The organism is Aquimonas sp. (assembly GCF_044377145.1).
Taxonomy (GTDB): Bacteria; Pseudomonadota; Gammaproteobacteria; order Xanthomonadales; family Xanthomonadaceae; genus Aquimonas.
Map to the genome: position 1 here is coordinate 1 of NZ_JBILJQ010000013.1, position 57671 is coordinate 57671.

Annotated in this window: 42 protein-coding genes (1 of these 42 running past the window's edge); 25 read left to right on the plus strand and 17 right to left on the minus strand. The window is 67.0% G+C overall.

Annotated features, from left to right (window positions below; translation table 11 throughout):
- The first annotated feature begins 323 nt into the window (after positions 1-323).
- The 4 genes from ACIQ7H_RS06040 (at position 324) to ACIQ7H_RS06055 (ending at position 7498) form a co-directional block, all read left to right on the plus strand.
- Entirely contained in the window at positions 324-3362 is a 3039-nt protein-coding gene (locus ACIQ7H_RS06040; RefSeq protein ID WP_395789420.1) for a WD40/YVTN/BNR-like repeat-containing protein, read from the plus strand.
- Positions 3363-3618: 256 nt separating this feature from the next.
- On the plus strand, positions 3619-4947 hold the full coding sequence (locus ACIQ7H_RS06045) for a hypothetical protein (protein WP_395789422.1): 1329 nt from the start codon (positions 3619-3621) through the stop codon (positions 4945-4947).
- Entirely contained in the window at positions 4947-5480 is a 534-nt protein-coding gene (locus tag ACIQ7H_RS06050) for a hypothetical protein (RefSeq protein ID WP_395789424.1), read from the plus strand. The genes ACIQ7H_RS06045 and ACIQ7H_RS06050 overlap by 1 nt, the downstream gene beginning before the upstream one ends.
- Positions 5477-7498 carry an AAA family ATPase gene (locus tag ACIQ7H_RS06055; protein WP_395789426.1) on the plus strand — a complete coding sequence of 674 codons (2022 nt, stop codon included), beginning with the start codon at positions 5477-5479 and terminating at the stop codon, positions 7496-7498. Before ACIQ7H_RS06050 ends, ACIQ7H_RS06055 begins: the two co-directional genes overlap by 4 nt.
- A gap of 195 nt (positions 7499-7693) precedes the next feature.
- Here the strand turns inward: ACIQ7H_RS06055 and ACIQ7H_RS06060 are convergent, their stop codons facing one another.
- Positions 7694-8275, minus strand: a complete 582-nt coding sequence (locus ACIQ7H_RS06060) for a hypothetical protein (protein WP_395789428.1) — start codon at positions 8273-8275, stop codon at positions 7694-7696.
- 69 nt (positions 8276-8344) lie between these two features.
- Positions 8345-10087, minus strand: coding sequence for a family 43 glycosylhydrolase (locus ACIQ7H_RS06065; RefSeq protein WP_395789430.1), 1743 nt, complete (start codon positions 10085-10087; stop codon positions 8345-8347).
- Between the two features lie 387 nt (positions 10088-10474).
- On the opposite strand from ACIQ7H_RS06065, the gene ACIQ7H_RS06070 reads away from it, so the two are divergent.
- The 4 genes from ACIQ7H_RS06070 to ACIQ7H_RS06085 all read left to right on the plus strand — a co-directional run bounded on the left by ACIQ7H_RS06070 (position 10475) and on the right by ACIQ7H_RS06085 (position 14105).
- A complete protein-coding gene (locus ACIQ7H_RS06070) occupies positions 10475-11191 on the plus strand; it encodes a hypothetical protein (RefSeq protein WP_395789432.1) in 717 nt (238 codons plus the stop codon).
- Entirely contained in the window at positions 11192-11506 is a 315-nt protein-coding gene (locus tag ACIQ7H_RS06075; RefSeq protein WP_395789434.1) for a hypothetical protein, read from the plus strand. It begins immediately after the preceding gene.
- Positions 11507-11640: 134 nt separating this feature from the next.
- Positions 11641-12084, plus strand: coding sequence for a hypothetical protein (locus tag ACIQ7H_RS06080; RefSeq protein WP_395789436.1), 444 nt, complete (start codon positions 11641-11643; stop codon positions 12082-12084).
- A gap of 278 nt (positions 12085-12362) precedes the next feature.
- Positions 12363-14105 carry a hypothetical protein gene (locus tag ACIQ7H_RS06085; RefSeq protein WP_395789438.1) on the plus strand — a complete coding sequence of 581 codons (1743 nt, stop codon included), beginning with the start codon at positions 12363-12365 and terminating at the stop codon, positions 14103-14105.
- Here ACIQ7H_RS06085 and ACIQ7H_RS06090 read toward each other — a convergent pair.
- From ACIQ7H_RS06090 to ACIQ7H_RS06110, 5 genes are all read right to left on the minus strand, one after another.
- On the minus strand, positions 14089-15348 hold the full coding sequence (locus ACIQ7H_RS06090) for a hypothetical protein (protein WP_395789440.1): 1260 nt from the start codon (positions 15346-15348) through the stop codon (positions 14089-14091). The genes ACIQ7H_RS06085 and ACIQ7H_RS06090 overlap by 17 nt on opposite strands.
- Before the next feature lie 464 nt (positions 15349-15812).
- Positions 15813-15986: a hypothetical protein gene (locus ACIQ7H_RS06095; RefSeq protein ID WP_395789442.1), complete on the minus strand. Its 174-nt coding sequence runs from the start codon at positions 15984-15986 to the stop codon at positions 15813-15815.
- A 93-nt stretch (positions 15987-16079) separates the two neighbouring features.
- Positions 16080-16757, minus strand: a complete 678-nt coding sequence (locus ACIQ7H_RS06100) for a hypothetical protein (protein WP_395789444.1) — start codon at positions 16755-16757, stop codon at positions 16080-16082.
- Between the two features lie 369 nt (positions 16758-17126).
- Positions 17127-20333 (minus strand): WD40/YVTN/BNR-like repeat-containing protein, encoded by a 3207-nt coding sequence (locus ACIQ7H_RS06105; RefSeq protein WP_395789446.1) that lies wholly within the window; start codon positions 20331-20333, stop codon positions 17127-17129.
- Between the two features lie 14 nt (positions 20334-20347).
- Complete coding sequence (locus ACIQ7H_RS06110; RefSeq protein WP_395789448.1) at positions 20348-21085, minus strand: hypothetical protein; 738 nt, start codon at positions 21083-21085, stop codon at positions 20348-20350.
- A gap of 812 nt (positions 21086-21897) precedes the next feature.
- Between ACIQ7H_RS06110 and ACIQ7H_RS06115 the strand changes: the two genes are divergently transcribed.
- Both ACIQ7H_RS06115 and ACIQ7H_RS06120 read left to right on the plus strand, forming a co-directional pair.
- The gene (locus ACIQ7H_RS06115; RefSeq protein ID WP_395789450.1) at positions 21898-22155 is read left to right on the plus strand and encodes a type II toxin-antitoxin system Phd/YefM family antitoxin; all 258 of its coding nucleotides are present in this window, start codon (positions 21898-21900) and stop codon (positions 22153-22155) included.
- Complete coding sequence (locus tag ACIQ7H_RS06120) at positions 22143-22460, plus strand: type II toxin-antitoxin system RelE/ParE family toxin (protein WP_395789452.1); 318 nt, start codon at positions 22143-22145, stop codon at positions 22458-22460. Before ACIQ7H_RS06115 ends, ACIQ7H_RS06120 begins: the two co-directional genes overlap by 13 nt.
- 76 nt (positions 22461-22536) lie before the next feature.
- On the opposite strand, the gene ACIQ7H_RS06125 is transcribed toward ACIQ7H_RS06120, so the two are convergent.
- On the minus strand, positions 22537-22680 hold the full coding sequence (locus ACIQ7H_RS06125; protein WP_395789454.1) for a hypothetical protein: 144 nt from the start codon (positions 22678-22680) through the stop codon (positions 22537-22539).
- Between the two features lie 328 nt (positions 22681-23008).
- Positions 23009-25252 carry a hypothetical protein gene (locus tag ACIQ7H_RS06130; protein WP_395789455.1) on the minus strand — a complete coding sequence of 748 codons (2244 nt, stop codon included), beginning with the start codon at positions 25250-25252 and terminating at the stop codon, positions 23009-23011.
- Positions 25253-25782: 530 nt separating this feature from the next.
- Here ACIQ7H_RS06130 and ACIQ7H_RS06135 point away from each other — a divergent pair.
- Complete coding sequence (locus ACIQ7H_RS06135; RefSeq protein WP_395789457.1) at positions 25783-26016, plus strand: hypothetical protein; 234 nt, start codon at positions 25783-25785, stop codon at positions 26014-26016.
- Between the two features lie 399 nt (positions 26017-26415).
- Here ACIQ7H_RS06135 and ACIQ7H_RS06140 read toward each other — a convergent pair whose 3' ends face one another.
- Both ACIQ7H_RS06140 and murJ read right to left on the minus strand, forming a co-directional pair.
- On the minus strand, positions 26416-27417 hold the full coding sequence (locus ACIQ7H_RS06140; RefSeq protein WP_395789459.1) for a TraB/GumN family protein: 1002 nt from the start codon (positions 27415-27417) through the stop codon (positions 26416-26418).
- A gap of 412 nt (positions 27418-27829) precedes the next feature.
- Positions 27830-29425, minus strand: a complete 1596-nt coding sequence (gene murJ, locus ACIQ7H_RS06145; RefSeq protein WP_395789537.1) for a murein biosynthesis integral membrane protein MurJ — start codon at positions 29423-29425, stop codon at positions 27830-27832.
- A 367-nt stretch (positions 29426-29792) separates the two neighbouring features.
- Between murJ and rpsT the strand changes: the two genes are divergently transcribed.
- On the plus strand, positions 29793-30056 hold the full coding sequence (rpsT, locus tag ACIQ7H_RS06150; protein WP_395789461.1) for a 30S ribosomal protein S20: 264 nt from the start codon (positions 29793-29795) through the stop codon (positions 30054-30056).
- Positions 30057-30190: 134 nt separating this feature from the next.
- Here the strand turns inward: rpsT and cgtA are convergent, their stop codons facing one another.
- The 3 genes from cgtA to rplU form a co-directional block, all read right to left on the minus strand.
- The gene (cgtA, locus tag ACIQ7H_RS06155) at positions 30191-31267 is read right to left on the minus strand and encodes an Obg family GTPase CgtA (protein WP_395789463.1); all 1077 of its coding nucleotides are present in this window, start codon (positions 31265-31267) and stop codon (positions 30191-30193) included.
- A gap of 358 nt (positions 31268-31625) precedes the next feature.
- Positions 31626-31883, minus strand: a complete 258-nt coding sequence (rpmA, locus tag ACIQ7H_RS06160; protein WP_395789465.1) for a 50S ribosomal protein L27 — start codon at positions 31881-31883, stop codon at positions 31626-31628.
- 35 nt (positions 31884-31918) lie between these two features.
- Entirely contained in the window at positions 31919-32230 is a 312-nt protein-coding gene (gene rplU / locus ACIQ7H_RS06165) for a 50S ribosomal protein L21 (RefSeq protein WP_395789467.1), read from the minus strand.
- A 558-nt stretch (positions 32231-32788) separates the two neighbouring features.
- Between rplU and uvrA the strand changes: the two genes are divergently transcribed.
- From uvrA to ACIQ7H_RS06215, 10 genes are all read left to right on the plus strand, one after another.
- A complete protein-coding gene (gene uvrA / locus ACIQ7H_RS06170; RefSeq protein WP_395789469.1) occupies positions 32789-35689 on the plus strand; it encodes an excinuclease ABC subunit UvrA in 2901 nt (966 codons plus the stop codon).
- Entirely contained in the window at positions 35686-36090 is a 405-nt protein-coding gene (locus ACIQ7H_RS06175) for an acyl-CoA thioesterase (RefSeq protein WP_395789471.1), read from the plus strand. Before uvrA ends, ACIQ7H_RS06175 begins: the two co-directional genes overlap by 4 nt.
- 52 nt (positions 36091-36142) lie before the next feature.
- A complete protein-coding gene (xth, locus tag ACIQ7H_RS06180; protein ID WP_395789473.1) occupies positions 36143-36907 on the plus strand; it encodes an exodeoxyribonuclease III in 765 nt (254 codons plus the stop codon).
- A 1-nt stretch (position 36908) separates the two neighbouring features.
- Positions 36909-37667 carry an SGNH/GDSL hydrolase family protein gene (locus tag ACIQ7H_RS06185; protein ID WP_395789475.1) on the plus strand — a complete coding sequence of 253 codons (759 nt, stop codon included), beginning with the start codon at positions 36909-36911 and terminating at the stop codon, positions 37665-37667.
- A complete protein-coding gene (locus ACIQ7H_RS06190) occupies positions 37664-39691 on the plus strand; it encodes a TonB-dependent receptor (RefSeq protein WP_395789477.1) in 2028 nt (675 codons plus the stop codon). The genes ACIQ7H_RS06185 and ACIQ7H_RS06190 overlap by 4 nt, the downstream gene beginning before the upstream one ends.
- A gap of 216 nt (positions 39692-39907) precedes the next feature.
- Positions 39908-43414, plus strand: a complete 3507-nt coding sequence (locus ACIQ7H_RS06195) for a S8 family serine peptidase (protein ID WP_395789479.1) — start codon at positions 39908-39910, stop codon at positions 43412-43414.
- Positions 43415-43671: 257 nt separating this feature from the next.
- Entirely contained in the window at positions 43672-45339 is a 1668-nt protein-coding gene (gene oleC / locus ACIQ7H_RS06200) for an olefin beta-lactone synthetase (protein WP_395789481.1), read from the plus strand.
- 24 nt (positions 45340-45363) lie between these two features.
- On the plus strand, positions 45364-46392 hold the full coding sequence (locus ACIQ7H_RS06205) for an NAD-dependent epimerase/dehydratase family protein (RefSeq protein ID WP_395789483.1): 1029 nt from the start codon (positions 45364-45366) through the stop codon (positions 46390-46392).
- Positions 46393-46405: 13 nt separating this feature from the next.
- The gene (locus tag ACIQ7H_RS06210) at positions 46406-47365 is read left to right on the plus strand and encodes a LysR family transcriptional regulator (protein ID WP_395789485.1); all 960 of its coding nucleotides are present in this window, start codon (positions 46406-46408) and stop codon (positions 47363-47365) included.
- 89 nt (positions 47366-47454) lie between these two features.
- On the plus strand, positions 47455-47817 hold the full coding sequence (locus ACIQ7H_RS06215) for an ECF-type sigma factor (protein ID WP_395789487.1): 363 nt from the start codon (positions 47455-47457) through the stop codon (positions 47815-47817).
- 190 nt (positions 47818-48007) lie between these two features.
- Here the strand turns inward: ACIQ7H_RS06215 and ACIQ7H_RS06220 are convergent, their stop codons facing one another.
- On the minus strand, positions 48008-48730 hold the full coding sequence (locus tag ACIQ7H_RS06220; RefSeq protein ID WP_395789489.1) for a DUF6445 family protein: 723 nt from the start codon (positions 48728-48730) through the stop codon (positions 48008-48010).
- A 65-nt stretch (positions 48731-48795) separates the two neighbouring features.
- Positions 48796-49770, minus strand: a complete 975-nt coding sequence (locus tag ACIQ7H_RS06225; RefSeq protein WP_395789491.1) for an alpha/beta hydrolase — start codon at positions 49768-49770, stop codon at positions 48796-48798.
- A 173-nt stretch (positions 49771-49943) separates the two neighbouring features.
- On the opposite strand from ACIQ7H_RS06225, the gene ACIQ7H_RS06230 reads away from it, so the two are divergent.
- Complete coding sequence (locus tag ACIQ7H_RS06230; protein WP_395789493.1) at positions 49944-50900, plus strand: mechanosensitive ion channel family protein; 957 nt, start codon at positions 49944-49946, stop codon at positions 50898-50900.
- On the opposite strand, the gene ACIQ7H_RS06235 is transcribed toward ACIQ7H_RS06230, so the two are convergent.
- The gene (locus tag ACIQ7H_RS06235; RefSeq protein WP_395789495.1) at positions 50888-53311 is read right to left on the minus strand and encodes an amylo-alpha-1,6-glucosidase; all 2424 of its coding nucleotides are present in this window, start codon (positions 53309-53311) and stop codon (positions 50888-50890) included. The two genes, ACIQ7H_RS06230 and ACIQ7H_RS06235, sit on opposite strands and share 13 nt — an antisense overlap.
- Before the next feature lie 447 nt (positions 53312-53758).
- Between ACIQ7H_RS06235 and ACIQ7H_RS06240 the strand changes: the two genes are divergently transcribed.
- Positions 53759-56767 carry an alpha-1,6-glucosidase domain-containing protein gene (locus ACIQ7H_RS06240; RefSeq protein ID WP_395789497.1) on the plus strand — a complete coding sequence of 1003 codons (3009 nt, stop codon included), beginning with the start codon at positions 53759-53761 and terminating at the stop codon, positions 56765-56767.
- Between the two features lie 370 nt (positions 56768-57137).
- Positions 57138-57671: the 5' portion of an alpha-glucosidase family protein gene (locus ACIQ7H_RS06245; RefSeq protein WP_395789499.1), read on the plus strand. It continues 1080 nt past the right edge of the window; 534 of the gene's 1614 nt are visible here — the first part of the coding sequence; it begins with the start codon at positions 57138-57140; its stop codon lies off the right edge, out of view.

Consider the following 57671-nt stretch of genomic DNA (forward strand, 5'->3'; position numbering starts at 1 on the left):
ACGCTCTCTGGAGCCCGAGCGAAGCGAAGGCAGGTTGGGGAGAGGGTGACAACTCTCGCCGCACGTCTTCTACCCCTCTCCCCCAACCCGCCTTCGCTTCGCTCGGGCTCATCGGGCCTCAAGCTCCCACCGGGAGCTTGAGAGCGGCCCGCTTCGCTCCACAGGGGGAGAGGGGAGCAAAGCGAAGCGAGGCTTCGAAGTCAGAAGAACAGCACTTGCCACACGCCCCCCCATCTGCGAAACACCACACCTACCCTGCCCCCGCACCGCTACCCCGCCCCACACCTACCCTGCCCTCGCACCGCCACCCGGAGACCCCATCGATGCGCACTGCCCCCTGGATCGGAACCCTGCTCCTGCTCTCCTTGGCAACCCCCACAGAAGCAGCACGGCCAATCCCCGGCGCGCCCAGCACGCCCGAGCAGCGCGAAGCCGCGTGGCAGCAGCATCAGCAGATGCAGGATGCGTCGATCTTCAAGGGCCTGAACTGGCGCAGCATCGGCCCGACCGGGCAAGGCGGGCGCGTGGTGGATCTGGCCTCGGTGCCGGGCCAGCCCTACACCTTCTACGTGGCCTACGCGACCGGTGGCGTGTGGAAGACCACCAACAACGGTGGCTCGTTTGAGCCCCTCACCGATCAGCTGCCGAACACCGTGATCGGCGCGATTGCGGTGGACCCCTCAGCACCCGAAACCCTTTGGATCGGCGCCGGCGAACCGAATGCCGCGCGCTCCAACTACGGCGGCCACGGCGTGTTCGTCAGCCGCGATGGCGGCAAGAGTTTCGAGCGCAAGGGCCTCACCGGCACCGACCGCATCGCCGAGATCCTGGTCGACCCGCGCGACAGCCAGCGCGTACTCGTCGCCGCTGCAGGCAAGCTCTACACGCCCGGCGGCCAGCGCGGCATCTATCTCACCGAAGACGGCGGCAGCACCTGGACCCACGTTCTGAAACCGAACGACGACTGGACCGGCGCCAGCGACCTCGTCATCGACCCCACCCGCCCCGACGTGCTCTACGCCGCGCTGTGGACACGCACCCGCGCGCCCTGGCAGTTCACCGAAGCCGGCGACGGCTCAGGCATCTACAAATCCGAAGACGGCGGCCGCACGTGGCGTCAGCTTGCCGGTGGCCTGCCGCAGGACGCTGGCGTGGGCCGCATTGGCCTGGCCATCGCCGCCAGCCAGCCCGACACCGTCTACGCCAGCATCGACCACTGGGCCGAGCTGCCGGAGAACCTGCGCGACCTCGGCGACCGCCCGCTCTCACCGCAGCGCCTGCGCACGATGAGCAAGGACGAGTTCCTCAAGCAGGACCCCGAAGAAATCGAACGCTTCATCCGCGGCGCCGACCTGCCGGTCGAGCTCGATGCCAAGGGCCTTCTCGCGCAGGTGCGCGACGGCTCGATCACCCTGCAGCAGCTGATCAGCCGCCTCGAAGACGGCAACGACGCGCTGTTCGACAACCCGACCTGGGGCCACACCGTCTGGCGCACCGACGACGGCGGCGGCAGCTGGCGGCGCACGCATGACGAGCCCATCCGCGAAGTCACCTACACCTATGGCTACTACTTCGGCGAAATCGCGGTCGACCCCAGCGACGCCGAGCGCGTCTACACCATGGGCGTGCCGCTGATCGTCTCCGCGGATGGCGGCAAGACCTGGTCCGGCTACACCAACCATGAGAGCGTGCACGTCGACTACCAGGCGATGTGGATCGACCCCAACTTCCCGCAGCGCATCGTGGTGGGCAACGACGGCGGGCTGGACGTGAGCTACGACGCCGGCATCACCTGGCGCCGGCTCGATGCGCAGCCGCTGGGCCAGTTCTACACCATCTATGCCGACATGGCCGAGCCCTACAACGTCTACGGCGGCATGCAGGACAACGGCACCTGGAAAGGCAGCAGTCGCACCCGCTGGGAGCTGGGCGAAGACTGGTCGCCCATCAACGGCGGCGACGGCATGTGGGTGGCGGTGGACGACGAATCCGGCGACACCTACACCGGCTACCAGTTCGGCTACTACACCCGCATCGACAGCGCCGGCAAACGCCACGAAGTGCGCCCGCGCGCGCCGCTGAACGAGCCCGTGCTGCGCTACAACTGGAGCACGCCGGTGATCCTGTCGCCGCACGACGCGCGCACCGTCTACATGGCCAGCAACCGCCTGTACCGCAGCTTCGACCGCGGCCGCAGCTGGGCCGCCATCAGCCCCGACATGACCCGCTCGAAAGAGCGCGGCAATGTGCCCTTCGCCACGATCACCGCGCTGTCGGAATCACCGCTGCAGTTCGGCCGCCTCGGCGTCGGCACCGACGACGGCCATGTGCACGTGAGCCTGGATGGCGGCGTGCGCTGGCAGCAGGTGGATGCGCGGCTACCGGCCGACCGCTGGGTCAGCCGCATCGAACTCTCGCGCCACGAGGCCAACCGCATCTACCTCAGCTTGAACGGCTACCGGCAGGACGACGACCGCGTCTACCTGTACCGCAGCGACGACTTCGGCGCGAGCTGGCAGTCGATTGCCGAGGGCCTGCCCGCCGAGCCCGTCAACGTGATCCGCGAGGACACCGTCAACCCCGACCTGCTCTACGTCGGCACCGACCGCGGCGTGTACACCAGCCTGGACCGCGGCCGCAGCTGGCTGGCCCTGGACGGCGGCCTGCCCAACGTGCCCGTGCACGACCTGTTCGTACACCCGCGCGACCGCGAACTGATCGCCGGCACCCACGGCCGCAGCGCCTGGATCGTCGACGCCCTGCCCCTGCAGCAGCTCGATGCCGACGTGCGCAACAGCGCCGTGCACCTGTTCCACATCGACGACTTGAAGGCCAGCCGCGACTGGCGCCGCCGCCCCGACCCCTGGTTCGACCGCCCCGAACACCTGCCCGAACTCACCGGCACCTACTGGGCCAAAGCCGCCGGCCCCGTGCGCTTCCGCCTGCTGGACGAAAAAGACCGCCCGCTCGCCACGTTCGAGCGTGAGGCGCAGGTAGGCCTGAACAGCTTCAAGTGGAACCTGGCCCTGGACGCCGAACTCACCCTCGCCGCCGAGAAGCAGGCACTCGAAGCGCTGGACGCTGACAAGCGTGGAGAGCTGAAGCACCAGCCTTACGCGGAGTCACAGCGGCTGGGGCATCGGCTGTATCCGGTGCCGGGCAAGTACACGCTGGAGATCGCGCACGTCGATACGACCAGCCGCAGTGGGTTTGAGATCGAGGCACCGAAGTCGCAGGAGCCGCGGTGGACGCCGGCTTACAAGCTGCGGGGTGAAGGTGAGGAAGGCCGGAATCAGGATGAAGAGCGGCCTCATCCGCGGGCTGGGGCGCGGGGGCGGGGGTTTGCTATGCCGGGGAAGTAGGATCGAGGCACGGCCGGTGACGAAGCCAGTCCCTCACGGGCGGCAGCGCATCGCGCCCGGCTCGACTTGGCAGCGCAGGACTGATTGGCTGTTGCGATCCGCTGTTGCCCTTGGCCCCCGGCGCTTGCCAAAGCTAACCGGGCCCAATCGCAAGCCAGCCTTCCAAGACGTAGGCAAGCCCGACGTCTTGCCTCACGATAAGCTCAGGGTGTCCTCTCGCCCTTCGCAAGCAAACGGACCGGCCTCAAGGGGCGTTATGAACGAACTCGAATTCGACGCTGGCGTAGAGAAGATGCTGGAATCTTTACTCGCCGGGCGCTTGGTTCTGCTCGCGGGTGCAGGCCTGTCGATGGCGCCACCAAGTAACCTGCCTAGTGCTTGGACTATCGCGCAAGAGGCCAAGCGCAGGTACGACCGCACTCACGGAATGACACGGGCGCCACTGTCTGAAAATGTAGAAGAGCAAGCAGAGTATTTCTTCGCCCGCGGCGAGCTTGACGCGGTGTACTTCCGCACCCTTATTGATGCTCACGCCTTCGCTGGAAACCCCAATGAGGGGCACATCGCGATCGCGGATTTGATGTTCACAGGCGCGATCAAGTCCACTGTAACCACGAACGTGGACGTGCTCATTGAAGCTGCAGGCCAACCACTGTTTGGACAAATTGAGGTGGGACTTGACGGCCTGGAAGTGGCGACCGTTCCGTCGGGCGTATCGCCCTTACTAAAAATCCACGGCTGCCGGCAAAAGGACTCTCGGCATATGGTGTGGGCGCGAACTCAAATCACCGCGCCTCCAATTGCGGATCGAATCGCATCAAGTGCGAATTGGCTCGCGGTAAACTGGCTCAATCGCGATGTGCTCATAGTTGGCTATTGGACCGACTGGGACTACCTCAACGCAGTGTTGGCCCAGGTGCTTGACCAAGTCCAACCCACTCGAATCGTGGTTGTTGACACGGCCGTGGGGACTGATTTGCCGAGAAAGGCGCCGGCCTTGCACGCTCTGGGAGAGAAGGTACAAAACGGCTTCTACCAAGTCAGAGCCTCGGGAGCAGATTTTTTGGCAGCGCTGCGCAAGGAGTTCTCTAAGACGTTTATTCGTCGCGTCATCGGGAGCGGAATTGAGGCGTTTAAAGCAGAGAAATTCGTAGTGCCGCCGGCAATGCTGACCGAACCTCCTGACTTGGAAAACCACGAATTGTGGGCTATGCGTCGCGACTTGGCCGGTTGTCCGCCAAACTCGCCAGCTTCTTCAATGGAGCCTCCTAACGAAACAACTCTGGGCCTGACAGTTTTGAAGTTGCGGAACGCCGGTGCGGTACCCGATGGCCCCTACTGGCGACTCAACGACCAACGCATCCGCGTACTACGCACCGCCAACGAACTCTTGCATGTGGTGAAGGACGTTCGCGCCAGAGAATGTCCGCCGGCGACGGCGCCTGATGTGGTCATCGCCGTAGGAGCGGACCCCGATGGCCTGCCGGCCAACATCGCCCGGAGCAGCAGCGGGTCCAGCATTGCGCGCGGAGCCGACATTCGCTGGCTTACCCGAGGCGAAGCCACCAAGGAGCTCGGACTGTGATGAGCTTGATCTCGCTGAGTCAGCAGGTTCTCCAGGAAGCCGGGTGCGCGATCGAGTTGACAGCGCTCGGCTCGCGTGAAGTGCTGGTGTTCGAAAACGACACAGTGATGGGCTTCGTCGTGCCGTACGAAAGCTGCGAGCAACTCATTGAGGCTTGGACAATGGATTCATCCCTAGCCGTCTCAAAGTACCAGTTTGGTTTGCGCCGCGCGGAGACGAAGGCATGGAATACATATATGTTTCTTCTCACACCTGATTCGGCTGACCATTCTGCGATGATTGCTCTAGGGGCTATAGAGGAAGATCTCCGCGGAACACGAAAGGTCGTGCGCGCGCGCGTGCGCGACGGCTCGGACCTGCGAGCCGCTTTTCTACCCCTCTTGCCGCTGCAAAGCGCCCCGCGCCTCGATGCAATTGACATGCGGGACGAGATTCGGCGACGCACACCAGAACTGCCGGAGCGCGTTCTTAACGCATTCTTGTCGGATGCCGACGAAGGCGTGGTGCTGCAGGTGCTGGAGGAATTGCTGTGAGGCTAGCCTATGTAGAGTTGTGCGGATTTCGCGGCTACCGCAAGAGGCTGCGCTTGGATCTTGCCTCCGAATTCACCATAATCGACGGTCGCAACGGGGTCGGAAAGAGCACGATCTTTGACGCAGTCGAGTACGCGCTCACCGGGCACTTAAGCAAGTATCCCGGCGCCAGGGCGGATGGAGAAACGATCGCAGACTACCTGTGGTGGAAGGGCTCTGGGGAGTTGCCTGAAGACCGCTACGTAGAAGTCGGATTCATCGACGCTGAGCACGCATTTTCCGTCCGAAGATCCGAGTTCAGGGGACCCGATGACGCCGAAATTCAACGCATGACAGGGCGGCTGTGCGACGTTCAAAATTCACCAACCAATCCCATTGTGCAAGTCTGTTCCTCGACTGTCATTCGCGACGAGCACATCGCAGCACTGACACTCGACTTGAAGGAAACTGAACGCTACGCATTGCTGCGTGACGGACTGGGTGCCAACGATTCTGAACACTGGATCTCGCGTGCCGCTCAACTAGTAAGTTCGGCTAAAAAGCGTATGCAGGCTGCGCAACAAGCAGTTATACAGCAGAACTCAGAGTTGATGGCAGCTACTCGCCGCATCGATGAATTGCGTAGCAAGATCGTTGCGGACAGTGTGCTTGCCGAGGCCGTCGAGCAGTTGAGGCAATTCGCCTCCTCCACTGCACCGGTCGACGAATTGATTGGTCCCTCGCGCGAGGCAATTGCTCGCGCCGTTGCGGGTATTGAAGCAACTCAAGAGTTGGCGAATTTGGCAGATGCAGCGCTAGTTGCTCGCGAAGCCTTGCCGAATTTTCAAAGCGCGCACCTCGCCGCCAGGCAAGAGGCGGATGCAGCGGCGGACGCGCTGCGCATCCTCGAATCCCAAACCGCAAACGTTCCTTCATCCGAGGCGCTGGCGCAGCATGCCCGAGACCTAGTGGCGCTGGTGGAACTCGGGCGACGCATCGGGTTGCACAACGGCCACTGCCCGTTGTGCCACAGCGAGCATAGGCTCGACACTTTCCAGAGGGGAACGACGCTAGCCGAGGAGCTCGCGATGGCTCTCGACCAACGCGCAGCAGCCGAAGCACGACAAGCACAAGCATCGAAGCTGGCAGCAGCACGATTCCAAGCTGCGGTCTCCTCGCTCGACGAGGCTGAGGGCATCGTCTCGATGACGCTAGGGCTCATTGAGAGATTCGACGCGCTCTGTTTGGAACGAGGCTGGCCAAAGATGGTGACCTCGGCGGATTTGCTGGCAGAGTCCGAGCAAACCCGCGCGCGGGTGGCGCAGGCGCAGCGCGCGATGCGCGTTGTGGAAACGGTTCAACTCAATACTGAGCTCGATCAGGCAAAGCGCGACGAAGAGCGCGCCATGGAAAAGCTACGGTCTGTCGAGGAGCGCGCGGGTCGAGCGCGGAAGGCTGAGGTGACTGCGCAGGCGCTGCATGATGCCGCGCGGCGGGCAGCTGGCGAAACGCTCGATAGACGGCTGGATCGTGTGCTTCCACTGATGTCGGAGCTGTACAGGCGCCTGAGGCCACATCCTGTTTGGCGTGACATCGAATACTCGATTCGCGGAGATGTGCGCAAGTTTCTCAAGCTGCAGGTCGGTGACGACCTTAACCCGCAATTCTTGTTTTCGAGTGGGCAAAGGCGCGCCACTGGCCTAGCGTTTTTGCTCGCAGTGAATCTGTCCTTGGCTTGGAGCCGCTGGCGGACAATCATGCTTGATGACCCCGTGCAGCATGTCGACGATTTCCGCACGGTGCATCTGGCCGAGCTGACTGCACAGCTGGTGGCCGAGGGCAGACAGATTGTGTGTGCGGTGGAAGACTCCGCACTAGCCGAACTTTTCTGCAGAAGGTTGCCGGTGCGCAACGCCAATTCAGCCAAACATGTCACGCTCGGCTCGAGCCGAGATGGCGACCTCGGCATCGTCACGGAACGTTATCTGCCTCCACTGCCGGCTCGCGTCTTGCTGGGGCAGAGGGCGGAGGCGTCGTAACGATGAACGGGATCAGGTTCGTTTATTACTTGATCTTGGGCCATGAAAAGGGGTCAGGTTGATTCTTCCGTCGCAGGTTAAGACTCTGACCCCATTCTTCAGAACTCTTCCTCAATTAAGTTCTGGATCGACCGGAACCCGACTACCAGGGTCGGGAAGCCAGTCTTAACAAAACCCCGCAACAAAGTGACAGGCTCATCCTCTCACAAGATTGATGAGCCTGCCCCTTAAATCCGGGGTCAGGTCTTGTTTTGCCACATGCGTCCTGCTCGACGAGCTCACCGGACGCGCAACCCACCTCAAAGCCGCGGATCCACAGGCTCGCTCTTCAGCGCCAGCACGCCGAACACGCGTTCGTGTGCCCAGCACCCAGTACAGCGGTTCGCGCTCGTTGAGCCGGTGCAGCGCCTCGTGTCCCAGCACGAACTCGCGCAGGGCCAGCGCATGCCTGGGCGCCAGTGCGCGCTTTCGCAGGTTGGCGACGCTGTTCACAGGCCAGCAGTAGCGGCTGACATGTACGGCAATCTCGGCGACGCAGTGCCTCACGGAATCGCTGCGCTGGGGGAGCGTCGCGGGCAGTGCGCGGAGGTCGATGCCACGCGCTGCGGCTTTACTCACCCGCGCGAGCGACGCACGGTGCGCATGCGTGGACGCCGACCCAGTGGGCGCGGAGTGCAGGTGCAGCGGGTCGCCGGCCTGCGCGGGCCCAGGCAGCAGCTCGGCATCGAGCGCAATCCAGCCGGCGGCAAGTTCGTCCCGCAGGCCGATGGATTGCATCGCCCCGCAGCCTCGGCACAGCTCGACTCAGATCACCGCAACGCGGCAGCGCTGCACTCCCGCTCGCCCTCAGCCGCCGGACACCTCGTCCAGCGCGCGAAAGCGGAACCCGCGGAACCGCGCCTCGCCCTGCCCGGCCGCATACAGCCCGGGCTTCAGCATGTGAAAGCCGCCGCGCACGTTGTGGTGGTAGCCGGAGACTTCCATGCCGCGGTCGTAGCGGGTCCAGTGGCGGCCATCGTCGGAGGTGTCGAAGGTGACGATGTGGCGGTCGTTGCGCACGCGCATGTGCAGACGGCGCCCGTGCGGGTTGGCCGGGCGCGCGCGCTCGATGCCGTACTGGTGGGTGACAAAGCGCTCGCCATCGAAACCGAGCCCGCAGTAGAGCCGGTCGTCGTACCACAGCAGCAGGCCGGCGACGGCGCCCTCATCGATTTCGATTTCGCACTCGAACTCGTAGGCCTGTTCGCCGACCACGCAGAGCAGCGGCGGCGAACTCGACGGCGCGCTGCCGCGGGCCGCGAAGTGCAGGGTGCGATCGTCGACGCGCAGACGCTCGGCCTCGTCAGGTGCCGGGCGGAAGAAGCTCCACTGCAGGCCGTAGCGCAGCGCGCTGAAGTCATCCGACAGCGCCATGCCGTGCGGGGGCGGCTCGCGGCCGGGCGCAGGCGGGCTGGGCGCCGGCAAGGGCTGCGACAGATCGCCGCCGCCGAAGTCGAACCAGCCGTCCTCGTTCCACTGCACGGGCGCCAGCAGGCACTGCCGGCCCAGCGTCCAGAAGCCGTTCTCGTAGCCGTGGTAGACGCCCCACCAGTCGCCCTTCGGCCCTTCCACCAGGGTGGCGTGGCCGCGCGACCACCACTGTTCTGCCGCCGACCGGGTGCGCACCAGCGGGTTGCGCGGGTGGTGCTCCCACGGCCCGTGGATCGACGTCGCGCGTGCCGCGATCACCATGTGCCCGGTCGGTGGGCCGGCGGTGCCGCCGACCGCGGTGATCAGATAGAAGTACTCGCCGCGGCGGGTGATCTTCGGGCCCTCCGGTGCGAAGGCTTCGACCACCCAGTCTGGCGGGTAGCGCCAGGGGTCGTAGACGTGCTCGGGCTCACTGATGCGCGACAGCCCGTCATCAGCCAGCCGCACGCGATCGCCGCCAGACAGGAACAGCCAGCGCGAACCGTCCTCGCCGACTGCATGCCCCGGATCGATATGGTTCGGCAAGTCGAGGTCGATGGGCTCGGACCACGGCCCGCGGATGTCCTCGGCGTAGATCACCCAGCTGGTGGTCTTCGAGCCCGGGGCCGCGGTCTGCTTGGTCGGCAGGTAGATGTAGAAGCGCCCCGCGTGCTTGATCAGCTCCGGCGCCCACACCGAGCCGATGTTGCGGGTCAGCGCCGGCCCGATCGGCTGCCAGTTCAGCAGATCGCGCGAGTGCCAGATCAAGAGGCCCGGATAGGCTTCGAAGCTGGAGAAGGTCATGTAGTAGTCGTCGCCGTCCTTGACGATCGACGGGTCGGGCCGATCGCCGGAGACGATGGGGTTGAGGTAGCGGCCATCGCCATAATCAGCGCGCCGCTGGTTCTCGATTCCGCGCGCCCAGGCCGGCGGTGGGCTCTGCGGCGCGCAGTGGAGGTCGGTCGCAAGTGCACGCCGGCCCGCGCCATCGCTGGCGGCCTGTGCGCTGTCGACGCCTGCCGCGGGCGTCTTTGCGCTGGGCACAGCGTCGGCGGCGAAGGATTCGGCGGCCAGCGCGCCTGCCCCGAGCCCCAACGCGCCCAGGCTTGCCGTCTTCAACAACTCGCGTCGTGTATTCATGGGCGGGAAGACGTCCTCGGATCCGGTCAAACCGAGAAGATGCCAAAAGCTGCCACCGGTGTCATGCATAGATTCCGCCCGTACCGCCCGGTACAGCGCCCAGCAGGACCCTGCGCGGTGGCGCCATCGAGGCGAAAACGAGAACGGCGAGCACGCAGCTCGAACAATCCGCCGACCGCTGGTGGAGGGGCACGCCGGAACTCGGCGCAGACCCGGGCCACGCAGGGGCCGAGTCGCGCCGCTGCGCCACGCCGGCAGCCATCGACGCGCGAGTCCGCGACCTAAGCCGGCCTGCCCCTACAATCGCGCCGCAGCGCGGTCGGCAAAGACGCGTCGCGGGTCGCGGCGCGCGACCCTGTCCGCTTTCACTCCGACCGAGCCTTCTGCATGTTGAAGCGTCTGCTGTCCGCCCTGCTGCCGCGCGCTTACTCGGACGCGCCGGCGGCGCCCGATGCGGTCGGCGCTCTCGTCGATCACAACCACTTCGCGCCTGTGCCGATGCCCTGGCGCAGCGGCACCACGCTGCCGCTGCCCGACTGGGATCGGCTCGCGCTGCAGGAGCCCGCCGGCCTCACCGACGCGGCCCGCCATGACTGGTGGACGTCAGCCTCGGCGCACTGGCTGCTGGCGACAGGTCGCGAGCTCCCGGGCGACTATCGCCTGCGCTCAAGCCCCGATTTCCTGCTGCTGTCGAACCTGGCGGATCGGCCGGCACAGGTGTTCCTACAGTTCTGTCAGGACGTGCACCGCTGGATTCGGCGCAACCTCGGCGACATCGCCAGCGATGCCGGCCACGGCAAGCACGTGGTGATGGTGTTCGGGAGCGAGGACGACTACTACCGCTACATCAGCCACTACTACCCGGAGGAAGGCGAGTTCGCGTTGTCCTCAGGGATGTTCGTCAACGCCGGCTACGGGCACTTCGCGATGTTCGAGGGCGGCATGGAGCAGATGCAGCCGACCGTCGCGCACGAGCTGACGCACTGCCTGGTCAGCCACCTGCCGATACCGGCCTGGCTCAACGAAGGTCTGGCCACCAATACCGAGGCCGCCCTGTTTCCGCAGCTGTTCGCGCCCTCGGCCCAGCTGTACCACCCGAACTAAATGCGGCGTAAGCACGCGGCCTTCTGGAACGCCGACACCATCCAGGAGTTCTGGTCGGGCAAGTCCTTCCTGCGCACCGACGACGGCAACCTGCTGTCCTACGACCTCGCCCGACACATCACCGGGCGGGCGGCGCACGCCGAAGACCGCTTCCGCGCCTTCGTGCGCCACGCCCACCAGCGCGACGCTGGCGTCGGCGCAGAGCCGCAGCTCGGCTTTCGCATCGCCGATCTGGCCACGGCCATGCTCGGCGAAGGCGAGTGGACGCCCGATCCCGCGCGCTGGAACGAGGGCGTGGAGCGCGGGCAGTTCTAGAGGCTTGAACGGGCGCCCGCATTTCGACAGTTCTCGCGATCGCCTGATCAGCAACGAGGTGCACGCTGCGATTCCGCAGCAATGCTCGGAAAACGTCGCCTTCCACCATCCTTCGCACGCGAGCGCTCGCCCCCATGCATCGCAGTCGTCCGCCGGACACCTTCGGCCACCGCAGAGCGTCTGTGCTCTGCTGCCTGCTACTCGCCGGCTGCGTGAGCCCCGACCCGCCACTGCTCGCCACCGAATTGCCCAACGGCTACAGCTTCCGTTCGAACGGCGGCAGCTACGGATACATACGCAAGACGCCCGGCATGCTGAGCGCATTCGGTCGGCAAGACGACGGCAGCGAACGCTGGTGCGAGGAGTTCGGCTGGCAGGGTGATCTCGTGGTCTGCCGCATGAGCGATCAATCGACGCCGCAGCAGATTCGCGCACTCGGCTACTTCATCCTCGACACGCGCTCGGGGCGCGGCTGGCTGGCAGCGGATCTGCCAAGCGCCCAGCGCGATCTGAGGGCCCATGGCGTTGCGCAGTGGCCGACGCTGGCCACGCGCTTTTGGAGCACTCGCGCACGTTGAGGACCGCGCTTCGTCTCGGCCGCGTACCGACAGGCCCTGGACTGCGGAACTCGCCCCTCCATCCGTGCGCACCGGGAAGCCCGGGATCTGTCGTCTCCGCCGGTCTGCCGCCCGGCTTGAGCGTCCCGCACAGCGTGATCCACCACGGGAAGCGATGAAACCGACTGGGCGAGGCGCCAAGTGTCAGCTCTGACAGCTGGCTGAGCCCGCGCTCGGAGGCTTTATTTGGTGACGCCGATCACACTCGGCCCGTCCCCACCTTCTCCGGGAGAATCGCCATGTCGAAGCCGCAGACTCCGCTGCTTGCCGCCCTCGTTGCTGCCTTCGGCCTCAGCGCCAGCGCGGCTGCCACCGCCGGCCCGAGCGTCGCCCCAGAGGGTCTGCAGTACGTGCAGTCGAGCTGTTCGATCTCGGCGCGCGAGTTCGGCACCTGGTTCGAAGACGGACACATTGCCGCCGGCGGCGACGTCAAGTTTGCCGACAGCCTGGCCTTCCCCGAGTCGCCCAGCGCCTGCGACTTCTACAAGTGGGCGCACCAGATGTTCCTGTGGATCAACTCGCCCGAGGCCGGCGGCACGGTGCTGGACTCGCCGGTGTTCTTCGATCTGATCTTCGATTCGAATGGCGGCACCTACGTGCGCAACGGCGCCGGCGCGCCGGGCAACCGCTTCAGCCTGCGCGGCAGCAAGCCGCAACAGTTCCAGCCCGGCGGCCAGGCCGGCGGCAACGAAACCCTGCTCAGCCTAAAGGGCTCGCTGGTCTACTTCGCCACCCACGCCAATGACGTCTTCGCCTGGTTCAACACCACGATGATCAACGGCGAGATCGCGGAAAGCGCCCCGTTTCCGACCACCCAAATGGAGCTGGCTAAGATCCTGGCCTATGCCAGCCAGAACGGCAGCAACCTCAAGGACGGCAATGCGCTGACCCTGGAGCTGAAGACGGCATGGGTGGATGCCAGCACGGTCGCCGACCACAGCCAATACATCACTACGGTCGCAGCCGTGCCGCGCTATCTGAAGACCAGCAGCAGCACCTGGACCATCGACGCGAAACAGCCAACCGAGGTCAAAACGCTCGCGCTCGTTGGCATGCACGTGGTGGGGCCGGTCAAGGGCCACCCGGAAGTGGTCTGGGCCACGTTCGAGCACGAGGACAACGCGCCGAACAATGACTTCTACTTCAACAGCCTGTTCGGCCCGCGGCTCGAAGTGCCTTACAACTCGCAGGGCGATTGGAACTTCATGCAGAACGGCGGCAGCCGCGACGGCGCGCTGGTGGCGCAGATGACCGTGCAGAGCAACGGCGATCTGCAGGCCACCCAAGGCAACAGCATCCGCCCGAACGATGTGTATCGGGTCAATCCCTGGGGCAGCGCACCGACCCCGGCCTCGGCCGACAACAACAGCCAGCTGATCTCACTGAACTTCGATATCGAGCTGATGCTTGGCCTGGTCAAGGACGTGCGCGCGAACTACATCCAGGTGGGCGCGGTGTGGTCGAAGGACGGCTCGATTCCGGCCAGTGGGACCGATCCGATGCTCGCGGGCTCACTGCTGCTCGCGAACTCGACCATGGAGACCTATCACCAGGAGGACACGCCCGGCTGCTTTGGCTGTCACAACAGCGAGTTCGGTCTGAGCCACCTGCTTTCGAACAGCAACACGCCGCTGGTACCAAAGTCGCGCCGACCCCCGCTCAAGCGCCCGAGGGTCGGCGGGTACTTCTACGAGTCCAATGGACTCGTCGGCTCGCAGCAGGCCCTTTCTGCCCTGCGCCAAGCCATCGCTCGGCTTGATCACCCTGCCCTCGATTTCCGCTGCGGTGATCGCCTGTCACCAGGCCGAGGCCGTGGCCGTGGCCGCGCCCTCGCTCTCGGGCGGGTCCAGGTCGACGAAGCGGCGCTCGGTACGGCGGAACAGGCTGGCATCGGCCGCGCACAGGCGGTCGATCAGATCAAGGTGCCGGCGAGCACTTCGACATCAACCATGCGCGTAGGGCGGCTCAGCGCGCGATCTTGAGCGAGCGCGCATCGAAGTCGTAGTAGGTGACAAGTGGCAGGCCATCGGCTCCGATCGCGATCGACAGCTCCTGCGCATCGATGCCGCCTTCGAGGACCGAGCGCTGGTTGCCGGCCGAGCAGGAGGCGCTGTTGCCGCACTGGATCATCACGTTCTGTCTCTCAGTGAGATCGCGGTGGACGATCACAGGACGGCCGTTCGGCGCGAGCGCGATGGCGATGTCGACCCCCATGCTGTTGCTGGAGTCGTCAACTGTTGTGATGGTGTTGCCGCTGGTGCAGGTCGCATTGCCGCACTTCACGACCTTCACGGCCCGTGCCGTGATGTCGCGGTACGCGATGACCGGGAAGCCGTCAGTGCCGATCACCATGGCGTTGAAGTCGCCAACCGCATTGGCGGGATCGTCGACAGTCGAGACGACGTTGCCGCTGGTGCAGGCCAGGTTGCCGCACTTCACCGTCTTCAGGGCGAAGTTAAGCGCGGTGCTGGTGTTGTAGGAAACGATCGGCAGGCCGTCGCCGCCGACCTTGATGGCCGTGTTCTGGCCCGAGTTGACCACCGTGTCCGCGCCGCTGAGCGTGCTGGTCTGGTTGGCGGCACTGCAGGCGGCGTTGCCGCACTTCACCAGCTTCAGGGTGCCGAGTGAACTGTTGAAGTAGCTGACGATCGGCAGCCCGTCGGAGCCAATCGTGATCGACGAGTAGGTCGAGACGTCCTGGGGGGTCTGGTCGTCGATGTTCGTGATCACGTTCGCGCTGCTGCAGGCGGCATTGCCGCACTTGACCACCTTCATCGAGCCGGCGGGACGACTGGCGTAGCTGATGACCGGCAGTCCGTCGGGCCCGATGGCGATCGAGGTGCCCGTGCTCGCGATATCCGTGCCCTGGTTGTCGACCGTGGTGATCTGGGCGGGGCCTGCGCAGCGGGCATCGCTGCACTTGGCGACCCGGAGGAAGCTGGTCGTCGCATCGCTGGCCATGTAGCTGATGACGGGGAAGCCGTCGCTGCCGATCGCGATCGAGGACCAACGACCGGCGAGCACGGCAGCTGTACCCGGGCCATCCACGATGCTGCTTCGCCCCTCGAAGCCGTTGCCGAACACGAACGGCCCCTGCCCTGCCGCGCCCTCCACTTGGGGTGCCGCGGCAGCGGCCCCACCGGAGAAAGCCGCCAGTACCGCACAGGCCGCCACCGCGAACTGCCAAGCGCGAAGCGCTCGGGAGCGCGGCTTACTCGCGGGCACATCAACGCAGCTCGTGTGTCTATGGATGGGTGTCATTTCGTAGGGTCTCCAGGCAATCGAGGCGTGTTCTTGCCGAGCGTTGGCGCTTCTCGAGCAGTAATGTGAACGAATATTACGCCAAGGCTCGATGGGCTGACGCCTCTCATCGCCAAGCCTGCCTGCCTGCCAGAAGCAGAGGGGCCGACCGACTGGGCCATCGCGTGAAGGGGTGTCCCGGACCAGGTCGTGTTCTTCCAGATGCCTGAGCCCTCACGGGCGAGGCACGTTCTACCTCAAAGCCGCGGGCTCTCAAAAGGCAGAGGCCTTGCCAAGACGCTTGGCGTTGCTTGACGAAGCCCGGCTGTTTGCAGGAGCGAGCTTGCTCGCGACGCGCAGGGTGGGTGCAGGGCGCAGGCTGCGGTCGCCTGCAAGCAGGCTCTTACCAAGAGCGCGAGCGACACAATCCTAGTGTATTCAGGAGCACCTCATCCGCCACGCGGGGCTGGGACGCTCTCCAGCGCCAGCACACCGAACGCGCATACATACACCCAGTACAGCGGTTCGCGCTCATTGAGCCGGTGCATTGCCTCGTGCCGCAGCATGTATTCGCGCAGGGCCAGCGCGCTTCGTCGCCAGCCCGCGCTGGCTTGGCCGCGCATAGACGCTCTATCAGCTGCAGGTGCCAGCGGTAGCCCTGCTCCAGCGTCGCAGCGCGCTCGTAGGCGAGCAGGTGTTTCGTAATCCGCAGACGTTCACTGCGGCGGTGTCGACTCCGCGGGAGTCACCGGCTCACCGCGAACGAACCACGGCGTCGGCACTCCCGTGCCGCTCATGTCGCCCGGGTCGAAGACGTAGCGGCCATCGGCGTACGTCAGGAAGACGTGGTAGCTGGCGAGGTTCGATTCGTAGCGACACATGACACGGTACGGATGCCGCATCGTCGGGTCGCCATTGCGCTGGTCGGTCAGCATGCCTTCGCCGTCGTCGATCTCACCGGTGATGTCCAGCCGGTCGATGCCGGTGATCGCGCAAAGCGCCGATTCGGCTTCCTTGATCGGCGCACACGCGGGGTCGGCGCCGCCGAGGTCGACGACCTTCCAGTCGCTGCCGTCGACCTGCACCAGCGCGTCGGCATGGAAGTCCGGAATGGTGGTGGCGCCGACGCAGATCCAGTGGTCGCGCGATGCGCCGCCGCGATCGGAATCGAATGCCGGCATGCAGCCGAGCGCTTCAGTGATTTGCCACGCGGGGCTTGCAGCGCTGACCCCCTCGGCAGCCGCACGCGCCTGCCAGAACGCGACAATCGCGGCGTCGAGTTGTGCAGCGTCCGGATTGGGTGCTGCGGCCATGGCAGGCCCGGTACAGACGGCCAGAAGCACAAGCGACGCGCGCTTGCGAAAGTTCAGGTTCATGTCGAAGAGGGGATCCATGCGAGCGGTCGGCAGTAGAGCGTGCCGCGTACCCAATGGCAAAGCCATGGGGCAAGGGCGCGGCGTGACTCAGATCCGGGGTCAAGCAGATCCGAACTCAAGACTAAAGGGATGACTCGCCGCGGCGCTTGCTTCGTCGTGCAGCGGCCGGCCTTCGGTCGCGCAGGGGCATCCGATCAACAGTTCGACGTTTGCCTGTGTGGGCATCCGACCAGGAATCAGCGGACTGTGGAGCGCGCGGGCGAATGTGCAGCCCGGGCAACGCAGGCCCGACAGGCTGTCGGGCACAAGGTGCGAACACGGAAATCCGACGGCACCTCGTCGGTGCATGAAGTAGCGCCCGGCAGTGGCCTGCCGGGCGCGTCGTGCTTAGCGCGCCAGCGAGCGATGCGCGCCCTGGATCAAGTTGCGTGCGGTGCGTGCCACGCGGTTCTGGCCGAGGTCGGCGCTGCGGACGCCGGCGGTCCGCGGGCCGGCGGGCGGGGCAGCGATCGCCGGCAGGCCCTTGGCCTTGAGGGCCTCGTTGAGGGCCGGCAGGCGGTCCGCCATCAGCTTGGCGAAGTCGGCGTCGATCGCGGCGTAGTCGGCGAGCAGTACGTCGATACGCTCCAGCTGGTTGTCGCCCGGCCGGCCTTCGTAGCCCATCAGGGCGCCGTACAGCTCGTCGGTGTGCTCGCGCAGTCGGATCTCGCCGGTGATGGCGCCGCCTTCCGTGGTGGCGACGATGCGCTTGCGGATGACCTCGGCCGCGGCGACGTAGGCCTCGAGGTCGGTACGAAGGGCATCACCTTCCGGCAGCGAGCCGCCGATCTGGCCCGCCATGCCGGCCGTGCCGGCGATGCGGTCCATCAGGCCGCTCATGTCGCCGAACAGGCCGTGCACGCGCATGGCCGCGTCGAACTGCATGCGGCGATCCTCCGCCGTGTAGCTGGCGCGACGGTCGAGACCGATCTGCAGCGGCGCCTCGTACACGTCCTCGCCCTTGGTCAGGCGCACGGTGTAGGTGCCCGGCAGCACACGCGGGCCCTGCGAGGCGTTGAACGCGGCCTGCGCACCCTTCGGCACGCGCGGCGGTGGCACGCGCATCGACCAGGTCACGCGGTTGATGCCGCGGCGCTTGCTGGCGGGGATGGTGTCGACGACCTTGCCAGCCGCATCGAGGATCTCAAGCTTGATCGGGCCGAACAGGTGGCGCGTCGGCTGGTAGTAGGTGATGACCGCGCCGGAGGGCGCACTCGGCCCGGTGAACACGGCATCGCCCGAGGACCAGCCGCCCACGCCGGCCATGCGCTGCTGCACCGGGCGCGAGGCGAGGAAGGCGCCGCGGCTCGCCAGCGTGGCCTCGTCCAGCGAGCGCAGCGGCGAAACGTCGTCGATGATCCAGATGCCGCGGCCGTGCGTGCCCAGCACGAGGTCGTTCTCGCGGTCCTGCACGGCGATGTCGCGCACCGCCACGCTCGGGAAATCGCCGCCCTTGAACTCGGCCCAGCGCTGGCCGCCATCGTTGCTGATCCACAAGCCCTTCTCGGTGCCGAGGAACAGCAGGTCCGGATCGACCGGGTCTTCCTTGATCACGTGGGCGTAGCCGCGGATCCCGTCATCGGCGCCGCCGATGCGTGCCCAGGTGCGGCCGTGGTCGCGGGTGACGAACACATGGGCGTCCATGTCGCCCCACATGTGGCGGTCCACGGTGACGTAGGCGGTGGCGGCGTCGTGCCGGCTGGCCTCGACCCACGAGATCCAGTTCCCGCTCGGCAGGCCACGCAGATTGCGCGCGACATTGGTCCAGGTCTTGCCGTCGTCACGGGTGACCTGGACGTTGCCGTCGTCGGTGCCGACCCAGATGGTGTTGGCGTCGCGCGGCGATTCGCTGATCGAGAAGATCGTGGTGTGCATCTCGGCCGACGAGTTGTCGACGGTGATGCCGCCTGACAGTTCCTGCTGCTGCTTCTTCGGGTCGTTGGTGGTGAGGTCCGGCGAGATGCGCTGCCAGCTCTGGCCGCGGTCGCGGGTGCGGAACAGGAACTGCGCGCCGAGGTAGAGCGAGCCCTTGTTGGTCGCCGAGAGGTGCATCGGCGAGTTCCAGTTGAAGCGCAGCTTCTCGCCGGCGCCGGCCTTCGGCTGGATGTCGCGGGCCAAGCGCGTCTCGCGGTCGAACACGGTGATGTTGCCGCCCTGGTACTCGGCGTAGACGTAGCGCGGGTCGGCGTTGTCGGGCAGCACCCAGAAGCCGTCGCCGCCGTAGATGTTGTTCCAGCGGTCGTTGGTGACGCCGCCCGGGTAGCTGGAATCACCGATCCACGAGCTGTTGTCCTGCAGGCCGCCGTACACCTGGTAGGGATCCTGCTGGTCGACCGCGACTCGGTAGAACTGCGAGATCGGCAGGTTGCCCGCCTTCCACCAGCGCGAACCGCCGTCGTAGCTGTACCACATGCCGCCGTCGTCACCCATGACGATGTGCTGCGGGTTGGTCGGGTTCACCCAGACGTCGTGCGAGTCGGCATGGGTGGCGCCCGCGGTGTCGGCGAAGCTCTTGCCGCCGTCGGTGCTGACGATCAGCCGCAGGTTGGTCTTGAAGACGCGATCGGCGTTGGTAGGGTCGACGATGAGGTTGGCGAAGTAGAACGGGCGCCAGACCATCATCTGGCTCTTGTCGCGCTGCTCCCACGTCGCGCCGCCGTCCTCGGAGGCGTACAGCGCCGAATCCACGCCCTCGATGAAGGCGTAGACGCGCTTGGAATCGGAAGGCGCGATCTCGACCTCGATGCGGCCGTAGGGCTTGGCCGGCAGGCCGTTGCTGCCCGCGGCCAGTTCGCGCCAAGTGCTGCCGCCGTCGGTGGAGCGGAAGAGACCGCTCCCCGAGTTGGCCGTCGGGCCCTCGCCGCCGGAGCGGAAGGTCCAACCCTGACGACGGAAATCCCAGGTGCCGGCGAACATCACGTCGGGGTTGCTCGGGTCCATGGTGACGCCGGAGCAGCCCGTTGACAGGTTGGGGCCCTTCAGCACCAGCTGCCAGGTCGCGCCGCCGTCCGTCGTGCGGTACAGGCCGCGGTCCGGGGAGTCGCTCCAGAGCTTGCCGGGGGCGCAGACGTAGACGGTGTTGCCGTCCTTCGGATGCACGAGGATCTTGGTGATGCGCTCGCTGTTCGGCAGGCCCAGGTACTCCCAGGTGCTGCCACCGTCACGCGTGCGGTACATGCCGTTGCCGATCGACACCGAGTTGCGCGTCCAGCTTTCGCCGGTGCCCACCCACAGGGTCTCGGGATCATTGGGGTCGAGCGCGAGCGCGCCGATCGACTGCACGGGCTGCTTGTCGAAGATGGGCTGGTAGGTCGTGCCGCTGTCTTCGGATTTCCAGATGCCGCCCGAGGCGGCGCCAGCGTAGATCGTGACCTTGCCGCCTTCGGTGTGCGCGGCGATCGCCGAAATGCGGCCGCTCATGGTGGCCGAGCCGATGTTGCGGGCGCCGAGGCCGGAAATGGTGGCGCTGTCGAAGCGCACCGCCGGGGAGTCGACCGCCATGGCGGTCGTGCCGGAGGCGAGCAGGAGGGCCGCGACCAGGGAATGGGTCTTCATGATCGTGTCCTCGTTCAGCGGGTGGGGAAGGCGAACTGGGCGGGGTCGATCTCGACGCCGGCTTCGATCTTCTCGATCTCGACCTTCTGCGATTTCGGACCGCCCTTGGCGCCGGACTCGATCGAGAACGGCAGGTACACGCCATTGACCCGCTCGTAGTTGCCGACGTCGGTTTCCTGCTCCTGCTTCACGCCGCGGACCGTCGTCTGCACCAGCGAGCGGATCTCGAGGAAGTAGTCCGGGTCGAAGTACATCGTCTGCACGTCGCCGTTCTTCAACGTCACTTTCAGCTTGTGTGCCTCGGTGCCGTCCACGTCCTCGGTGCCCTGGTACTCGACCTGGTGACCCTTGGCCTGCCAGTCCACCAGCGGGCCGTCGAGGTCGGCGCAGTACTCAAGCGACTTGGCGTCGTCGGCGGACATGCGCTCCGGATCGCGGCGGCCCTGGAAGGGCGAGACGTTCCAGCCCGTGCCCCCGTCATAGGCCGTGATGGCGGTGAGCCCCTGCAGCGCGACCTCCGTGCGGCAGCCGGCGTCGGCGCGAACGAGGTTCAGGTAGGCCATCTCGATCGAAAAGTCGCCTTCCGCATAGACCATGCGCCCGCTCGCGCGGACGGCGTCGATGGCCTGGATATTCTCGAGTCCGCCGCGGGCTTCGATGTTTTTTGCGATCAGCTCTTCGGCGTTCATCGCCGAGGTCGTGGATGCCGCGGCTAAGCAGAAGCCCGCGGCGAGCGCGTTCAGAATCTTCATGATGGGTCCTCCCTAGGACGCGGCGCTGGCAGCCAGAATTGACTTGCTCTTCACCGCGGGCAGTCTAGCCACGGGGGGATGCGGGCCCATCGGCCGGAAGTCACGCCGCGCCGCAGCGCCCCGCACGCCGGAACAGCGAAAAAGGAAGGCCGCGGAACTGATCCCCGTCTCGGCCCGTGCACCGCTGGCCTCGGCGCTCACGCTGTTCTCGGGTTTCGGGCTCGGCACCCTGTTGATGCCCGTGGCGGCGCTGTTCTTCCCGTTCAACATCAAAAGGTCAGGTTCGTTTATCCCTTGGACTTGGACGGCCACGGAAACGAACCTCGCTGGCGAGCTGGGTTGCCAGTGCTGCGGTAGCTGGCGTCGAAGCAGCCCGCCTCGCTTCGCCCGATGGCCTGCTTGCTCCGCCAGACGCCCCCACCTCGGCGGGCATCACCAACAGGTGCAGGTGGTTGGTCATCAGTACGTAGACGTGCATCTCTCAGCTATTCAGCAAGGGCGTGTCGATGGTGCCGACCACGACCGTCCTGGTCGTCGACGCCGCAGGCAAAGCAGGTTCAACCATCGTTGCCGCGCTGAACGACGTGCTGCGCGGTGCTCGCGAGTTCGAAGCTGGATACGCGCGCCATAAGAGCCCCCAGGCAAAGTAAGTCGGAGCCCGCTGGATTGAACACGGCCATGGCATCGCTACCGCTCTGCATGCAGCGCAGGAAATGCAGCCGGTCCCTTGTGCTGCGTTGCCTGCGCACTCGCTTGACCTGCAGCGCGCGGCAGGGCTTGCGACCTGACAAGTGATACTTTAGTGTCACTCCATGCGCACCGAACTTGTCACCACGCTCAAGCGGCAGGCCACTGAACTTCTCTCGGATGTGGAGCGGAGCAAGCAGCCGATCCTGATCACCCAGCACGGCCTGCCCAGCGCCTATCTGGTCGACGTGGAGACTTACGAGCTGATGCAGCAACGCATGAGCGTGCTGGAAGGCATCGCGCGCGGTGAACAGGCCGTAGCGGAAGGTCGCGTGGTCACCCACGATCAGGCCAAGGCCCGACTGGCTCGATGGCTGAAATAATCTGGTCGGAGCCGGCACTGGCAGACCTCGAAGCCATCACCGACTACATCGCACTGGAGAGCCCAGCGGCCGCAGCGGAAGTCGTGCAGCGCGTGCTCGCGCACGTGGAGCAGCTGGCCGAGCGCCCCGAGAGCGGCGTCCGCGTCCCCGAACTGGGCCGCTCGCGCTATCGCCAGCTCGTTCAACCACCCTGCCGCGTGTTCTATCGCCACGATAGGCAACGGGTGTTCATCGTCCACGTCATGCGCACCGAGCGTTTGCTGCGCAAGTCCCGACTGGCGCGGGCGCGACCTTCCAAACCCTGACGCCGACGATCCGGTTCGGTTCGTTTTGCCACTTGTGCCCCGCCGCACGGCTCCCCCGAACGGCGGGAATTTCGCCTCAAAGCCGCGGATCGACAGGCTCGCTTTCAGGCGCCAGCACCCCGAACACGCACTCGTGCACCCGATACAGCGGTTCACGCTCGACAAAGCGGTGCAGTGCCTCTTCGTCACGGCACAGCACGACGATGGCCCGCGCCCCCATGTGCTCGCCTGGCAACCAGAGGAGGCGCGCGGCGTGATCAGCTACCCGCTGCTGTAGGAGCGAGCTTGCTCGCGACCGCACCTGTTCTCAGGGTCAAGGCTGCGATCGCCTGCGATCAGGCTCCTACAACAGCGAGCTTCGATGCGTGAGCGCGCCTGGATGCGCGCGCTCCGTCTGTTCTGAGGCAGTGCTCCGTTGTGGTGTTGGGCCGCGCTGCGCTTGGCCCAAGCTCAAAGTGGATCCGGCAGCTGGCGTGCACTCTTGTCCTCGCCTCGCTGTTCGCCTTGGCGCCGCAGCGCGTTCGGCGAAATGGCGATCCCCGCCGTGCTCACGGCTCGCTCTCGAACCCGTTGAAGAACAGGAAGTCGGTCATCAGCACGTCGCCAGGCAGACCGTAGTTGCGGCCGCCGATGCCGAGCTGGCCTCTCACGTTGCTGCCCCAGCATTTCACCCCAGCGCCCGTGGTGAGGGCACAGGTGTGGTCGCCACCCGCGGCGATCGCGTTGACGCCGCTGCTGAGTCCGCTGACGTCCACTGCAGTCAAGCGATTCATGATGGTGCCGTCACCGAGCTGGCCGTTGCCGTTGTAGCCCCAACAATTCACCCCGCCGCCCGTGGTGAGGGCGCAGGTGTGGGACCTGCCCGCAGCGATGGCGATGACCCCGCTGCTGAGTCCGCTGACGTCTGCCTCGGTCAAGCGCTCCGTTGTGGTGCCGTCACCGAGCTGGCCGGATAAATTGTAGCCCCAGCACTTCACCCCGCCGCCGGTGGTGACGGCGCAGGTGTGGCCTATGCCCGCGGCGATGGCGCTGACCCCGCTGCTCAGTCCGCTGACGTCCACCGCAGTCAAGCGAGCCGAGCTACTGCCGTCCCCAAGCTGACCGGAGTAGTTGTTGCCCCAGCACTTGACCCCGCCGCCGGTGGTGAGCGCGCAGGTGTGGGTGCTGCCCGCCACGATGGCGCTCACCCCGCTGCTGAGTCCGCTGACGTCTACCGCGGTCAAGCGCTCCGTGGTGGTGCCGTCACCGAGCTGGCCGGATAGGTTGTAGCCCCAGCACTTCACCCCGCCGCCGGTGGTGAGCGCGCAGGTGTGGGAGGTGCCCGCCACGATGGCGCTCACCCCGCTGCTCAGTCCACTGACGTCCACCGCAGTCAAGCGAGCCGCGTTACTGCCGTCCCCAAGCTGGCCGCGGCTGTTAGCGCCCCAGCACTGGACCCCACCGCCCGTGGTGAGGGCGCAGGTGTGGCTGTCGCCCGCGGCGATGACGCTGACCCCGCTGCTCAGTCCGCTGACGTCCACCGCAGTCAAGCGTGCCGATGTGGTGCCGTCACCGAGCTGACCGTGGACGTTGTTGCCCCAGCACTTCACCCCGCCGCCGGTGGTGAGGGCGCAGGCGTGCTCGTAGCCAGTGGCGATGGCGTTGACCCCGCTGCCCAGCCCGTTGACGTCCACCGCAGTCAAGCGAACGGTGGTCGTGCCGTCACCGAGCTGACCGAAGAAGTTGTCGCCCCAGCACTTGACCCCGCTGCCGGTGGTGACGGCGCAGGTGTGGCCTATGCCCGCGGCGATGGCGCTGACCCCGCTGCTCAGTCCGCTGACGTCCACCGCAGTCGAACGATTCATGGCGGTGCCGTCACCGAGCTGACCGAAGAAGTTGCTGCCCCAGCACTTGGCCCCGCCGCCGGTGGTGAGGGCGCATGTGTGGGTTTGGCCCGCGGCGATGGCGCTGACCCCGCTGCCTAGTCCGTTGACGTCCACCGGAGTGAGGAGCTGGTTGGCGGTGCCGTCACCCAGCTGGCCGCGCAAGTTGCTGCCCCAGCACTTGGCCCCGCCGCCGGTGGTGAGGGCGCATGTGTGGGTTTGGCCCGCGGCGATGGCGCCGACCCCGCTGCCTAGACCGCTTACATCTGCTGCAGTCCACCTATTCCAGGTGGTGCCGTCACCGAGCTGGCCGTAACCGTTGTAGCCCCAACACTTGACCCCGCCGCTCGTGGTGAGGGCGCAGGTGTGCCGATCGCCCGCGGCGATGGCGCTGACCTCGCTGCTCAGGCCACTCACGTCCACTGCAGTCCAGCGATCGGTGTTGGTGTTGTCGCCGAGCTGGCCGCTGGAGTTTGCACCCCAGCATTTGACCCCGCCGCCCGAGGTGATGGCGCACGTGTGCGACCCTCCCGAAGTGATGGCGCTGACCCCGCTGCTCAGTCCGCTGACGTCCACCGCAGTCAAGCGAGCCGAGCTACTGCCGTCCCCAAGCTGACCGGAGTAGTTGTTGCCCCAGCACTTGACCCCTCCACCCGTGGTGAGAACGCAGCTGTGGGCGCTGCCCGTGGCGATAGCGCTGACCCCACTGCCCAGTCCGCTTACGTCCACCGCAGTCAGGCGATCCGTGGTAGTGCCATCACCGAGCTGGCCGCGGCTGTTACTGCCCCAGCACTTGACCCCGCCACCGGTGGTGAGGCCACAGCTGTGGCCCCCGCCCGCGGCGACTTGGGAGATGTCGTTGAGCGTTGTCTGTGCATGCGCCGGGATGAGGATGGTCGAGAACGCAAGCAGCAGAAGCAGCGCGAGCACGCCTCGCCCGCTGCTGTGACGCTGCAACCTGCTCAAAAGCCCGCACAGCGTTGTTGGCAAGAAATGAATATTCAAGACGACTCCAAAGTTGTGGTTCCAGACGGTGGCCGGTTAGGGCCGTCGCGCCTGGGAAGAATTGTCGAATGATGGCGAATGAAGGGAACGGTCGATCAACGCATCCGAATGCGTGTGCCCGGCATTTTAGAGCACCATCTACCGGGTCAGGTCCAGCTTTCTGGCACCGTGCGCCTGCTACCCGGCGGCGATGACCCGGAGCTGCGTTGCTAGACCCGTGGGCTCCACCGGTGACTCGAAGATCATGGCTGCCGTCGGCATTGCGGGCGTCGCTGCACCAGGGGCACAGGTCAGGCCCGGCCGGGCTGCCGGCGCGCACCGGGTTCAACTCGATGCAGCGATCGCCACTGAGCAGGTAACGATCGCCATCGACGAGTGCCGCGTTGAGGCGCCCTTCCCAGAGGGTGCCGGTGCGGCAGTAGCAGGCGTTGAAGCGGGCCACTCTGCGTCGCCCGATGGCTTGCCTCCTCCGCAAGACGCCACCCACCTCAGCGGGCGTCACCCGCAGGTGCACGTGGTGGGTCATCAACATGCAGGCATGCGGCACAGCCCTGCCGCATCGCGGCCTCGGCGAGCGCCTGTCGATGGTGCCGACTATCGACGTTGCTGATGTCCACATCGTGGGCACAGCAGGGCTTGCGGTCGTTGCCGCGCTGCACGAGGTGCTGCGCGATGCCGACGAGGTCTAAGCGCGGTTCGCGTGCCATCAAAAACTGCCGGCGTGAACTCGCGAGCAGCGGGCTGGATCAGCCCCAGCGGCGGCAGCGGAGCACGGCTGAGGCTGCGGTGGGAATTGAACCTGACGTCTGCCGATGGGCCGCGGTAGATCGGAGGCTGTGGGCTGCCGTGGCAGCTCGCTCGCGACCCGCCCTGCGCTGCGGCCTGATGCCTGGGTCGCCTGCAAGCCAGCACGTGTTGATCGTCCACGTCATGCGCACCGAGCGACTGCTACGCCAAGGCCGGCTTGTGCGGGCGCGACGCTCGAAGCCTTGGCACCTGCACGGGGCGCCCCGCCGCCCTTCTGCAACTCCTCGTCGCATCTTCTGCGAACGCCATCGTCGAACGGCGACGCCTGCGCGTTTGACGGCTCAGCGCTGGCTCAGCCGAGTCGTTTCCGCCGGCTCACCGGCGGGGTGCACAGAAGGTTCCACCGTGAAGCCGCGGCGCTGCAGTTCAGCGAGGTAGCCGGACTCGCCCAGCACCAGGCTCAGCGGCAGCACGGCCACGCTGCGCCGATGTGCCTGCAGGGTCTGTTCGGCGACCTCCAGCCAGCGCTGGCGCGCGCGTTCGGGCAGGTCGTCGATGCCCTGCGCGCGTGCGGCCGGGTGTCCCAGCAGTGCCTGCGAGCAGATCGCCAGGGTGTCGCCAAGTGGCTGGGTCTGCAGGTCGGACAGCATGCCCTCGCGCCAGGACTCGGCCCGTGCGCGCAGCTGTTCCGGCCCTGCCTCGACGCGTGCCAGCACCTTCTCGAAGCAGACCAGGTCGTCCAAAGGCTGCTGCGCCACGGCGTCCAGAAACGCGTTGACCGCGTCCAATGAGAGCGGAACCGCCGTGTCGATGCGCGCCACGCCTTGGCGCCGTGCCATGCGACTCATCTGTTCGGCCACCTGATTCTCGAGCTCCAGACCGTAGGCCTGCATCGCCCGCTGCTGCAGTTCGTCGGCGGCGACGATGGGCCGACGTCGGCCGATGCTGCGCTGGCCTGCCAGAAACACGCTGCGCTGCCGCTCCCAGCGCTGCCACAGCTCGGACGGCAGGACGGCATCCAAGGTGCCCTCGGCAGGGTTGTTGCGTGCCCGCAGCAGGGTGGGCAATCGCCACAGCGTGCCCAGCCAGGACAAACCGCCTTCCAACTCGACACCGGGCGGTTCGAGCAGCACTTCGCTTTCCGCCAGATGCGCCGTGATCGGGCCCTGGTTCCAGGACACCTGGGTAGGCAGGGGCACCAGACTTCCGAGCACGACCAGCTGATGTTCGCCGTGGCTGACCCGCCACAGCGTCGGGCCTTCGCTGCCAGACGCGACGGGCAGGTTGGATACAAGGCAGAGCAGCGCCAGCCATGCGGCCGCGAGGGGGCGTCGATGCTGCATGGCCAATGCCTCGTGGGTCGCGTTGTTGCAGAAGCTTCGCGTCGCCACGTGACTGCAGCGCGGCGTTTGTTTGACAGGCGCGAGTCACTGGCGATGCGGTGCAGCCAGAACAGAGGCCAGAGTGCACTTCTGTCCTGTTCTGTAGAAAGCCGTTCGGGCTGCGCGACGAATCGAGGCTCGCGCGCGTTGGGCCGCGCTGCGCTTGGCGCCAAGCAACGTGAAGCGGGTGGGCTTTCTGCGGCGAGGCGGGGCTTGGGTAGGTTGGGCCAAGCGCAGCGCGGCCCAAGGTCGAACGCGTGGATGCAGCACGTCACCCGATGGCACGGGCAGCCGATGGGCAACGGGATGCGTCGCGCTCATCGATCTCGCCGAACCGCTGCAGGCCTAGCAATTCCCCATTCGCGATTGCCGGCTACCGGCCCTCACGCAGATCCCGCGGCCGCAGGCCCAGTGCCAGCATCACTACGCCGAAGCTGGCGGCGCCGCCGCCGATCAGGACGGCCAGACGCAGGGCGCGGCCGGACCAATCGTAGAGGCCGAAATCCGGCCACTGCTGCAGGCCGAACAGCAGCACCGCGCACATCGCCAGGCAGGCCGCGCCCAGCCGCAGCAGATCCAGCGACCAGCCAGGCTGCGCCTGATACACGCCCTGCCTACGCAGCACCCACCACAGCAGCAGCAGGTTCAGCCAGCCCGAGCACACGCTGGCCAGCGACAGCGCCACATGCAGCCCGGGCAGCGCGGCCAAGCGCTCGAACACGCCCAAGCCCGGCGCGAACTCGTCGGCGCGCCACCACAGCAACGCCGCCAGAAAGGCGATGTTGAGGCCCATGTTGGCGACCATCGCGACGATGCCGATCTTGACCGGGGTGGCGGTGTCCTGGCGGGCGTAGAAGGCGGGCGCAACGACCTTGATCAGCACAAAAGCCGGCAGGCCGGCGCTGACCGTCATCAGCGACAGTGCGACCATGCGGGTATCGAAGGCGGTGAACGCGCCGTACTGCAGCAAGGTGGCGAGGATGGGTTCGGCCAACAGCGCCAGCCCCAGCATCGCGGGCAGCGCGATCAACAGGGCCAGCCGCAGGCCCCAGTCGAGTGCACGCGAGAACCCGGCCGGGTCGGTGCCAACGTGGTGGCGCGACAGCGCCGGCAGGATCACCGTGCCCAGGGCCACGCCGAAGATGCCGAGCGGAAACTCAAGCAGCCGATCGGTTTGCGCCAGCCAAGTCTGCGAACCGACCGCGAGGTAGGCGGCGATGACGGTATCGAGCAGCAGATTGACCTGCGCCACCGAGCTGCCGAACAGGGTCGGCACCATCAGGGTCATGATCCGTCGCACCCCCGCATGCGCGCCGCCCCATCGCGGCCAGGCCAGCAGATCAAGCCGGCGCAGCGAGGGAAATTGCACCAGCAGCTGGAGCACGCCCGCGACCAGGATCGCGATCGCCAGCGACATCACCGGCACCGCCAACAGCGGCGCCAGATACCAGGCCGCGAGGATCATGCAGATGTTGAGGATCATCGGCGTCGCCGCCGGCAACGCGAAACGGCCGTAGCTATTGAGCGCGCCGCCGGCAAGCGCGGTCAAGGACACCAGCAGCAGAAAGGGGAAGGTGATCCGCAGCAGATCGGCGATCAGATCCGCCTTGCCGCCATCGTCGACCGTGGCAGGCGCGAACAGGGCCGCGATCTGCGGTGCAAACAGCATGCCCAGCGCGGTGACCACCAGCAGGATCGCGCCCAGGGTGCCGGCGGTGCGCGCGATCAACTCGCGCAACTCGGCCTGCTCGCGGGTCTGCTTGTACTCGGTGAACACAGGCACAAAGGCCAGCGAGAACGAGCCCTCGGCAAACAGGCGGCGGAAAAAATTGGGGATGCGGAACGCGATCCAGAACGCATCGGTCGCCGCGTTCACGCCGAAGGTCTGCGCGATCACCATCTCGCGCACCAGGCCAAGAATGCGCGACAGAAAGGTCGGGCCGCTGAAGGCGGCGAGCGAACGCAGCAGGCTGGGCATGGGGCGGTGAGGACGAGCGGGCAGATGGGGGGCGCTAGTGTGCCTTGTGGGTCGGGAATCGGGAGTGGGGAATCGGGAATCGGGAATCGGGAATCGGGAATCGGGAATCGGGAATCGGGAATCGTTGGAGCGTACCGGGCTCCGGCGCCGACCGATCAGGTGCGAGGCCACGCTTCCCATCAGCGCGCTGCGCTCAGATCGCGCGTCAGTCCGCTCTGACCCTTCCCGATTCCCCACTCCCGAATCCCGCGCCGCCAGCGGCGGCGCCAAACCGCCGCCCCGATTGACGCACCTCGCCCGCACCCGCATACTTGCGCGTCTTGTCCCGCCATCCCGCTTTCGCCTCGAGGAGTCTCCCTTGGCCAATATCAAATCCGCAAAGAAGCGCGCGAAGCAGTCTGAAGTTCGCCGCGAACGTAACGCCAGCGCCCGTTCCATGGTGCGCACCACCATCAAGAAGGTGATCAAGGCGATCGACGCCGGTGTCCGCGAAACCGCGGTTGCCACCTACAACGCCTGCGAGCCGGTGCTTGACCGCTACGCCTCCCGGGGCCTGATCCACAAGAACAAAGCCGCACGCCACAAGAGCCGCCTCACGGCGCGCATCAAGGCGATGGCGTAAGTACCGAGCCGACAGCGGCCGCGGGACAACAAAAAGCCGACCGCAAGGTCGGCTTTTTTGTGGCTGGCGATTTGTCGGGCGCGGCGGTGGAAGCCTGGCGCGAGTGCTTGATCAGCACTCGCACCTGAGCTGCATCAGCCCAGCGGGTTCCAGGGCTGATCTTCGTCGACCGCCTGCAGCTCGGCGCGCTTCTCGGCGTCGAAGAACTCCATCACATGCTGGGCCACGGCGAAGGTGCCGTCGCGGCTGATCGCAGAGATCAGGAACCAGGGCGAAGTCCACTCCAGTGCCTTGACCACGGCTTCGGCGCGCTCGCGGCGGGTATCGTCATCCAGCAGATCGCCCTTGTTCAGCAGCAGCCAGCGCGGCCGCCCAAGCAGTTCGGCGTCATAGCGTTCAAGCTCGCGCTCGATCGCACGCACCTCGCCGGCAATGTGCTCGACCGCCTCATCGCCTTCGAGCATCGGCGACAGGTCGACGATGTGCAGCAGCAGGCGGTTGCGCTGCACGTGCTTGAGGAACTGCACGCCGAGGCCCGCGCCTTCGGCAGCGCCTTCGATCAAGCCGGGAATATCGGCGATCACGAAACTGCGATCCTGCTCGACACGAACCACGCCGAGGTTCGGATACAGGGTGGTGAACGGGTAGTCCGCGACCTTCGGCGTCGCCGCCGACACCGCGCGGATGAAGGTCGACTTGCCGGCATTCGGGAAACCGAGCATGCCGACATCCGCCAGCAGCTTCAGCTCCATATGCAGCTCGCGGTCTTCGCCTTCGCTGCCGGTGGTGGCCTTGCGCGGTGCGCGATTGGTCGAGGTCTTGAAATGCATATTGCCCAAGCCGCCCTGCCCGCCCTGCGCAACTTTCAGGGTCTGGCCGTGCTGGGTCAGGTCACCGATGATTTCATCGGTGTCCACGGCGCTGATCACGGTGCCCACGGGCACCCGGATGATCACGTCCTCGCCCTTCTTGCCATACATCTGCCGGCCCATGCCGTTCTCGCCGCGCTGGGCGCGGAACAGGCGCTGGTGACGGAAGTCGACCAGGGTGTTGAGGTTCTCGTCAGCGACCAGGAACAGGCTGCCGCCGTCACCGCCGTCACCACCGTCCGGCCCACCCAGCGGGATGAACTTCTCACGGCGGAAGCTGATGCAGCCATTGCCGCCGTTGCCTGCGATAACGCGGATGTCTGCTTCGTCGACGAGTTTCATTTGGGGGCCGGGATTGGGGATTCGGGATTCGGGATTCGTTGGAGCAGGTCGCGGCGAGCATGGAGGGTGCGCGCTGCATCGACAAGCGCGGCTAGCGAGGAGTCAGGGTTGGAGACGCGCAGCACGGCTGTCGACGATCCCTGATCCTTTCGCCCCGGAGGGGCATGAGGAACCATGGAGGTGGGCTGCAGAAAACTCGGAAGGCGCGCTCCGAATCAAAAAGCGCGCTACCGAGGGACAAGCGTCGGCGAAGCGCAGCTCGCTGCTGACGAATCCCGAATCCCCAATCCCCAATCCCGGCCCTCAAACGAAAAACCCCGCACCAGGGCGGGGCCTTTCGCGTGTTTTACGGCACCGCTTACTCGGCGATGACGCTTACGGTGCGGCGGTTCTTCGGGCCTTTGACCGCGAAGTTCACCACGCCGTCTTTCAGCGCGAACAGGGTGTGGTCGCGGCCGAGGCCGACGCCGGGACCCGGATGAAACTGGGTGCCGCGCTGGCGGATGATGATGTTGCCGGCTTCAATCGCCTGCCCACCATAGATCTTCACGCCGAGGTACTTGGGGTTTGAATCGCGGCCGTTACGGGTACTGCCGCCTGCCTTTTTATGTGCCATGGAAGTCTCTCCTTGAGGGCTTCAGACGGCGCCGGTTAGGCGCTGATGCCGGTGATTTCGATTTCGGTGTAGTGCTGACGATGGCCCATCTGCTTGCGATGGTGCTTACGACGGCGGAACTTGATGATGCGGATCTTCTCGCCGCGGCCGTGGGCCTTGACGGTGACGGTGACCTTGGCGCCGGCGACGGTCGGGGTGCCGACGGTCACACCTTCGCCTGAACCGATCAGCAGGACCTGATCCAGGTCGATGCTGCTGCCGGCTTCGACGTCGAGCTTCTCAACGCGCAGGGTTTCACCCTGCATCACGCGGTACTGCTTACCGCCGGTGACGATGACTGCGTACATGGTGCGGATTCCTCTGTAGTTATTGTTCGCTGCCCCGACGCGGCAAAAGCCGGATCGCCTGTCGAACCGCCGGAAACCCGGGGCCGCAGGCGCAAGTGCGTCAGGACAGCCGCGGGAGTATAGGTTCGTGCTGCGCCCGGGTCAAACCCGGGCTTAGCGGGATTGGGGATTCGGGATTCGTTCGAACGTGCTTGCCGCACGAGCGCGCGCCGACGCGTCACGCGCCTCATCGCAAAGCCACCAAGGCGAACCAGAGCGTGGGCGCTCCGCCCTCCACCCCCCGCGCGCTACTGACATCACGATGTCAGCATCGACCGGCCAAGTTCAGCGCCTCGGCAGGAAGCGCACAACTGATGCTCGCCGCGCCCGCTCTAACGAATCCCGCGGCCCTCGCGCCTTGCGCTCGGGCGTTCATAGGCGCGCGGACCGGTGGTCCGCAAGCGCGCCTCTTCACTCCCGAATCCCGAATCCCGGGCAGGGGCACCGCCCCTGCCACCGCCCTCACACGCCGGCCCTACAATGCCCGCCCGCCTGTCCCTCCCCAGGACCCCAGCCCGCATGGACACGATCCGCATCCGCGGCGCGCGTACGCACAATCTCAAGAACCTCAGCCTCGAACTGCCGCGCGACAAGCTGATTGTGATCACCGGCTTGTCCGGGTCGGGCAAGAGCTCGCTGGCCTTCGACACCATCTATGCCGAGGGCCAACGGCGCTACGTCGAGTCGCTGTCTTCCTACGCACGGCAGTTCCTGTCGATGATGGAGAAGCCCGACATCGACCACATCGAGGGTCTGTCGCCGGCGATCTCGATCGAGCAGAAGTCGACCTCGCACAACCCGCGCTCCACCGTCGGCACCATCACCGAGATCCACGATTACCTGCGCCTGCTGTATGCCCGCGTCGGCACGCCGCGCTGCCCGGATCACGGTCATCCGCTGGAAGCACAGACCGTCAGCCAGATGGTCGATGCCGCGCTCGCCCTGCCCGAGGAGCATCGCTACATGCTGCTGGCGCCGGTGGTGCGCGAGCGCAAGGGCGAGCACGTGCAGGTGTTCGATCTGCTGCGCGCACAGGGTCTGGTGCGGGTGCGGGTGAATGGCGTCACCTGCGAGATCGACGAGGCGCCCAAGCTCAACCTGCGCCAGAAACACACCATCGAGGCGGTGATCGACCGCTTCCGGCCGCGTGCGGACATCAAGCAACGCCTGGCCGAGAGTTTCGAAACCGCGCTCAAGCTCGGCGATGGCCTGGTGCGGCTGGCCAATATGGACGACCCAGCGGCGCCGGAGACACTGTTCTCGTCGCGCTTCTCCTGCCCGGTCTGCGACTACTCGCTGTCCGAGCTTGAACCGCGACTGTTCTCGTTCAACTCGCCGATCGGCGCCTGCCCGAGCTGCGACGGCCTGGGCGTGACCCAGTTCTTCGACCCGGCGCGGATTGTTGCGCATCCGAACCTGAGCCTGGCCGCCGGCGCGATCCGCGGCTGGGATCGACGCAATCCATACTACTTCGCGATGCTGAACTCGCTGGCCAAGCACTACGACTTCAGCGTCGATGTGGCCTTCAGCCGCCTGGCCGAAAGCGTCCAGCAGGCGGTGCTGTTCGGCAGCGGCAAGGACGAGATCAAGTTCAGCTATCCGGGCGAGAACGGCCGCTCGCAGGTGCGCACGCACCGCTTCGAGGGCATCGTCAACAACCTGCAGCGCCGCTATCGCGAGACCGAATCGCAGATGGTCCGCGAGGAGCTGTCGAAGTACATCAGCAACCGCCCCTGCCCCGAGTGCGGCGGCCAACGCCTGAACCGTCCGGCGCGGCATGTGTTTGTCGATGGCCGCAACCTGCCCGCGATTGGCGCACTGTCGATCGATACCTGTGCGGACTTCTTCGAGCAGCTGTCTCTGCCCGGCTGGCGCGGCGAGATCGCGGCCAAGATCGTCAAGGAGATCCGCGAGCGGTTGAAATTCCTGATCGACGTGGGGCTGGACTACCTGACGCTCGATCGGCAGGCCGATTCGCTGTCCGGTGGCGAGGCCCAGCGCATTCGTCTGGCCAGCCAGATTGGTGCTGGTCTGGTGGGCGTGATGTACGTGCTGGATGAACCCTCGATCGGCCTGCACCAGCGCGACAACGAGCGCCTGCTCGGCACCCTGACCCGGCTGCGCGACCTCGGCAACACGGTGATCGTGGTCGAACACGACGAAGATGCAATCCGGCTGGCCGACCACATTCTCGATATCGGCCCCGGCGCCGGCGTGCACGGCGGCGAGATCGTGGCCCAGGGCACGCTGAAGCAGGTGCTCGCCAGCGAGCGCTCGCTGACCGCGGCCTATTTGTCCGGGCGCAAGAAGATCGAGGTTCCAGCGGTGCGCAAGGCGCCTGATCCGGCGCGCTGGCTGCGCCTGCTCGGCGCCAGCGGCAACAACCTGAAGAACGTCGATTTGAACCTGCCGGCCGGCCTGCTGACCTGCGTCACCGGCGTCAGTGGCTCGGGCAAATCGACGCTCATCAACGACACCTTGTTCCGGCTCGCTGCCAATCGACTCAACGATGCCAGCCACACACCCGAAGCCTTCCGCGAGATCGACGGCCTGCAGCAGTTCGACAAGGTGGTCGACATCGACCAGTCACCGATCGGCCGCACGCCACGCTCCAACCCGGCGACCTACACCGGCCTGTTCACGCCGCTGCGCGAACTGTTCTGCCAGGTGCCTGAAGCGCGCGCCCGTGGCTACAGCGCCGGCCGCTTCAGCTTCAACGTCAAGGGCGGGCGCTGCGAGGCCTGCCAGGGCGACGGCATGATCAAGGTCGAGATGCACTTCCTGCCTGACGTGTACGTGCCCTGCGATGTGTGCCAGGGCAAGCGCTACAACCGCGAAACACTGGAGATCACCTACAAGGGCCACACCATCCACGACGTGCTCGACATGACCGTGGAGGACGCGCTGAAGCTGTTCGAGCCGGTACAGACCATCGCCCGCAAGCTGGAAACCCTGATGCAGGTGGGGCTCTCCTACATCAAGCTCGGCCAGCAGGCGACCACGCTGTCGGGTGGTGAAGCGCAGCGGGTCAAGCTCTCGCGCGAGCTGGCCAAGCGCGACACCGGCAACACCCTGTACATCCTCGACGAGCCCACCACCGGCCTGCATTTCCACGACATCGAAATGCTGCTGGGCGTGCTGCATCGCCTGCGCGAGCACGGCAACACGGTGGTGGTGATCGAGCACAACCTCGACGTGATCAAGACCGCCGACTGGCTGATCGATCTCGGCCCCGAGGGCGGCCACCGCGGCGGCCAGATCATCGCCGAAGGCACGCCGGAGCAGGTCGCCACCAACCCTGCCTCGCACACCGGCCACTTCCTCAAGAAACTGTTGCCCAAGGGCGGCAAGCAGGCGGCGGGCTCCGAGGGCGTGGGCGCGGCGAAGCCGATGCAGCGCGCGCGCAGGAAGCTGGCATGAAGACCCTGTTCGAGCTGACGATGGATGTGCGCTGGGGCGATATGGACGCCTTCAACCACGTCAACAACGCCAGCTACCTGCGCTATATCGAAGAAGCCCGGGTGCACTGGTTCAAGGCGATCAGCCCCGACTGGGGCAACCCGGACTGCGCGCCGATCATGGCGGCGGTGCAGATGAACTACCGTCGCCCGATCGGTTGGCCCGAGCAGCTCAGAGTCCGTCTGCTGGCCGAGCGGCTCGGCGGCAAAAGCCTGACTCTGGGTCATCGGATCGAGAGTGCGACCCAGCCGGATGTCCTGTATGCCGATGGCTCGACCGTGCTGGTCTGGGTCGATCGCAGCGGCGCGTCGATCGCCCTGCCTGCATTTGTGCGCGACGCCTGCGACACTGGCGGCCGCTGAGCGCGACGAATCGCCCTGCCCTGCGCCCCTTACACCACCACCCGAAATCGCCATGAAAATCGCCAGCTGGAATGTCAACTCGCTGAACGTCCGCCTGCCGCACCTGTCGACCTGGCTGGCAAGCTGCCAGCCCGACATCGTCGCCCTGCAGGAAACCAAGCTGGAGGATTCGAAGTTCCCCGACACCGAGCTGGCGGCGCTCGGCTACCGCAGCGTGTTCGCCGGCCAGAAGACCTACAACGGTGTGGCCCTGCTGTCGAAGACGCCCGCCAGCGACGTGCAGATCGGCATTCCGGGTTTCGACGACGAGCAGAAGCGGGTGATTGCAGCGAGCTTCGGTGAGCTGCGGGTGATCGACCTCTACGTGGTCAACGGCAAGGCGGTCGGCGACGAGAAGTACGAGTACAAGCTGCGCTGGCTGGCCGCCGTGCATGCCTGGGTGGCGGACGAGATCAAGCGCCACCCGAACCTGATCGTGCTCGGCGATTTCAACATCGCGCCCGACGATCGCGATGTGCATGACCCGGTCGCCTGGAAGGACCAGATCCTGTGTTCGGTGCCCGAGCGTGATGCCCTGCGCGGCCTGTGTGGACTCGGCCTGCACGACAGCTTCCGCCTGCACTCCGAAGAGGGCGCGCAGTTCAGCTGGTGGGATTACCGCGCTGCCGGCTTCCGCCGCAACCTCGGCCTGCGCATCGATCTGGTGCTGGTGTCGGATGCTTTGAAAGCCCGCTGCCGCAGTTCCAGCATCGACCGCGAGCCGCGCAGCTGGGAGCGCCCGTCCGACCATGCGCCGGTGCTGATCGAGCTCAACTGACATGCACCGCCTGTTCCGTCACGGCCTGCTGTTCTGGGCCGCCTTGCCGCTGATGCTGCCGCAGGCGCTGCGGCTGAAGCGCCACGCCCCTCGCGCTGCCGCGGCGCAGGGCGAGCGTCGCGGTATCGCTCGACACGTCGAGACTTATCCCGACCCGGCCGCGCCGGTACTGAGGCTGCTGGCGATCGGCGATTCGCCGTTTGCAGGTGTCGGCATCGAGCGCATTGCTGACACTCTGCCGGTGCGCTTGGCCACGCACCTCGCGCAGGCCAGCTGCGTACCGGTCGAGTGGCAGATCCACGCCCGCAACGGCGCCACCGCGAGCAGTGTTCGCGCGCGTCTGCTGCCGGCCGTCGAGACCGCGCCCTTCGACTTGATTCTGGTGTCGGTCGGCGTCAATGACGTCACCGGCCTCACTGCCGGCGCGCGCTTCCGCCGCGATCTGCAGGCCCTGCTCGCTGCGCTGCGGGGCCACTCGCCCGAGGCGCGGATCGTGCTGTTGGGCATTCCCCCGATGCAGGCGTTTCCGCTGCTTCCGCGGCCACTGCGCAGCTGGCTGGGCGGGCGCAGCCGACGGCTGGAGTCGATTGGCATCGAGGTCGCGCATACGAGCGACGCCCTGCACTCGCCGGTGACAGTCACGCCCCTGCCGGAACTGTTCGCTGACGATGGCTTTCATCCGTCGGCACTCGGCCACGCGCGCTGGGCGGATTCGGTGCTGCAGCAGCTGCAGACGCAGGGACTGGAGCGCGTCGCGTGAGCTTGACTCTGGCCCTGCTGCTCGCCGCCGCCGCCGCCGACCCCACGACACTGGACTCGATCCACGTCAGCGCACGCGCGCCACGCGCGGCAGCGGCCGAAGCCGTCTCGGCCGCCCGATTGGATTCAATCGAGATCGCCCGAATCGCCCCCCAGCACGCGCAGGAGCTGTTCGTGCGTATTCCGGGCACTTGGGCCAGCCGCGGCAGCGGGCAGGAACAGCTGCTCGCGATCCGCTCGCCGGTGCTGGCGGGCACCGGTGCCTGCGGCGCCTTCCTGGTGCTCGAACAGGGCATCCCGATTCGCCCGACCGGGTTCTGCAACGTCAACCAACTGTTCGAGCTACCGCTGGAGTTGGCCGGCGCAGTCGAAGTGCTGCGTGGGCCGGGCACGGCGGTGCACGGCAGCAACGCCCTGCACGGCGTGATCGAGCTGCGTGCGCCAGCGCTGGATGCGCCGGCGCACGCACGCTTGAGCCTGGGCAGCTTCGACTACGCGCAAGTCATCCTCGGCCTGCCCGGCGGCAGCGCCACGCGACCGCTGCGAATCGACGCCAGCGCCACCGACAGCGGCAGTTTCCGCGTCGATGAGGGCTATACCCAGCAGCGGGTGCTTGCACAGCTCGGCCTGCCCGAAGCGCCCGGCGCGCCGGAGTTCCTGCTGTCGGCGCAGCGCCTCGATCAGGACACCGCCGGCTACATCACCGGCGAGCGCGCCTATGCCGACGCGCGACGGCGGTTGAACCCCAACCCCGAGGCCTATCGCCAGGCCGAGTCGGCACGGCTGTCCGGGCGCTGGCGCTTCGCGCTTGAGGCCGGACAGATGGCGCTGACGCCGTATGCGCGCAGCGACCGCGGCGAGTTCATCCAGCACTTCATCCTCGGCAAGCCGCTGGAAACCAATGGCAGCGACAGCCTCGGCCTGCAAACGCTTTGGAGCAGCAGCAACGGCGCACTGCGGCTGGGCTCCGACATCGAGTTCGCTCAGGGCCGCCTGCTGGAAACGCAGCCGATGCCGCTCGGCAGCGGCACGCCGGCGCAGATCGCCACGCGCCCGGCCGGCCGCCACTACGACTACCGCGTGCGCAGCGACAGCGCGGCCCTGTTCGCGCAGTTCGAGCAGCCCTTGGGCGCCCGCTGGAGCCTGCAGTCGGGCGCGCGCATCGAGAGCATCGGCTACCGCTACGACAACCGCATGGCGGCCGGCAATCTGCGTGAGGACGGCAGCGAATGCGGATTCGGCGGCTGCCTGTTCCAGCGCCCGGCGGACCGCAACGACCGTTTCACCCGGCCGACCGCCAACCTCGGCCTGCTGCGGCTGGATGAAGCCGGCAGGCGCGTGTTTCTGCGCGCCGCCAGCGCCTTCCGCGCGCCTCAAGTCGGCGAGCTGTATCGGCTGCAGCGGGGCCAGGCCGTTGCCGACCTCGGTGCTGAGCGCGCGCAGTCGATCGAGCTGGGCGTCGGCTTGCCGCTCACGCGCGGAAGCCTCGACGCGGTCGTGTATCACCTCGACAAGCGCGGCAGCATCCTGCGCGATTCGCAGGGCTTCAACATCGGCGCCGGCGCCAGCCGGCATCAGGGCATCGAGCTGGATCTGCGCCTGCGCCTGCCGCTGCAGATTGATCTGGCGGCGAACCTTGCCTGGTCCGATCAGCGCTACCGCTTCGACCGCGCGCTCGGCGGCGGTGAGACCATCCGCCACGGCGCGCGTGTCGACACCGCACCCGAATGGCTGGGCGGCCTGCGCCTTCTGCGGCGCTTCGATCGCATCGGCGAGCTCGAACTCGAATGGCAGCACCAGGGCGGCTATTTCGCCGATGCCGGCAACACGTTTTTCCAGCCCGGCCACGATCTGCTGAACCTGCGGCTGACGCGTGCGCTCAGCGCCGGCTGGTCGCTCAGCGCCGCCATCCGCAACCTGGGTGACATCGGCTACGCCGAGCGCGCCGACTTCGGCTTCGGCGAGCGCCGATTCTTCCCCGGTGCACCGCGCAGCTATCTGCTCAGCCTCGACTGGCGGGGCTGATCTGGGGGGCGGCTAGCGCGAATCCGCTTTACAGCGTCGGATCCCCGCGCGGCAGATGCGGCCTTCCCACCCGCGGCATTGGCGCCTATGCCCGGCAAAGGCTATGGTCGAGATTCGGCTCCGCCCGGTTGACGCGCGCAGCCGGCAAGCCTTCACAGCCCACGTCCATCGCCCATGGCCCGCAGCTCAGCGGCGGGCCGCCACACCGGAGTTCACATGGTCAGCACCCGTTCGCGTTTTCCGCAGCATCGCCTTGCGCTAGCCCTGTCCTTGGCACTACTGGCGCCGCAGGTGGGCGCGCAATCCGCGCTGCGCGACGTACCCGCGCGGGAGCCCAGCATCGAGACCCTGGCCGAGGCGACCGCGCCGGGCCTGCTGCTGACGCGCGCCGGCGTGTTCGACCCCGACTGGCAGCAGCTCGACGGCAGCGCACTGGGCCTGCCGGATGCTGACGGCGATGCCTATGCCCTGCTGCAATTCCATGCGGACGCACCGGCGCCGCTGGAGTGGCTGAAAGCGCGCGGCATCGACGCACTCGACTACTTGCCGCACCACGCTTGGCGGGTGCGCTTGAACGGCCGCTCGCTGTCCGGGCTCGGCAACGACCCTGCCCTGCGCTACGCAGGTCGCGTGCCCAGCCTGCTGCGCATCGATCCCTCACTTTGGCCGCAGACGCGCGCGCAGACGCTGGCGTCGGACACCGTCGATGGCGTGATCGAACTGCAGCTGGCGCGCGGCGAATCGGCACCCGATGTGCTCGCCGCGATCAACAAGCTCGCGCCCTCGCTGAAGTCGATCGACTACCTCGACCGCGGCGACCTGCCGTGGGTGCGGCTGGACGCCAGTGCGGCCATGCCCGGCGCGATCGAAGCCCTGCTGCGGATCGAGGCCATCCAGTGGATCGCGCCCTACGCGCGGCCGGAGCCGCACAACCAGAACGCGCTCGGGCCGATGCAGGGCAACGACTTGACCACCGCCGGCACGCCGATCTTCGCCCGTGGCCTGACCGGCACTGGCCAGATCATCGCGGTCGCCGATTCCGGGCTGGACCGCAACGAGGACTGGTTTGTCGACATCGACTTCGGCGATGGCCAGGGTGTGCGCCGCTCGATCACACCGTCCGACAACCCGCTGCCGCCCTTGACCGGCGCCACCCACCCGCTGGCCAAGGTATTCGCCTACTGGGTGCAGCCGGGCGCGACGGCCTTCGACAACAACCTCCAGTGCACGCCGTCCAGCGGTCCAACCGGTTTCCATGGCAGCCACGTGTCCGGAACGGTCGGTGGCGATCGGGCCGGTGCAGGCGGCATCGCCACGCCGCTGCTGCCCGGCCGCGACGCCGGTGACGGCATGGCGCCGAATGCGCAGATCCTGTTCCAGGACATCGGCAACGACGTCTCGGGCTGCCTGTCCATCAGAAACTTGACGGGCACCCTGGCGCAAGCCGCAAGCGGCGGCGCGCGCGTGCACAACAACAGCTGGGGCTCGGATTCGCGGGGCGCCTATGGCGGCAGCGATATCGCCGCCGATCTTGCCGCACGCCAGCTGCGCGAACTGCTGGTGGTGGTCGCGGCAGGCAACCGTGGCGGCTCCGGCCCCAACACCACCGGCTCTCCGGGCAACAACAAGAATGGTCTGACCGTTGGCGCGCTCGGCAATGGCAACTCTCTCAGCATCGCCAGCTTCAGCAGCCGCGGCCCGACCGATGACGGGCGCATCAAACCGGACATCGTCGCCCCCGGTTCCAGCACCGTGTCGGCTGCCGGCGATACCAGCAATGCTGAAACCGTCGACACCGGCACCACCTCATCGAAATCCGGCACCTCGATGGCGGCACCCACCATCACCGGTGCCACGGCGCTCGCTCACCAGTACTTCGCCGACGGCTTCTACCCGCGCGGCAGCCGTACGCCCCAGGACCAGCACTCGGCCAGCGCGCAGGTGATGAAGGCGCTGCTGCTGAACAGCACCCGGGCGATCGATCTTGCCGGCGTGTGGCCGAACAACACCTTCGGCTGGGGCCGCCTGTGGCTGGAACACAGCCTGTATTTCAGCGGCGATATCGGCGCGGGGCTGGACACCCGGCGCCTGCGTGTGTTCGAGCGCACGGACGACAGCGGACTTGCCACCGGCGCTGTCCACGAGTACGCGCTGGCCAACGTGGCGGCCGGCCAAGAGCTGCGTTTCACCTTGACCTGGCTCGACCCGGCCGCGTCGGCTGGCGCGGCGGTCACCCTGGTGAACGATCTTGACCTTGAAGTGGTCGGGCCGGATGCCACCCTCTACCTCGGCAACGTGTTCACCTCCGGCGTCTCCACCAGCGGCGGCACCGCCGACCGCCGCAACACGGTCGAGCAGGTTCGCTTCACCGCGCCAAGCGCCGGCGCCTACAGCGTGCGCGTCCGCGGCTTCAATGTGCCGGGCAACGCACTGGATGGCAGCAGCCGCCAGGGCTATGGCCTGGTTGCCAGCGGCGCGATCGGCCTGCCCGAACAGCCGGCACTGGCGGCACCGGCCGCGCCGTCGGTCAGCCGGAATGATCTCGATGGCGTCGCCGTGAGTTTCAGCCCAGTTTCGGGCGCGCAGGGCTATCAGCTGTATCGCGCCAGCGGGACCTGCGCCAGCGCTGACCCGCGCGCGTTCCGTATGGTTGGCCACGGCGCCAGTGCCCCGCTGCTCGATACCAGCACGGTCGGTGGCTACGGCTACGCTTGGAAGGTGCGCGCGATCGGCGGCGATGTCGAAGGCGAAGTCTCGACCTGTATCGATGCCGTGTCGGCCGCCGCCTGCCTGCTGCCGCCGGAGTTCTCGATGAGCGACGCGACTGCCAACGGCAACCGTGACACCTGCGGCGTGGAACTCTCCTGGACAGCGGCCGATAGCCGCTGCCCACTGGCGACGGGCATTACGTATCGCATCGAGCGCTCGCTGCGGCCGGATTTCCAGACCGTCAGCGTGCTGGCCGCGGATCACAGCGGCACCAGCTTCCTCGACAGCACCGTACTGCCCGACCAGGCCTATTTCTACCGCGCCAGCGCGGCGGATGCCGCCGGCAACCGCAGCAGCGATCCGCGCGTGCTCGCGGCAACCCCCTCGCCCGCCAGCGGCCCCGCAGCTGGCAGCTTCTTCGACAATGTCGATCAGCGCAGCTATGCGAAGCTGCAGGCGCCTTGGCAGTTCTCGACAGTCGCCAGTGACGGCAGCTTCAGCTATCACAACGGCCCCGACGGTTCGAACTATGCCGCCAACGCCTGCGCCAGCCTGACCTTGCCGCCGCTGCAGCTCGGCCCGAATGCCCAGCTGACGTACAAGGCCCGCTACGCGATCGAACGGAACTGGGATGGCGTGGTCAGCCAGATTTCGACCGATGGCGGCCAGACCTGGGCCAGCCTGCCTCCCACAGGTGGCTTCCCCGGCAGCTTTGCCGCCACCGGCGATCCGCCGGGCAATGCCTGTGGCTTCCCGGCCAGCCAGGGGGCCTTCAGCGGCAGCAGCAGCGGCCAGTTCCAGAGCTTCACCAGCAATCTCGCCGCCTTCGCCGGGCAAACGGTGCAGATCCGCTGGGTGTTCTCGTCCGACTCCGCCGACGAGGAGGCGGGCTTCTATCTGGACGAGATCCGTTTGAACACGGTCATCCCGCCCGAGATCTTTGCCAACGGCTTCGAGACCAGTGCACGAGGGCAGGCGGCAGCTGGCAACGGCGGCCAGTGCGAGCTGCCATAGGGCTCCGAAACACTGGGCACCGGGAGACCAGCTCTCCGCTACGGGCAGCCGCCGGCCGCCCGTAGCGGAACTCCGCCTGCGCTGGTTCACAAGCCACAGTTGCCGGCGGAGGAATGCCCTGCCCGCACGCTTGGCTTGATCGAGCCGTTCAGTAGATCGCGTGAATCCGCAGCCCTTAGCCGACATTCTGGTCCGCTGGGACTCCACAGCGACGGGCCGGCTTGCGATCCTTGGCGGACAGCCTCTGGAACTCCGACATGACCTCACCCTGCAATATCGCCGCGGCACTGCCGCGGCTGGCGCTGGAGCGACCCGACCAGATCGCCATCCGCTGCCCGTCCGGCCTGCGCGCTGACGGCACCGCCGAATACGGCCTGAGCCTGAGCTATGCCGAGCTTGATCGTCGCAGCGATGCGATCGCTGCCGGCCTGGGCCGGGTCGGTATCACCCGCGGCGTGCGCACCGCACTGATGGTGCGACCCTCACCCGAGCTTTTTCTGCTGATGTTCGCGCTGTTCAAATCCGGTGCGGTGCCGGTGCTGATCGACCCCGGCATCGACCGGCGCGCACTCAAGCAATGCCTCGATGAAGCAGCTCCAGCCGGGTTCATCGGCATCCCGCTGGCGCAGCTGGCGCGCGTGCTGCTGGGTTGGGGCCGCGGCCATGTGCGGCATGTGGTCAGCGTCGGCCGCAAGTTTCCGTTCGGTGGCCACAGCCTGGCGCAAATCGAGGCGCTGGGGGCCGGCGCTGGCCCGCAGCTGGCCGACACCGCAGCCGATGAGATCGCGGCGATTCTGTTCACTTCCGGATCGACCGGCGTGCCCAAGGGCGTGGTCTATCGGCACCGCCATTTCGCCGCGCAGATCGAGCTGCTCGGCAGCGCGTTCGGCATCGAGCCCGGCGGGGTCGACCTGCCCACCTTCCCGCCGTTCGCGCTGTTCGATCCCGCGCTGGGCCTGACCAGCGTGATTCCGGACATGGACCCGACCCGGCCGGCCCAGGCCGATCCGCGCAAGCTCATCGCTGCGATTCAACAGTTCAGCATCGGTCAGATGTTCGGCTCGCCGGCCCTGCTCGACACGCTCAGCCGCTACGGCGAGCAACACGGCATTCGCCTGCCCAGCCTGAAGCGGGTGACCTCGGCCGGCGCACCGGTGCCGTTTGCGGTGGTGCAGCGGATGCAGGCGATGCTGGCCGACGACGCACAGATCTGGACGCCGTATGGCGCGACCGAATGCCTGCCGGTGGCGGTGATCGAAGGCCGCGAGCTGGCGCAGACCCGCGCTGCGACCGAATCCGGTGCCGGCACCTGTGTCGGCCGGCCGGTGCCGGCCAATACCGTGCGGGTGATCGCGATCAGCGATGACGCCCTGCCAGACTGGGGCGCGACCAGCGTGCTTGTGCCCGGCGAAATCGGTGAGATCACGGTGGCAGGCCCGACCGCTACCGATGCCTACTTCAAGCGCGACGCCGCCACCGCGCTGGCCAAGATCCGCGAGACACTGCCCGACGGCAGCGAACGCATCGTCCACCGCATGGGCGACCTGGGCTGTTTCGATGCCGAGGGTCGACTGTGGTTCTGCGGGCGCAAGAGCCAGCGCGTAGAAACCGGTTCTGGACCGCTGTACACCGAGCAGGTCGAGCCGGTGTTCAACACCCACCCTGATGTGCGTCGCAGCGCATTGGTCGGTATCGGCACGATCGGCGCGCAGATTCCGGTCCTGTGTGTGGAGCTGAAACCCGGCACCGACCGCGAGCGCTCGGCGATCGAAGCCGAGCTGCTGAACCTCGGCGCGCGCTACGCCCACACCCACGGGATCCAGCGCGTGAGGTTCCACACAGGCTTTCCGGTCGACATCCGGCACAATGCAAAAATCGGCCGCGAGGCGCTGGCGCGCTGGGCAGCGTCCCAGCCAGGTCACTGAAATGCACGGCAGCAGGGGTTTGCAATGAAGATTCTGGTCACCGGCGGCGGTGGATTTCTGGGGCAGGCCATCTGCTCGCGCCTGGTCGGGCGCGGGCTGTCGGTCATCAGCTACAACCGCGGCCTGTACCCGGGCCTCGCCGCGCTTGGCGTACGTCAGGTGCAGGCCGACCTCGCCAACTTCGAAGCGCTGGCGGAGGCCACGGCCGGCGTGGACGCGGTGTTCCATGTCGGCGCCAAGGCCGGCGCCTGGGGCAGCTTCCGCGAGTACTTCGACGCCAATGTCCGCGGCACCCGCAATGTCATCGCCGCCTGCCGTCTGAATACCGTACGCACCCTCGTCTACACCTCATCGCCCAGCGTGACCCACCGCGCGACCACGCCGGTGATCGGGCTGTCGGAATCCAGAGTCCCGCTGGCCAGCGGCTTCAAGGCCTGGTATCCGGCCACCAAGCGTGTCGCCGAGGAAATCGTGCTGGAGGCCAATGGCACCGACCTGTCCACCGTGGCCCTGCGGCCACGGCTGATCTGGGGCCCGGGCGACAACCAGTTGCTGCCGCGGCTGGTCGATCGCGCCCAGCAGGGTCGTCTGCGCTTCGTCGGCGACGGCCAGAACAAGGTCGACACCACCTACATCGACAACGCCGCGCAGGCGCATCTGGATGCCTTCGACGCCCTGCACGGCAATCGCGGCGCCCGCTGCGCAGGCAAGGCGTATTTCATCTCCAACGGCGAGCCCAAGCCGATCTCCGAGATCGTCAACGGCCTGCTGCGCGCGGCTGGCGCGCCGATCGTGAAGGAGCTGGTGCCGTTCCGTGTCGCCTACTGGCTGGGTGCGGCGCTGGAGGCCGCCTACACGGTGCTGCCGTTCAAGGGCGAGCCGATGATGACCCGTTTCCTGGCGGAACAATTGTCGACGCCGCACTTCTACGACATCAGCGCCGCGCGCCGCGATTTCGGCTACCAGCCGCGCGTCAGCGTACTGGAAGGCCTGCGCCAACTCGGCCACTGGTGGCAGGAGCAACAGGCCGCCGAGCAGGCCGAACGCTCGTGAGCCCGGCGCGGCGGTGAGCAAGTCCCCCGCCCGCTTCTACTACAAGGGCAGCCGCCTGAAGCAGCTGCGCGCGTTCTGCAACGCGGCTCGATTGGGCTCGGTGACGCGTGCCGCCGAGGCCCTGTTCCTGAGCCAGCCGGCGGTCTCGCTGCAGTTGGGCGCGCTGGAAAGCGAGATCGGCGTCAGCCTGTTCGAGCGCCACGGTCGCCGTCTCAATCTGACCCGCGAAGGGCAGGTTCTGTATGAGCTGGCGCGGCCGCTGGTGGACGGTCTGGATGGCCTGGAGACCGCCTTCCAGAGCCGACTCAAAGGCCTGGAGGGCGGCGAGTTGAACATCGCTGCCGGCGCCTCGACCATCCTGTATCTGCTGCCGCAATTGATCGCCGACTTCCGCCGCAGCCATCCCGATGTGCAGCTGCGCCTGCACAACGTGACCGGCAAGGATGGACTGGCCCTGATCCGCTCGGACGAGGTCGACCTCGCGGTCGGCTCGATGCTCGACGTGCCGAATGACATCGACTACGCCCCGCTGTATTCGTTCGACCCGGTATTGATCACCCCGCCGGACCACCCGCTGGCGCGGGCCGGGGATCCGACCCTGGAGGATCTCTCGCCGTACGGACTGATCCTGCCGCCGAAGCGCCTGACCACCTACCGCCTGGTTGATCTGATCTTCCAGCAGCGCAAGGTGCCGTACACGGTGGCGCTGGAGGTCGGCGGCTGGGAAGTCATCAAACAGTACGTCGCGATGGGCCTGGGCATCAGCATCGTCACCAGCATCTGCATCAGTGAAGCCGACCGCGCGCGCCTGTTCGTGCACAACATGCGCGAGTACTTCCCGCCACGCAGCTACGGCGTGGTGATCCGCAAAGGCAAATACCTGAGCCCGCAAGCGCGCGCCTTCGTCGACCAGCTCAAGCCTTCGGCCTTCGCCCGCGGCGGCTACGACGAGGCGGGGCATTCGGAGCGCTGAGCTCGCCGGGGCTGTCCAGTCTCGACCCGGGTCCGCCAAGGTCGGCCGGGTCAGGTTCCGGCCAGCGTTTCAGCAGCGCCGGTCAGCGCGTGCCGATATCGCCAGTCGCCGGCACTTCTACGCGAACGCCATGCGCCAGGTCGGAATCGACTGCGCGCGCACGTCAGGCCCAGCGGCGCGGGGGTGGCGTCGAGCCGATCACGCTGGAGCGAGCGCCGCTCGCGTTGGTTTTGCGGATCGACCAGCTGGTGCAGCTTGATTCGGCATTGGACCGTCTGGCCCAAGCCGACCCGCGGCTGGAACAGATCAGCGAACTGCGAGTGTTCGGCGGACTGGAGGTGGGTGGGATCGCCGATTTTCTGGGCGCGTCCGAGCCCACGACCCAAGGCGGCATCCGAGTCGCCAAGGCCGTTCCAGACAAACTGACCGGACCTGGCCCGCGCGAGCATTGACAGGGTCAGACACAGACAGACCCGTGCGAAGCGGATGGCAGACCTGCACGATTCTCCAGCCAGGAGCGGGATGCCCCCGAATGGCGTTGCGCGCGCAGAAGGGCGAGCTTAAGCATCACCAACACGGCGCCAGCCGCTGCGAAGGTCTCAGCCGCTGGCGGCGATGAGGCAGGCGAGCAGCGCAGGGAGATCAGCCCGGCGACAGCGGACCCACGGCCGCGCGGCAGGTAAAGAACCCGTTCAGGCTCAGCCGACCGCGACGCGGGTCTGGATCGAGCCGCTCAGGACAGTGGATGTCGCCGCTGTGGAACAGATCGCCGCGGTAGACGATCAGCCGGTTGTAGCGCGGCGCCACGCAGGCCACGCGCTCGAACCAAGCGTTGCCGGCGGTCATGTAGCCCGGCTGCAGATCGTAGCGTGCGCGAAAGTCGGCGGCCGGCAGCCGGCCCGAGTCGTACAGCAACCGATCCATCTCGACCGGAGGGCGCAGCGGACGGTAGAACGCAGTGCCGCCCAGCGCGGCTTGGTCAAACAGATACAGCACGCTGGCCGCGACACAGGTGGAAGGCTCAAGGCTCAGGCGGTCGCGGTGGCAGATCCACTGCGGTGGCGACAGCTGCTCGGGCGCGCGCGTCACCAGCGCCAGCCGGCTGTGCGCGCGCAGGGTGCGCCGTGCGCCCAAGGCGCTGCGGGCATGCTGGTTGAAGAACTCCACCAGCCGAGCGGTGATGGCCGCCGACAGCGCAAGCTCGGGGCCGGGATACGCGTTCCACGGCGCCTCGACGAAGTCGGCGCGGTGCTGCTCGGCCAGCGCGACCAAGCGCTCCGGCTCAGCCAGTACATCGTCGAAGACCAGGCAGACCTGGCCATCGTGCAGGGGCAGCAGCTGGCGGCTGGGATTGGGATTGAACACGGGCGCGGGTTCGGATTTCGATCTCGGGAACGGGGATTCGACCTTGGCCTGCGGCGCAGGCTGGGTCAGTCCTTGCGTGCGTCGGAGGCGTGGTGGGCATCATCGCCCGGCGGCGGCCCGAGCAGAAAGCGCAGCGGATCCGCCAGCCGCGCAGACCAGGCGGCTTCGCTGTGATCCGCGCTGAGATAGGCGCGGCTGCTCCACTGTGCCGTTGGCAGAGGCGAGGCGCGGAACACCCCATCCACCTCGGCCTGCAAGGGTGGATAGAGCGCGTCGAGGGTGATGGTGCCGTGGTCCATCCAGATCCGCTGCGCACCGAGCTGGGGCAGGCGATCGGCCAGGTAAGCGCGCATCGCCGCCGGGAACGGGTTGTCATCGACGCTGAAACTGCCCGGCCAGTGGGTCGACAGCGCCGCCGCACCGCCGAACTCGTACGGATACTCCAGCAGCGCATACAGGCTGATCAGCCCGCCCATGCTGCTGCCCATCAACAGAGAGTCGGCCGGCTGCCGCGACACCGCATAGCGGGCCTGCACGGCCGGTTTGAGTTCTTCGACCAGATAGCGCAGATAGGCGTCGGCGGCCGGCGGAGCCGAGAACAGGCGCTGTCCGGGCTCGCGCTCCAGTTGCAGCAATGCCTCACGCGCCGAGGCCGGCAACGCTTCGAACACCCGCTGCGGGAAGTACTCACGATGGCGGTGCTTGCCGCCGTTCCACACCCCGACCACGATGAACGGACGCAGCGTGCCGGCATCGATCAAGGCCGCTGCACTGCGATCGATCTCCCAGGCCTGGCCATTCCAGGTGGTGCTGGCGTCGAACAACATCTGCCCGTCGTGCATGTACAGCACCGCATAGGGCGCTGCGTCCGGGTAGCTCGGCGGCAGCCACACATCCACGTGGCGCGGCGGCAGATGGCGGGAATCGATTTGCGGCAGCCGCTCGATACGGCCGAATTCGGCCTGCGGCAGAGCGACTTCCGCATCGGAGCGAAGCGGTGCCAGCAGACACAGCGCGAACAGCAGGGCAAAGTGCTTCATCGGCAGACCTCCGGAAAACAGGCGCGGCGTACGCTGCAACCCGAAGCGGTCGCAGCTTTGGTCGGCGACGCCCGCGCCCGGCAACACTGATCCAACCCCGCCTGCACCAAGTTCGCCCCGACCCCGCACCGCGGGAAATTCTTGTCGCAAGCATTGACTGAAGGAGCAGCCAAATGGACGAACTTCTGCGCGCGGGCCGACAGCTCGACTGGATCGGGCTGGCCACCACCTGGGGCCTGCGCATCACCGGCGCCCTGGTCATTCTGCTGGTGGGCCTGTGGCTGGCGCGGCGCATGTCGGGCACGGTGCGCAAGCTGCTTGAGCGCGCGCGGGTCGAGAGCATTCTTGCCAACTTCTTCGGCAATCTCGCGCACGCGGCGGTGCTGGTGCTGGTACTGGTCACCGCGCTGGATGCGCTCGGCGTACCGCCGACCTCGTTGCTGGCCGTGATGGGCGCGGCTGGCCTCGCGGTGGGCCTGGCGATGAAGGATTCGCTGTCCAACATCGCCGCGGGAATGATGCTGATCGTGCTGCGCCCGTTCCGCATCGGCGACGAGGTGCAGATCGCCGGCATCACCGGCGTGGTGCAGCAGGTGCGCTTGTTCCAGACCATACTCACCAGCGTCGAGAATCACCAGATCACCTTGCCCAACAGCCAGATCACCGCCGAGCCGATCACCAACTTCACCGCCAACGCGACCCGGCGTATCGATATTCCGGTCGGCGTGGACTACGGCAACGACATACGCGGCGCACGTGCGGCTCTGCTCGGCTTCGCGCAGGCGCATCCGAAGGTGCTGGAGGCGCCGGCCGCCGATGTGATCGTCAGCGAGTTGGCCGACAGCAGTGTCAATCTGGTGCTGCGCGTCTGGGTCAATACGCCCGACTTCGCCAGCACGCGTTCGGACCTGCTGGAAGCAGTGCACTCGGGCCTGCCACAGGCGGGCTTCAGCATTCCGTTCCCGCAGCAGGATGTGCACCTTCGCCTGCCGGAGAACTTCGCTGCCCTGCTCGGCCGCGCGCCGGCTGAGTCGAATGAAGCAGCAAGCACGCTCGCCGATGCGCAGCCCGCGCATGGCGCTGATGCGGGCCACAGCAGGATTGATCGGGAAGCCGCTCACCGCGACTGATCGCCGCTGACGATCGCGCGCAGCACATCGCGGCCCCGCAGCATCGGGAACGCGGTCGATGGCGGCGGCGGAGTCGCGAGATCGAGGCCCTGCAGCATCGCCTGCTGGCTCTGCATCACGGGCTGCGAGTCCAACACGAGGCCATCGAGCGCGGCCACGCGACCGTCCCAACGTAGCGTGCGCGGCTGCGCGCCGAGCTCGAACGCGAGCCGCCGCCGGCCGTTGTCATCGGTCAGCAGATCCAGCTCGATCCGGCGCGCGCTGCCGCTGAGCGCGGCGAACTGCCAGACCCAGGCTGCGCCCTCGCGCCGCACCTGCAGCTGCAGCGATTCGCTACGGCCGAACGGCAGCCGGGCACTCAGCGTATGCCAGTCTTCGGGCAGCGCCGGCACCAGGGCCAAGGTGTTGCGCAACAGGTTGGGCCGGAAGCCGAGGTAGTCCTGATACGCGTTGCGACTGAACTCGGCGACGCTCCACGACTGAGCATAGGTGCCGCTGGGCCGCGGCTGCCCGGTCGCATCCGGGAGCGCATCGAGCAGCTCGCTCATGCTGCCGCGGGTGCCCGAATGCAGGATCTGCCGCGCCAGCTCGCTGCTCAGACGCCAGGCCAGAGCCTGCTGGCCGTATCTGTTCAGTGCCGTGACGGTGAAGCCGGCGTTCCAGCCCCACACCGTGCCGTTGTGATAGGCGGCATCCTTGTGGTGGAACGTAGGATTCTCATGGCGCGGATGGAACTGCGGATGCGCGGGATCCAGCGAGGCGATGCCGTAGGGAAACAGCAGGTGCTCGACGCTGTCGCGCAGCACGCGTGCGGCCACGTCTTCGGGCAGCAGCGGCGTCCACGGCACGCTGATCAGCATCAGCGCGTTCGGCCGCCGCGCCAGATCGCGCGAGCCGTCAGCGCGCAGACGATCGGCGATCCGCGCGCCGTCCCAGAACCGCGCGAGGAGAGCCGCCCGCGCCCGCTGCGCCTGATCGCGCCAGGCCCGCAGTTCGTCCGCCCGCTGCGCAGCATTCACCGATCCGGGCTGCGCACTGGCGAGTTCGATCGCGCTCTCCAGCGCGGTGATCCACAGCGCCTGGATCTCGACCGCGCGATCTCCGCGCGGTGACCAGGCCGGGCCGTGCTCGAACACCCGCGCATCCATCCAGGTATCGGCATCGGCGTGACGCAGCAGGCCGTCGGCATCCAGATGCCGCTGCGCGCCGTCGATATACACCCGCGCGAGCTCGACCAACTCAGCGGCGAACTCGACATCACCGCTGTAGCGCACGTACTCCAGCCCCGCGCGCAGCAGCCAGGGCGTGCCGTCGACGGTGTTGTAGATCGTCGGCTGATTCGTCGCCACGCGGTTGGGCACGCGGCCGTAGTCGGGCGAATCGGGATCACGCTGCTGGCGCTCGGCAAACGCCGCCAGCACCGCGCGCGCCTGCTCGAACTGTCCGGACACCAGCAGCGTTCCGGGCAGCGCGATAAAAGTGTCGCGCCCCCAGTTGTCGCGGAACCAGGGCAGGCCCGCCCAGATGCCGGGGCCGTACTGGTCGACCACGAAGCTCAGCGCGCTGGCCTGCGCCCACTGCAGGGCGCGGTTGTAGTCGGCATCTGGCGTGATCAGTTCGGCCGCGGACAGACGCGCATGCTGCAGAACGCGCTGTGCGCTCCAGCTGTCCGTTGCGGCCAGCGCGCGCGCCGCAGCCAGCGCCTGCGCACGGCTGTCGGCGTAGGCGATGTGCACGGTCAGACGCTCCGCGGGCGCGGCGCTGGAGAGCCTCAGCCACGGCGCCTGCGCGGATGGCTGCAGCACATCACGATCCCCGCGCGTAAGCCGCGGCGCAGTCTCGATGCGCAGACTCTGGTCGGCGCTGATCGCGATCCAGTCCGGATGGCCATCGACTGCGCTGGCCGCGGGCGGCACCAGCAACAGGGCGCCGGGCGCGAGCTCAAGCCGATAGCCGGCGAGCCCTGCGCCCCACAGCGGCAGCAGGGACAGCTCGGCCGCGGTCTCGCTCTCCACGCGCAGGCTGAGCGCGGCACGGCCGCTGTGCAGCAGCAGGCAGTCACGCGCGCCGGCATGCTCAACGCAGTGGCCGAACGGAACAATCCGCTCGCTTTGCGCGGCCTCGCGCGGCAGGCGACGGCCATCGATAAACGCGGCGCGGTCCTCGAACAGGCTGGCCTCGCCGATGCGATAGCCAACGCCACCGCGGTAGCCGTGGGTCCAGCCCTCGTAGTAGCCAGCGCGGTTGTCGCCGGCGACGAACTGCGCGCGCTGGTCGGGTGTGATCGCCATGGCGGCGAAGAAAGCATCCGCATCGTGCGTCGCAACCTGCACGGGTGGGGTTTGCGTCAGCAGCAGCGGTGGCGGTGATTGCTGCAGGCTGGCGCAGCCGGCCAGCCCCAGGGCGAGCATGCATACAGCTGCGGCGGCGGTGCTGTGTCGTCTGCGATAGGCGGACGGTGTTGAGCTATCGAACATTTTCCCTGCCTTTGAACAATCGCCCGTCTCGCCCAAGGCCGCGGAGAGCAAGGCATTCTTCAGTCGCCTCGCCTGACGCAGGATTACGCCGTCCAAGCCCGGGCTTCGCCTCGACCCAATCACCGCGCAGTCGCCGAGCAAGCGCTGCAGCCTGGGCCGAGCACAGCCCAGCCCAAGCTTCGTGACTCAGAGCGCGCGCGATGATCGAAGCGCGAGCGTCGTCGAGTACATCCCGCCCATGGGTCGCCAGCGCGTCCGCTCGATGCTAGCCGCGAAGCCCGCAGATTCCGTGCTGCAGCTGCGACACATACGTATGCAGGCCACGCTGGGCTCGCGCACGGCTAGGATCGGCCCTGACCCGTCCCACCATGGAGCACTCCGATGCGCGGAATTCTGCTGCTCGATCGCGCGCGGCGCCGCGTCGACGCGCTATGCCAACTCGGCGTTGCCACACTGCTGCTGGCAGTCCTCGCAGGCGCCGTCCGCGCCGATGACACACTGCATGCCGACTGCGATGCCACCGAACACTTTCGCGTGCTGGCGCCCTCGCAGCTGCCGGCCGATGCGCAGGCGATCTGGCTGGATGCGCAGCGTCTGCGCTGGCCGCAGGCGCCGGCCGCGGGCCAGATCGTGCTGCTGCATTCGGATACCCCGATCAAGCTCGGGCCCCAGTCGCCGCCGGAGAAGTCCGTGCGGCGGATCGAGCTGTCGAGCCGGAGCAATGTGGTCCCGTTCGAGCAGTTCCGCCGCTTCCTCTGGTTCGGCGGCGGCGCCGAGTTCGTGCTGCCTGAGGACATCGACGCCGCTGACCTGCTGCGCGGTGATCTGCGCATCGCCTCATTCGACGCTGAAGGCCACATGCAGGCGCATACCCGCGTGCAGCATGCGGCAGCGCTGGACGCACGCTTCACCGCGGCGCTGGACGTGCCGCTGGGCGCGGTGCCAACGGACGCTTCGGTGCGCTTCGCGCTGTGGGCGCCGACCGCGCATCAGGTCGCGGCCTGCATCCACGCGGACGACAACGGCGAGGCGCAGTCCGCACATCTGCTCGATCGCGATGCCGCCAGCGGCGTGTGGTCAGCGAGCCTGCCGCAGGCGCGTATCGGGAGCTACTACACCTACCTCGTCGACGTGTTCGTGCCGGGCCACGGTCTGGTGCGCAACCGCGTCACCGACCCCTATGCGCTGGGTTTGGGCGCCGACGGCCGCCGCGCGATGGTGGTCGACCTGGATGACGCCCGTTTCAAACCGGCCGGATGGGACACCCAGGCGCGCCCGCCGGCACCGGAAGCCAATGTCGACATGGTGCTGTACGAGCTGCACGTGCGCGATTTCTCGCGCGATGACGACAGCGTTGCGGCTGAGCATCGCGGCCGCTATCGCGGCTTCAGCGACCCCGCAACACGCGGCATGCGCCATCTGCGTGCGCTGGCTGAGGCCGGGCTCAGCGATGTGCATCTGCTGCCGGTGTACGACATCGCCAGCATCCCGGAAACCGGCTGCGCCGAACCACAGATCGGCGGCGCGCCTGACAGCCCCGCGCAGCAGGCGGCCATCGCCGACATCAAGCACCGCGACTGCTTCAACTGGGGCTATGACCCACAGCACTACAGCGTGCCTGAAGGCAGCTATGCCTCCGACGCCAGCGATGGCGCGGTGCGCATCCGCGAGCTGCGCCAACTGGTGATGAGCCTGCATTCACTGGGCCTGCGGGTCGGGCTGGATGTGGTCTACAACCACACCAGCCACGCCGGCCAGCATCCGCAGTCGGTGCTGGACCGGATTGTTCCGGGCTACTACCACCGGCTGAATGCGCAGGGCGCGATCGAGCGCAGCACCTGCTGCGAGAACACCGCCACCGAGCACGCGATGATGGCGCGGCTGATGATCGACTCGGCCGTGGTGTGGGCGCGCGACTACCGCATCGACGGCTTCCGCTTCGACCTGATGGGCCACCAGCCCAAGGCGGCGATGCTGCGGCTGTCGCAGGCCGTGGATGCCGCTGCCGGCAAGCGCATTCCGATCATTGGCGAAGGTTGGAACTTCGGTGAAGTCGTCGACGGTGCGCGCTTTGAACAGGCCAGCCAGCTGAGCCTGGCCGGCAGCGGCATCGCTACCTTCAGCGACCGCGCACGCGATGCCATTCGCGGTGGTGGCGCGGCGACCAAGGGCGCCGAGCTGCGCACGGCGCTGGGGTGGGTTCATGGCCGGGATTTGGCATTGGGGATTGGGGATTCGGAAACGCGCGAGTCTGCCGCTTTGTCTCCCCTCTCCCCTCGTGGGAGAGGGGCCGGGGGAGAGGGGGCGCATCGCGAGAGTCCTCCCCCTCTCCCCAACCCGCCTTCGCTTCGCTCGGGCTCCGGAGAGCGTCGGCTGCCGCAGGCAGCCGACACGCGCTCTCCTTCGCTTCCCACGAGGGGAGAGGGGCTTGAATCCGCTACTTCGGTTGCGTTCGCCTCAAGCGCGAACTCATCGCAGACGAAACCCGAATCCCGGATCCCGAATCCCGGCTCCACAGCCGACCTCATCCATGTGGGCCTCGCCGGCAGCCTGCGCGACTACCTGTTGACCGGCAGCGATGGTGTGACGCGGTCGCTGGCGGAGTTCGACTACGCCGGCCAGCCGGCGGGTTACGTCGCTTCTCCGAACGAAGTCGTGAACTATGTCGAGAACCACGACAACCAGACTCTGTTCGACATCAATGCGCTGCGGCTGCCGCAGGACACCTCGGCCTCCGAACGCGCGCGGGTGCAGCTGCTGGCGGTGGCGCTGAACATGTTCAGCCAGGGCGTGCCGTACTTCCATGCCGGGGTCGAGGTGCTGCGCAGCAAGTCGCTGGATCGCAACAGCTACGACAGCGGCGACCATTTCAATCGGCTCGACTACAGCGGCGCCGACAACGGCTTTGGCCGTGGCCTACCGCCGGCCTGGGACAATCGCGACGACTGGCCGCAGCTGCGGCCCTTGCTTGCCGATGCGTCGATCAAACCGGATGCCGCCAACGTCGACTGGACCCGGCGTGCCTTTCTGGATCTGCTGCGTCTGCGCGCCAGCACCGCGCTGCTGCGACTGCGCAGCAGTGAACAGATCGGCCGGCGTCTGAGCGTTCTCAACACCGGCCCAGCCGCCGTGCCCGGCGTGGTGGCCGCGCATATCGATGGCGACGGTCTGCAGGGTGCTGGCTTCGCCGCGCTGATCTACGCGGTCAATGCCGATACCCGCGCGCAGCGCATCGAGGTGCCGCAGGCGCGCGGCCTTCCGTTCGTGCTGCACCCGCTGCACGCGGCGGAGACCGCCGCGGATCGCCGGCCGCAGACGGCGCAGTTCGATCGCGAGCGCGGCGAGCTGCGCATTCCGCCTCGCACGGCGGTGGTCTGGGTGCTGCCGTGAACTCGACGGTTCTGCTGCATCTGCAAATCCAGCCGAGCCGAGAACCGCGCGGTCGGGCGCGTTCGGCGCTGTCCGCTTTGCTGCGTCACACAACGAATTCCGGAACAACCACCGCGGGCACAGGTGATGAATACGTATGCACGCAGAGCAGCAGCGGTAGCCGCGGTGATTAAGCTTGCGGCCCAGGTTCGAACGCATTGTCGGCCCGCCATCGCCACACCGTCGTGCGGCATCCCGCAACCAGCCCAACCACCGTCCGGATCGATCTCATTGCCGAGCAAGATTCTCAGGGCCGTGAAAGCCGCCGGAGCCGTTCGGCGCACGTTGCTGGAAACTGCGCCAGATGCTGCCCCCACATTCCGGATCCTCCATGAGCACAGCCCCCTGGTGGCGCGGCGCCGTCATCTACCAGATCTACCCGCGCAGCTTCCAGGACAGCAATGGCGATGGCATCGGCGACCTGCCGGGGATCATCCAGCGGCTCGACTACGTCGCCAGCCTGGGCGTTGATGCGATCTGGATCAGCCCGTTCTTCCGTTCGCCGATGGCCGACTTCGGCTACGACATCGCCGACTACCGTGATGTCGACCCGATGTTCGGCACCCTCGCCGACTTTGATCTCCTGATCGCGACCGCGCACCGGCTTGGTCTGAAGGTGATCATCGATCAGGTGCTGAGCCACACCTCGATCGAGCACGCCTGGTTCAAGGAGAGCCGCAGCAGCCGCGACAATCCCAAAGCCGACTGGTACGTGTGGGCGGACCCGAGCCCGGACGGTACGCCACCGAACAACTGGCTGTCGCTGTTCGGCGGCGGTGCCTGGCAGTGGGAGCCGCGCCGCGAGCAGTACTTCCTGCACAACTTTCTGGCCAGCCAGCCGGATCTGAACTTCCACAATCCCGAC

Excerpts from the sequence above, each read along its gene's own strand:
- ACIQ7H_RS06040 (WP_395789420.1), top strand. The coding sequence starts at position 324 with ATGCGCACTGCCCCCTGGATCGGAACCCTGCTCCTGCTCTCCTTGGCA.
- ACIQ7H_RS06045 (WP_395789422.1), top strand. The coding sequence starts at position 3,619 with ATGAACGAACTCGAATTCGACGCTGGCGTAGAGAAGATGCTGGAATCT.
- ACIQ7H_RS06050 (WP_395789424.1), top strand. The coding sequence starts at position 4,947 with ATGAGCTTGATCTCGCTGAGTCAGCAGGTTCTCCAGGAAGCCGGGTGC.
- ACIQ7H_RS06060 (WP_395789428.1), bottom strand. The coding sequence starts at position 8,275 with ATGCAATCCATCGGCCTGCGGGACGAACTTGCCGCCGGCTGGATTGCG.
- ACIQ7H_RS06065 (WP_395789430.1), bottom strand. The coding sequence starts at position 10,087 with ATGAATACACGACGCGAGTTGTTGAAGACGGCAAGCCTGGGCGCGTTG.
- ACIQ7H_RS06070 (WP_395789432.1), top strand. The coding sequence starts at position 10,475 with ATGTTGAAGCGTCTGCTGTCCGCCCTGCTGCCGCGCGCTTACTCGGAC.
- ACIQ7H_RS06075 (WP_395789434.1), top strand. The coding sequence starts at position 11,192 with ATGCGGCGTAAGCACGCGGCCTTCTGGAACGCCGACACCATCCAGGAG.
- ACIQ7H_RS06080 (WP_395789436.1), top strand. The coding sequence starts at position 11,641 with ATGCATCGCAGTCGTCCGCCGGACACCTTCGGCCACCGCAGAGCGTCT.
- ACIQ7H_RS06085 (WP_395789438.1), top strand. The coding sequence starts at position 12,363 with ATGTCGAAGCCGCAGACTCCGCTGCTTGCCGCCCTCGTTGCTGCCTTC.
- ACIQ7H_RS06095 (WP_395789442.1), bottom strand. The coding sequence starts at position 15,986 with ATGCGCGGCCAAGCCAGCGCGGGCTGGCGACGAAGCGCGCTGGCCCTG.
- ACIQ7H_RS06100 (WP_395789444.1), bottom strand. The coding sequence starts at position 16,757 with ATGGATCCCCTCTTCGACATGAACCTGAACTTTCGCAAGCGCGCGTCG.
- ACIQ7H_RS06105 (WP_395789446.1), bottom strand. The coding sequence starts at position 20,333 with ATGAAGACCCATTCCCTGGTCGCGGCCCTCCTGCTCGCCTCCGGCACG.
- ACIQ7H_RS06110 (WP_395789448.1), bottom strand. The coding sequence starts at position 21,085 with ATGAAGATTCTGAACGCGCTCGCCGCGGGCTTCTGCTTAGCCGCGGCA.
- ACIQ7H_RS06115 (WP_395789450.1), top strand. The coding sequence starts at position 21,898 with ATGCGCACCGAACTTGTCACCACGCTCAAGCGGCAGGCCACTGAACTT.
- ACIQ7H_RS06120 (WP_395789452.1), top strand. The coding sequence starts at position 22,143 with ATGGCTGAAATAATCTGGTCGGAGCCGGCACTGGCAGACCTCGAAGCC.
- ACIQ7H_RS06125 (WP_395789454.1), bottom strand. The coding sequence starts at position 22,680 with ATGGGGGCGCGGGCCATCGTCGTGCTGTGCCGTGACGAAGAGGCACTG.
- ACIQ7H_RS06135 (WP_395789457.1), top strand. The coding sequence starts at position 25,783 with ATGGCTTGCCTCCTCCGCAAGACGCCACCCACCTCAGCGGGCGTCACC.
- ACIQ7H_RS06140 (WP_395789459.1), bottom strand. The coding sequence starts at position 27,417 with ATGCAGCATCGACGCCCCCTCGCGGCCGCATGGCTGGCGCTGCTCTGC.
- cgtA (WP_395789463.1), bottom strand. The coding sequence starts at position 31,267 with ATGAAACTCGTCGACGAAGCAGACATCCGCGTTATCGCAGGCAACGGC.
- rpmA (WP_395789465.1), bottom strand. The coding sequence starts at position 31,883 with ATGGCACATAAAAAGGCAGGCGGCAGTACCCGTAACGGCCGCGATTCA.
- rplU (WP_395789467.1), bottom strand. The coding sequence starts at position 32,230 with ATGTACGCAGTCATCGTCACCGGCGGTAAGCAGTACCGCGTGATGCAG.
- uvrA (WP_395789469.1), top strand. The coding sequence starts at position 32,789 with ATGGACACGATCCGCATCCGCGGCGCGCGTACGCACAATCTCAAGAAC.
- ACIQ7H_RS06175 (WP_395789471.1), top strand. The coding sequence starts at position 35,686 with ATGAAGACCCTGTTCGAGCTGACGATGGATGTGCGCTGGGGCGATATG.
- xth (WP_395789473.1), top strand. The coding sequence starts at position 36,143 with ATGAAAATCGCCAGCTGGAATGTCAACTCGCTGAACGTCCGCCTGCCG.
- ACIQ7H_RS06185 (WP_395789475.1), top strand. The coding sequence starts at position 36,909 with ATGCACCGCCTGTTCCGTCACGGCCTGCTGTTCTGGGCCGCCTTGCCG.
- ACIQ7H_RS06195 (WP_395789479.1), top strand. The coding sequence starts at position 39,908 with ATGGTCAGCACCCGTTCGCGTTTTCCGCAGCATCGCCTTGCGCTAGCC.
- oleC (WP_395789481.1), top strand. The coding sequence starts at position 43,672 with ATGACCTCACCCTGCAATATCGCCGCGGCACTGCCGCGGCTGGCGCTG.
- ACIQ7H_RS06205 (WP_395789483.1), top strand. The coding sequence starts at position 45,364 with ATGAAGATTCTGGTCACCGGCGGCGGTGGATTTCTGGGGCAGGCCATC.
- ACIQ7H_RS06225 (WP_395789491.1), bottom strand. The coding sequence starts at position 49,770 with ATGAAGCACTTTGCCCTGCTGTTCGCGCTGTGTCTGCTGGCACCGCTT.
- ACIQ7H_RS06230 (WP_395789493.1), top strand. The coding sequence starts at position 49,944 with ATGGACGAACTTCTGCGCGCGGGCCGACAGCTCGACTGGATCGGGCTG.
- ACIQ7H_RS06235 (WP_395789495.1), bottom strand. The coding sequence starts at position 53,311 with ATGCTCGCCCTGGGGCTGGCCGGCTGCGCCAGCCTGCAGCAATCACCG.
- ACIQ7H_RS06240 (WP_395789497.1), top strand. The coding sequence starts at position 53,759 with ATGCGCGGAATTCTGCTGCTCGATCGCGCGCGGCGCCGCGTCGACGCG.